At 64.3% G+C, this 56,750-nt stretch carries 57 protein-coding genes and 1 tRNA gene (2 of these 58 cut by a window edge); 32 read left to right on the top strand and 26 right to left on the bottom strand.

Annotation, left to right across the window (positions count from 1 at the left end):
• The 16 genes from AC097O_RS19190 to AC097O_RS19265 form a co-directional block, all read left to right on the top strand.
• Positions 1–716, top strand: the 3' portion of a protein-coding gene (locus AC097O_RS19190; RefSeq protein ID WP_479594465.1) for a helix-turn-helix domain-containing protein. Its footprint begins 94 nt before the window's first position; the window shows 716 of its 810 coding nt (coding positions 95–810); its start codon lies off the left edge, out of view; its stop codon occupies positions 714–716.
• The gene (gene ispG / locus AC097O_RS19195; RefSeq protein ID WP_479594466.1) at positions 716–1,993 is read left to right on the top strand and encodes a flavodoxin-dependent (E)-4-hydroxy-3-methylbut-2-enyl-diphosphate synthase; all 1,278 of its coding nucleotides are present in this window, start codon (positions 716–718) and stop codon (positions 1,991–1,993) included. The genes AC097O_RS19190 and ispG overlap by 1 nt, the downstream gene beginning before the upstream one ends.
• Before the next feature lie 81 nt (positions 1,994–2,074).
• A complete protein-coding gene (gene hisS / locus AC097O_RS19200; RefSeq protein ID WP_479594467.1) occupies positions 2,075–3,358 on the top strand; it encodes a histidine--tRNA ligase in 1,284 nt (427 codons plus the stop codon).
• 18 nt (positions 3,359–3,376) lie between these two features.
• Positions 3,377–4,075, top strand: a complete 699-nt coding sequence (locus AC097O_RS19205) for a YfgM family protein (RefSeq protein ID WP_479594468.1) — start codon at positions 3,377–3,379, stop codon at positions 4,073–4,075.
• Between the two features lie 8 nt (positions 4,076–4,083).
• Positions 4,084–5,211, top strand: coding sequence for an outer membrane protein assembly factor BamB (bamB, locus tag AC097O_RS19210; protein WP_479594469.1), 1,128 nt, complete (start codon positions 4,084–4,086; stop codon positions 5,209–5,211).
• Positions 5,212–5,241: 30 nt separating this feature from the next.
• A complete protein-coding gene (gene der / locus AC097O_RS19215; RefSeq protein WP_315189075.1) occupies positions 5,242–6,582 on the top strand; it encodes a ribosome biogenesis GTPase Der in 1,341 nt (446 codons plus the stop codon).
• A gap of 104 nt (positions 6,583–6,686) precedes the next feature.
• Entirely contained in the window at positions 6,687–6,941 is a 255-nt protein-coding gene (gene hfq, locus AC097O_RS19220) for an RNA chaperone Hfq (RefSeq protein ID WP_295955116.1), read from the top strand.
• A gap of 105 nt (positions 6,942–7,046) precedes the next feature.
• Positions 7,047–8,216, top strand: coding sequence for a GTPase HflX (gene hflX, locus AC097O_RS19225; protein WP_479594470.1), 1,170 nt, complete (start codon positions 7,047–7,049; stop codon positions 8,214–8,216).
• Between the two features lie 20 nt (positions 8,217–8,236).
• Positions 8,237–9,604 (top strand): FtsH protease activity modulator HflK, encoded by a 1,368-nt coding sequence (gene hflK, locus AC097O_RS19230; protein WP_479594471.1) that lies wholly within the window; start codon positions 8,237–8,239, stop codon positions 9,602–9,604.
• Between the two features lie 9 nt (positions 9,605–9,613).
• Positions 9,614–10,525, top strand: a complete 912-nt coding sequence (gene hflC / locus AC097O_RS19235) for a protease modulator HflC (RefSeq protein WP_479594472.1) — start codon at positions 9,614–9,616, stop codon at positions 10,523–10,525.
• Positions 10,526–10,527: 2 nt separating this feature from the next.
• A complete protein-coding gene (locus AC097O_RS19240; protein ID WP_315189064.1) occupies positions 10,528–10,722 on the top strand; it encodes a DUF2065 family protein in 195 nt (64 codons plus the stop codon).
• 93 nt (positions 10,723–10,815) lie between these two features.
• Entirely contained in the window at positions 10,816–11,964 is a 1,149-nt protein-coding gene (locus tag AC097O_RS19245; RefSeq protein WP_479594473.1) for an ATP phosphoribosyltransferase regulatory subunit, read from the top strand.
• 13 nt (positions 11,965–11,977) lie between these two features.
• Positions 11,978–13,318, top strand: coding sequence for an adenylosuccinate synthase (locus AC097O_RS19250; protein ID WP_479594474.1), 1,341 nt, complete (start codon positions 11,978–11,980; stop codon positions 13,316–13,318).
• Positions 13,319–13,393: 75 nt separating this feature from the next.
• A complete protein-coding gene (locus AC097O_RS19255; protein ID WP_479594475.1) occupies positions 13,394–13,918 on the top strand; it encodes a phosphoribosyltransferase in 525 nt (174 codons plus the stop codon).
• A gap of 23 nt (positions 13,919–13,941) precedes the next feature.
• The gene (locus AC097O_RS19260) at positions 13,942–15,150 is read left to right on the top strand and encodes a PLP-dependent transferase (protein ID WP_479594476.1); all 1,209 of its coding nucleotides are present in this window, start codon (positions 13,942–13,944) and stop codon (positions 15,148–15,150) included.
• Between the two features lie 32 nt (positions 15,151–15,182).
• Positions 15,183–15,353, top strand: a complete 171-nt coding sequence (locus AC097O_RS19265; RefSeq protein ID WP_315241485.1) for a hypothetical protein — start codon at positions 15,183–15,185, stop codon at positions 15,351–15,353.
• Between the two features lie 15 nt (positions 15,354–15,368).
• Here the strand turns inward: AC097O_RS19265 and AC097O_RS19270 are convergent, their stop codons facing one another.
• On the bottom strand, positions 15,369–15,992 hold the full coding sequence (locus AC097O_RS19270; RefSeq protein WP_479594477.1) for an arylesterase: 624 nt from the start codon (positions 15,990–15,992) through the stop codon (positions 15,369–15,371).
• Between the two features lie 15 nt (positions 15,993–16,007).
• On the opposite strand from AC097O_RS19270, the gene AC097O_RS19275 reads away from it, so the two are divergent.
• The gene (locus tag AC097O_RS19275) at positions 16,008–16,694 is read left to right on the top strand and encodes an ABC transporter ATP-binding protein (RefSeq protein ID WP_479594478.1); all 687 of its coding nucleotides are present in this window, start codon (positions 16,008–16,010) and stop codon (positions 16,692–16,694) included.
• 66 nt (positions 16,695–16,760) lie between these two features.
• On the opposite strand, the gene AC097O_RS19280 is transcribed toward AC097O_RS19275, so the two are convergent.
• Positions 16,761–17,543, bottom strand: coding sequence for an IclR family transcriptional regulator (locus tag AC097O_RS19280; protein WP_479594479.1), 783 nt, complete (start codon positions 17,541–17,543; stop codon positions 16,761–16,763).
• A 158-nt stretch (positions 17,544–17,701) separates the two neighbouring features.
• Between AC097O_RS19280 and AC097O_RS19285 the strand changes: the two genes are divergently transcribed.
• From AC097O_RS19285 to rlmB, 4 genes are all read left to right on the top strand, one after another.
• On the top strand, positions 17,702–18,700 hold the full coding sequence (locus AC097O_RS19285; RefSeq protein WP_479594480.1) for a TRAP transporter substrate-binding protein: 999 nt from the start codon (positions 17,702–17,704) through the stop codon (positions 18,698–18,700).
• A gap of 23 nt (positions 18,701–18,723) precedes the next feature.
• Positions 18,724–19,161, top strand: coding sequence for a type II 3-dehydroquinate dehydratase (locus AC097O_RS19290; protein ID WP_479594481.1), 438 nt, complete (start codon positions 18,724–18,726; stop codon positions 19,159–19,161).
• A 99-nt stretch (positions 19,162–19,260) separates the two neighbouring features.
• Entirely contained in the window at positions 19,261–21,432 is a 2,172-nt protein-coding gene (locus AC097O_RS19295) for a cadherin-like beta sandwich domain-containing protein (RefSeq protein WP_479594482.1), read from the top strand.
• A 105-nt stretch (positions 21,433–21,537) separates the two neighbouring features.
• Positions 21,538–22,272 (top strand): 23S rRNA (guanosine(2251)-2'-O)-methyltransferase RlmB, encoded by a 735-nt coding sequence (rlmB, locus tag AC097O_RS19300; protein WP_315241482.1) that lies wholly within the window; start codon positions 21,538–21,540, stop codon positions 22,270–22,272.
• Positions 22,273–22,434: 162 nt separating this feature from the next.
• Here rlmB and AC097O_RS19305 read toward each other — a convergent pair whose 3' ends face one another.
• The gene (locus AC097O_RS19305) at positions 22,435–23,823 is read right to left on the bottom strand and encodes a phospholipase D-like domain-containing protein (RefSeq protein WP_479594483.1); all 1,389 of its coding nucleotides are present in this window, start codon (positions 23,821–23,823) and stop codon (positions 22,435–22,437) included.
• 133 nt (positions 23,824–23,956) lie between these two features.
• Between AC097O_RS19305 and AC097O_RS19310 the strand changes: the two genes are divergently transcribed.
• Positions 23,957–24,166, top strand: a complete 210-nt coding sequence (locus AC097O_RS19310) for a hypothetical protein (RefSeq protein ID WP_479594484.1) — start codon at positions 23,957–23,959, stop codon at positions 24,164–24,166.
• 70 nt (positions 24,167–24,236) lie between these two features.
• On the opposite strand, the gene AC097O_RS19315 is transcribed toward AC097O_RS19310, so the two are convergent.
• The 5 genes from AC097O_RS19315 to AC097O_RS19335 form a co-directional block, all read right to left on the bottom strand.
• On the bottom strand, positions 24,237–25,004 hold the full coding sequence (locus tag AC097O_RS19315; protein WP_479594485.1) for an amino acid ABC transporter ATP-binding protein: 768 nt from the start codon (positions 25,002–25,004) through the stop codon (positions 24,237–24,239).
• Positions 24,988–25,641: an amino acid ABC transporter permease gene (locus AC097O_RS19320; RefSeq protein WP_479594486.1), complete on the bottom strand. Its 654-nt coding sequence runs from the start codon at positions 25,639–25,641 to the stop codon at positions 24,988–24,990. The genes AC097O_RS19315 and AC097O_RS19320 overlap by 17 nt, the downstream gene beginning before the upstream one ends.
• Positions 25,642–25,790: 149 nt before the next feature.
• Complete coding sequence (locus tag AC097O_RS19325) at positions 25,791–26,462, bottom strand: amino acid ABC transporter permease (RefSeq protein WP_479594487.1); 672 nt, start codon at positions 26,460–26,462, stop codon at positions 25,791–25,793.
• Between the two features lie 182 nt (positions 26,463–26,644).
• On the bottom strand, positions 26,645–27,448 hold the full coding sequence (locus tag AC097O_RS19330) for a transporter substrate-binding domain-containing protein (RefSeq protein ID WP_479594488.1): 804 nt from the start codon (positions 27,446–27,448) through the stop codon (positions 26,645–26,647).
• On the bottom strand, positions 27,445–28,239 hold the full coding sequence (locus AC097O_RS19335; protein WP_315189025.1) for an FCD domain-containing protein: 795 nt from the start codon (positions 28,237–28,239) through the stop codon (positions 27,445–27,447). Before AC097O_RS19335 ends, AC097O_RS19330 begins: the two co-directional genes overlap by 4 nt.
• A 168-nt stretch (positions 28,240–28,407) precedes the next feature.
• Here AC097O_RS19335 and AC097O_RS19340 point away from each other — a divergent pair, with 168 nt between their 5' ends.
• The gene (locus tag AC097O_RS19340) at positions 28,408–29,397 is read left to right on the top strand and encodes a diguanylate cyclase domain-containing protein (RefSeq protein ID WP_479594489.1); all 990 of its coding nucleotides are present in this window, start codon (positions 28,408–28,410) and stop codon (positions 29,395–29,397) included.
• Here AC097O_RS19340 and AC097O_RS19345 read toward each other — a convergent pair.
• Both AC097O_RS19345 and AC097O_RS19350 read right to left on the bottom strand, forming a co-directional pair.
• A complete protein-coding gene (locus AC097O_RS19345) occupies positions 29,394–29,654 on the bottom strand; it encodes an HNH endonuclease (RefSeq protein ID WP_479594490.1) in 261 nt (86 codons plus the stop codon). The genes AC097O_RS19340 and AC097O_RS19345 overlap by 4 nt on opposite strands.
• Positions 29,655–29,738: 84 nt before the next feature.
• Positions 29,739–30,293, bottom strand: coding sequence for a LuxR C-terminal-related transcriptional regulator (locus AC097O_RS19350; protein WP_479594491.1), 555 nt, complete (start codon positions 30,291–30,293; stop codon positions 29,739–29,741).
• Between the two features lie 76 nt (positions 30,294–30,369).
• Between AC097O_RS19350 and AC097O_RS19355 the strand changes: the two genes are divergently transcribed.
• Both AC097O_RS19355 and AC097O_RS19360 read left to right on the top strand, forming a co-directional pair.
• Entirely contained in the window at positions 30,370–31,077 is a 708-nt protein-coding gene (locus tag AC097O_RS19355) for a CoA transferase subunit A (RefSeq protein ID WP_479594492.1), read from the top strand.
• A gap of 2 nt (positions 31,078–31,079) precedes the next feature.
• Positions 31,080–31,718, top strand: a complete 639-nt coding sequence (locus AC097O_RS19360) for a CoA transferase subunit B (protein WP_479594493.1) — start codon at positions 31,080–31,082, stop codon at positions 31,716–31,718.
• A gap of 3 nt (positions 31,719–31,721) precedes the next feature.
• Here AC097O_RS19360 and AC097O_RS19365 read toward each other — a convergent pair whose 3' ends face one another.
• The 12 genes from AC097O_RS19365 to AC097O_RS19420 form a co-directional block, all read right to left on the bottom strand.
• Entirely contained in the window at positions 31,722–32,870 is a 1,149-nt protein-coding gene (locus AC097O_RS19365) for a PQQ-dependent sugar dehydrogenase (protein WP_479594494.1), read from the bottom strand.
• A 59-nt stretch (positions 32,871–32,929) separates the two neighbouring features.
• Positions 32,930–33,003 (bottom strand) — tRNA-Gly (locus AC097O_RS19370).
• A gap of 32 nt (positions 33,004–33,035) precedes the next feature.
• A complete protein-coding gene (locus tag AC097O_RS19375) occupies positions 33,036–34,334 on the bottom strand; it encodes a TRAP transporter large permease (RefSeq protein WP_479594495.1) in 1,299 nt (432 codons plus the stop codon).
• Positions 34,331–34,810 carry a TRAP transporter small permease gene (locus AC097O_RS19380; protein WP_479594496.1) on the bottom strand — a complete coding sequence of 160 codons (480 nt, stop codon included), beginning with the start codon at positions 34,808–34,810 and terminating at the stop codon, positions 34,331–34,333. Before AC097O_RS19380 ends, AC097O_RS19375 begins: the two co-directional genes overlap by 4 nt.
• A gap of 15 nt (positions 34,811–34,825) precedes the next feature.
• Positions 34,826–35,836, bottom strand: a complete 1,011-nt coding sequence (locus AC097O_RS19385; protein WP_479594497.1) for a sialic acid TRAP transporter substrate-binding protein SiaP — start codon at positions 35,834–35,836, stop codon at positions 34,826–34,828.
• 44 nt (positions 35,837–35,880) lie between these two features.
• Positions 35,881–36,795, bottom strand: coding sequence for a dihydrodipicolinate synthase family protein (locus tag AC097O_RS19390; RefSeq protein WP_479594498.1), 915 nt, complete (start codon positions 36,793–36,795; stop codon positions 35,881–35,883).
• A complete protein-coding gene (locus AC097O_RS19395) occupies positions 36,792–37,565 on the bottom strand; it encodes a GntR family transcriptional regulator (RefSeq protein ID WP_479594499.1) in 774 nt (257 codons plus the stop codon). Before AC097O_RS19395 ends, AC097O_RS19390 begins: the two co-directional genes overlap by 4 nt.
• Positions 37,566–37,641: 76 nt before the next feature.
• Complete coding sequence (locus AC097O_RS19400) at positions 37,642–39,060, bottom strand: gamma-aminobutyraldehyde dehydrogenase (RefSeq protein WP_479594554.1); 1,419 nt, start codon at positions 39,058–39,060, stop codon at positions 37,642–37,644.
• Positions 39,061–39,121: 61 nt separating this feature from the next.
• A complete protein-coding gene (locus AC097O_RS19405; protein WP_479594500.1) occupies positions 39,122–39,922 on the bottom strand; it encodes an ABC transporter permease in 801 nt (266 codons plus the stop codon).
• Positions 39,912–40,865 (bottom strand): ABC transporter permease, encoded by a 954-nt coding sequence (locus AC097O_RS19410; RefSeq protein ID WP_479594501.1) that lies wholly within the window; start codon positions 40,863–40,865, stop codon positions 39,912–39,914. The genes AC097O_RS19405 and AC097O_RS19410 overlap by 11 nt, the downstream gene beginning before the upstream one ends.
• On the bottom strand, positions 40,858–41,886 hold the full coding sequence (locus AC097O_RS19415) for an ABC transporter ATP-binding protein (protein ID WP_479594555.1): 1,029 nt from the start codon (positions 41,884–41,886) through the stop codon (positions 40,858–40,860). The genes AC097O_RS19410 and AC097O_RS19415 overlap by 8 nt, the downstream gene beginning before the upstream one ends.
• A 17-nt stretch (positions 41,887–41,903) precedes the next feature.
• Positions 41,904–43,055 carry an ABC transporter substrate-binding protein gene (locus AC097O_RS19420; protein ID WP_479594502.1) on the bottom strand — a complete coding sequence of 384 codons (1,152 nt, stop codon included), beginning with the start codon at positions 43,053–43,055 and terminating at the stop codon, positions 41,904–41,906.
• Positions 43,056–43,291: 236 nt separating this feature from the next.
• On the opposite strand from AC097O_RS19420, the gene AC097O_RS19425 reads away from it, so the two are divergent.
• The 4 genes from AC097O_RS19425 to AC097O_RS19440 all read left to right on the top strand — a co-directional run bounded on the left by AC097O_RS19425 (position 43,292) and on the right by AC097O_RS19440 (position 49,575).
• Complete coding sequence (locus AC097O_RS19425) at positions 43,292–44,221, top strand: LysR substrate-binding domain-containing protein (RefSeq protein ID WP_315188978.1); 930 nt, start codon at positions 43,292–43,294, stop codon at positions 44,219–44,221.
• Positions 44,222–44,362: 141 nt separating this feature from the next.
• Complete coding sequence (gene alaS / locus AC097O_RS19430) at positions 44,363–46,987, top strand: alanine--tRNA ligase (protein ID WP_479594503.1); 2,625 nt, start codon at positions 44,363–44,365, stop codon at positions 46,985–46,987.
• Between the two features lie 207 nt (positions 46,988–47,194).
• A complete protein-coding gene (locus tag AC097O_RS19435) occupies positions 47,195–48,298 on the top strand; it encodes an ABC transporter substrate-binding protein (protein WP_479594504.1) in 1,104 nt (367 codons plus the stop codon).
• Positions 48,299–48,312: 14 nt separating this feature from the next.
• Positions 48,313–49,575: a sensor domain-containing diguanylate cyclase gene (locus AC097O_RS19440; protein WP_479594505.1), complete on the top strand. Its 1,263-nt coding sequence runs from the start codon at positions 48,313–48,315 to the stop codon at positions 49,573–49,575.
• A 45-nt stretch (positions 49,576–49,620) separates the two neighbouring features.
• On the opposite strand, the gene AC097O_RS19445 is transcribed toward AC097O_RS19440, so the two are convergent.
• Together AC097O_RS19445 and AC097O_RS19450 are read right to left on the bottom strand one after the other, a co-directional pair.
• Positions 49,621–51,138 carry a methyl-accepting chemotaxis protein gene (locus AC097O_RS19445; protein WP_479594506.1) on the bottom strand — a complete coding sequence of 506 codons (1,518 nt, stop codon included), beginning with the start codon at positions 51,136–51,138 and terminating at the stop codon, positions 49,621–49,623.
• Between the two features lie 146 nt (positions 51,139–51,284).
• Complete coding sequence (locus AC097O_RS19450) at positions 51,285–53,816, bottom strand: ATP-binding protein (protein ID WP_479594507.1); 2,532 nt, start codon at positions 53,814–53,816, stop codon at positions 51,285–51,287.
• A gap of 225 nt (positions 53,817–54,041) precedes the next feature.
• Between AC097O_RS19450 and AC097O_RS19455 the strand changes: the two genes are divergently transcribed.
• From AC097O_RS19455 to AC097O_RS19465, 3 genes are all read left to right on the top strand, one after another.
• Positions 54,042–54,413 carry a hypothetical protein gene (locus AC097O_RS19455; RefSeq protein ID WP_479594508.1) on the top strand — a complete coding sequence of 124 codons (372 nt, stop codon included), beginning with the start codon at positions 54,042–54,044 and terminating at the stop codon, positions 54,411–54,413.
• Between the two features lie 131 nt (positions 54,414–54,544).
• Entirely contained in the window at positions 54,545–55,309 is a 765-nt protein-coding gene (locus AC097O_RS19460; RefSeq protein WP_479594509.1) for a response regulator, read from the top strand.
• A gap of 10 nt (positions 55,310–55,319) precedes the next feature.
• Entirely contained in the window at positions 55,320–55,586 is a 267-nt protein-coding gene (locus AC097O_RS19465) for a hypothetical protein (RefSeq protein ID WP_479589195.1), read from the top strand.
• On the opposite strand, the gene AC097O_RS19470 is transcribed toward AC097O_RS19465, so the two are convergent.
• On the bottom strand, positions 55,576–56,454 hold the full coding sequence (locus AC097O_RS19470; RefSeq protein ID WP_479594510.1) for a pseudouridine synthase: 879 nt from the start codon (positions 56,452–56,454) through the stop codon (positions 55,576–55,578). The genes AC097O_RS19465 and AC097O_RS19470 overlap by 11 nt on opposite strands.
• Positions 56,451–56,750: the end of a tRNA (guanosine(46)-N7)-methyltransferase TrmB gene (trmB, locus tag AC097O_RS19475; RefSeq protein WP_479594511.1), read on the bottom strand. Its footprint extends 414 nt past the window's final position; the window shows 300 of its 714 coding nt (coding positions 415–714); its start codon lies off the right edge, out of view; it ends in the stop codon at positions 56,451–56,453. The genes AC097O_RS19470 and trmB overlap by 4 nt, the downstream gene beginning before the upstream one ends.

Raw genomic sequence — 56,750 nt, forward strand, 5'->3', positions numbered from 1 at the left:
CCGCCCTGGCCGTGTCGCTGAAGGTGCCGGTGAACAAGCTGGAAGCCCTGGAAGCCGGTCGCATCGACCTGCTGCCCGACCTGACCTTTGCGCGGGCGCTGGCCGCCAGCGTGTGCCGCTCGCTCAAGATCGACCCCGCTCCGGTGCTGGCGCATTTTCCGGCCACTGGCATGTCGCGCCTGGGTGCGGTGGCCCCGTCGGTCAATACGCCGTACCGCCCCGAAGGCTCGGGCCCGCGCCTGTCGTTCCGCGCGCAGATGCTGAACCCGTCGGTGCTGGCAGTGGCGGCCTTGCTGGTCGCCGCTGTGGCCGTGGTGCTCTGGCCCAAATCACCCGATGCCAACCCGGACGCGTTGGCCGTGCTGGCTCCCGGCGCGGAAGCCACCGAACCCGTGGCGCCGCCGCTGCCCATGGCGGTGGTGTCCGAGCCGGTGCCTGCAGCCTTACCGGTAGAGCCTGTGGCTGCGGCGGTGCCCGCAATGCAGGGCGTATCGTTGACGGCCCAGGCCGAGTCCTGGGTCAAGGTGACCGATGCCAAAGGCGTGGTCGGCGTGGGCCGCACCCTCAAGGCCGGTGAAACCGTGGAAGTGACCGGTGCCTTCCCCATGGCCGTGGTGGTGGGGCGCGTGGATGCCGTGCAGTTGCAAGTGCGTGGTCAGCCCTTTGACATGGCGGCTTTCCCCAAAGACCGTGTCGCCCGTTTCGAGGTGAAGTGATGCATCCAGCTCTGGACTTTTCCACCCCCATCGACGCGGCCGCACCCCGCGTGCGCAACACCTACCAGGCCCATGTGCGCTGGGGTGCCCGTGACGTCACCGTGGGCGGCGATGCCCCGGTACGGGTGCAGTCCATGACCAATACCGATACGGTGGATGCCATCGGCACCGCCATCCAGGTCAAAGAGCTGGCGCTGGCGGGCTCGGAGATGGTGCGCATCACCGTCAACACCCCCGAAGCCGCCCAGGCCGTGCCCTACATCCGCGAGCAACTCGACCGCATGGGCATCGACGTGCCCCTGGTCGGCGACTTCCACTACAACGGCCACCGCCTGCTGACCGACTTCCCGGCCTGCGCCGAAGCCTTGTCCAAATACCGCATCAACCCCGGCAACGTGGGCAAGGGCGACAAGCGCGACCGCCAGTTCGGCCAGATGATCGAAGCCGCGGTGCGCTGGAAAAAAGCCGTGCGCATCGGCGTGAACTGGGGCAGCCTGGACCAGGAACTGCTGGCCGGTTTGATGGACGAAAACAGCCGCCGCGCGGTGCCCTGGGATGCCAAGCCGGTGATGTACCAGGCGTTGATCACCTCGGCCATCGAATCGGCCCGCCTGGCCGAAACCATGGGCTTGCCACCCGAGCAAATCATTCTGTCGTGCAAGGTCAGCGGCGTGCAGGACCTGATCTCGGTCTACCGCGGGCTGGCGCAGCGCTGCCGCTACGCCCTGCACCTGGGCCTGACCGAGGCCGGTATGGGCACCAAGGGTACCGTCGCCTCCAGCGCCGCCCTGGCCGTGCTGCTGCAAGAAGGTATCGGCGACACCATCCGCGTTTCGCTCACGCCCCAGCCCGGCGAAGCGCGTACGCAAGAAGTGGTGATCGCATCCGAGATTCTGCAATCCTTGGGTCTGCGCAGCTTTGTGCCCAGCGTCACCGCCTGCCCCGGCTGTGGCCGTACCACCAGCACCACCTTCCAGGAATTGACCAAGCAGATCGACGATTTTCTGCGCGCGCAGATGCCCGTCTGGCGCGAGCAGTACCCCGGTGTCGAGGCCATGAAGGTCGCGGTGATGGGCTGCATCGTCAATGGCCCCGGCGAGAGCAAGCATGCCGACATCGGCATCAGCCTGCCCGGCACCGGTGAAGCGCCCGCCGCGCCGGTCTACATCGACGGCGAGAAAAGCGTCACCCTGCGCGGCGACAACATCGCCCAGGACTTCCAGGTGATTGTGGAAAACTATATCGCCAAGCGCTTCGGTAGCCCTGCCGTGGCCTAGGCCCGGAAATTTATAAAAAATCGGCTGCTAGCGCTTATTCGATAAGCGCTAGCAGCTATAAAAATTATAGTAACGAGATTTATGGCTGATAAAATCAATGCCGTCAAAGGCATGAACGACATACTGCCACCCGACTCTGCGCGTTGGGAATGGCTGGAAGACAAGGTGCGCACGCAGATGGCGCGCTCGGCCTACCGCATGGTCCGCACGCCCATCGTCGAACCCACCGCCCTGTTTGTGCGCGGCACCGGCGAAACCACCGACATTGTTGAGAAGGAGATGTACTCCTTTGAAGACCGCTTGAACGGCGAGCAGCTCACCCTGCGCCCCGAAAACACCCCCGGCGTGGTGCGCGCCGCCATCCAGCACAACCTCACCTACGACGGTGGCAAGCGCCTGTACTACATGGGCCCGATGTTCCGCCACGAGCGGCCCCAGCGTGGCCGTTACCGCCAGTTCTACCAGCTCGGTGCCGAGGCCCTGGGCTTTGCCGGTCCCGAGGTGGATGCCGAGCTGATGCTGCTGGCCAACGACGTGCTGGCCGGTGTGGGTTTGCGCAATGTGCGGGTCGAGATAAACAGCCTGGGCGTGCCCGCCGAGCGCCAGGCCCACCGTGCCGCGCTGATAACCTACTTCGAGCAGCACCGGGAGCTGCTGGATGCCGATGCCCAGCGCCGCCTGCTGACCAACCCGCTGCGTATCCTGGACACCAAGAACCCCGCCATGCAGGCCATGGTGCAAGACGCACCGCAGCTGCTCAGCTACCTGGGCGATGCCTCGCGCAAGCATCTGGACACCGTGCAAAGCTTGCTCACCGCCTGCGGTGTGCAGTGGAGCATCAACCCGCGCCTGGTGCGTGGCCTGGACTACTACAGCCACACCGTGTTCGAGTTCATCACCGACGAGCTGGGTGCCCAGGGCACGCTGTGCGGAGGAGGGCGCTACGACGGCCTGTTCGAGCTGCTGGGCGGCAAACCCACCCCGGCGGTGGGCTGGGGCATGGGCATCGAGCGCGTGCTCGAACTCATCAAGGAGCAGGGCGCAGAGCTGCCCGCACTGGTGGCCGATGCCTACGCCGTGGTGCCCGATGCCGCCGCTTTGCCGGTGGCCCTGCAAACCATCCAGGCCCTGCGCCGCGCCGGTGTGCAGGTGCAGATGCACGCGGGTGCCAGTGAGGGCATGGGCAGCATGAAGTCGCAGCTCAAGAAGGCCGACAGCAGCGGTGCCCGCTACGCGCTGATTTTTGGTGCCGACGAGCTGGCGCAAAACCTGGTGCTGGTGAAATCTCTGCGCGACGGCAGCGGGGTGCAAACCACCCAAGCCCTCGCCGACGTGGCCGCTTGGGGCCCCGCCCTACAATCGTAAATCCGACTACAGACACATATGGCAAACCAACTCGACCTTGAAGAACAAGAACAGCTTGACGAACTCAAAGCCTTCTGGAACCGTTTCGGCAACCTGATCACCTGGGTGCTGATCGTGGTGCTGGCCGGGTTTGCGGGCTGGAACGGCTACCAGTACTGGCAGCGCAGCCAGTCCGCCCAGGCCGCCGCCCTGTATGACGAGGTAGACCGCGCCGCCAAGGCGGGCGATGTCGCCAAGGTCGAGCGCGCCTTCGCCGACATGAAAGACAAGTTTGGCCGCACCACCTTTGCCCAGCAGGCCGGTCTGCTGGCCGCCAAAACCCTGTTTGAAAAAGGCAATGCCGATGCCAGCAAGGCGGCACTGACCTGGGTGGCCGAGCAGTCGTCCGACGATGGCTACCAGCCTGTGGCGCGCCTGCGCCTGGCCAGCGTGCTGCTGGAATCCAAGGCGTACGACGAGGCCATGAAGCAGTTGTCTGGCAGCTTCCCGAAAGAGTTCGAGCCCCTGGTGGCCGACCGCAAGGGTGATGTGTTTGCGCTTCAAGACAAAAAAGCCGAGGCGATTGCCCAGTACAAAACCGCCTATGCCGGTCTGGATGAACGCGACGATTACCGCCGCATCGTGGAAATCAAGCTCAACAGCCTGGGTGTGGACCCCCGTCCTGCCGCGCCTGTGGTCACCGCCGCCAGCCCTGTCACTGTAGAAATCAAAAAATAATGAAAAATATGCCTTCTGTGCTTATTCTGCGAGCGTCAGCAGCTAGTTTTTTGATAGCGGCCCTGGCTGCGTGCTCCAGCACTCCGGACAAGCCCAAACCGGTTGATCTGCCCGCCAATGTGTCCTTGCTGGGCGTGCGCCAAGCCTGGAGTGCCAAGCTGGGCGATGTCAGCTTCCCGCTGACCACCAGCGTCAGCGGCAACACGGTGGCGGTGGCCAGCAACAATGGCACGCTGCTGGCACTGGATAGCGCCACGGGCCGCGAGCTGTGGCGGGCCTCGGTGGGCACACCTTTGTCGGCAGGCGTGGGCAGCGATGGCAAAGTCACCGCCGTGGTCACCCGCGACAACGAAGTGGTGGCGCTGGAAGCCGGCCGCGTACTGTGGCGCCAGCGCCTGGGCGCGCAAACCTATACCGCACCGCTGGTAGCCGGTGGCCGCGTGTTCCTGCTGGCGGCAGACCGTTCGGTTACCGCGTTTGACGGCCAGACCGGCCGCCGACTGTGGAACCAGCAGCGCACCGGCGAGGCCCTGGTGCTGGGCCAGTCCAGCGTGCTGATGGCGGTGGGCGACTCGCTGGTGGCCGGTATGTCGGGCCGCCTGGTGGGCATGAACCCGGCCAATGGCAGCACCCGCTGGGAAGCTGCGATTGCCGCGCCGCGAGGCACCAACGAAGTCGAACGCCTGGTGGACTTGGTCGGCAGCGTCAGCCGCGTCGGCAATGTGGTGTGCGCCCGTGCGTTCCAGTCGGCGGTAGGTTGCGTAGATGCCCAGTCGGGCCGCTTGCTGTGGACCAAGCCTGCCGTGGCCTCGGAAGGCGTGGGCGGCAACGACACCGCCGTCTTTGGCACCGAAGGCGATGGCCGTGTGGTGGCCTGGAACCGTACCGACGGCGAACGCCTCTGGTCTTCAGAGCGCCTGCGCTACCGCACTTTGTCGGCCCCGCTGGCCGTGGGCCGCTCGGTGGCGGTGGGTGACGGCACGGGTCTGGTACATTTCCTGTCCCGCGAAGACGGGTCAGCCTTGACCCGTGTGTCCACCGACGGCTCTGCCATCGCGGCCGATCCCGTGCTTGCGGGCAACACGGTTGTTGTGGTGACCCACAACGGCGGTGTTTTTGGCTTCCAGCCTGAATAACTATTTGCGTCAGCCGATCTGCGCCATCCTATGAAACCAGTTTTGGCCTTAGTCGGTCGCCCCAATGTGGGCAAATCCACCCTTTTTAACCGCCTGACCAAGACGCGTGATGCGATCGTGGCGGACTTTGCGGGCCTGACCCGCGACCGCCATTACGGCAATGGCCGCCAGGGCAAGCACGAATACATCGTCATCGACACTGGCGGTTTCGAGCCGGATGCCGACAGTGGCATCTACAAAGAGATGGCCAAGCAGACCCGCCAGGCCGTGGCCGAAGCCGATGTGGTGATTTTTGTGGTCGATGCCCGGGGCGGCCTGTCGGCCCAGGACCACGACATCGCCAAATACCTGCGCCGCCTGGGCAAGCCCTGCATTTTGACGGCCAACAAGGCCGAGGGCATGACCGAAGGCCACCAGCTGATCGAGTTCTACGAGCTGGGCCTGGGCGCGGTGTACCCTATTTCTGCCGCGCACGGCCAGGGCATCCGCGACCTGGTCGACCTGGCGCTGGCCCCCTTGAACCTGGCCGACCCAGACGAAGAAGCTGAGGCCGAAGACATCGGTGTTACCAAGCTGGCTGTGGCGGGCCGCCCGAATGTGGGCAAGTCCACCCTGATCAACACCTGGCTGGGCGAAGAGCGCCTGGTCGCCTTCGACATGCCCGGCACCACCCGCGATGCCATCAGCGTGCCGTTTGAGCGCAACGGCCACAAGTTTGAGCTGATCGACACCGCAGGTTTGCGCCGCAAGGGCAAGGTTTTTGAAGCCATCGAGAAGTTCTCGGTGGTCAAGACCTTGCAGGCGATTGAAACCTGCCACGTGGTGCTGCTGCTGATCGATGCCACCCAGGGCGTGACCGACCAAGATGCCCACATTGCGGGCTACATCCTGGAAAGCGGCCGCTCGGTGGTGCTGGCCATCAACAAGTGGGACGCGGTGGATGCCTACCAGCGCCAACTGGTGATGCGCTCCATCGAGACGCGCCTGGCGTTCTTGAAGTTTGCCTCCATGCACTTCATCTCGGCCATCAAGCGCCAGGGTCTGGGTCCGCTGTGGGCCTCGATTCTGCAAGCCCACCAGGCGGCCATGTGCAAGATGTCCACCCCGGTGCTGACCCGTCTGCTGCTGGAAGCCACGGCGTTCCAGAGCCCGCAGCGCGCCGGTATGTTCCGCCCCAAACTGCGCTACGCCCACCAGGGCGGCATGAATCCGCCCATCATCATCATCCACGGCAATTCGCTGGAGCATGTGACCGAGGCCTACAAGCGCTTCCTGGAAGGGCGCTTCCGCAAGGCTTTCAACCTGACTGGTACGCCGCTGCGTATACAGATGAAGTCGGCGGCCAACCCGTACTCAGACAAGGACGACTGAGTCTCCGCAAATCAATGGGGGCTTCCCTAATTTCAGGGTAAGCGCTGGTAACGCTGTGGTAAGGTCCACACCTTCTTCAACCTCTTCACAACACGGAGAATATCGTGAGCAATAAAGGGCAGCTTCTTCAAGACCCATTTCTCAATACCTTGCGCCGTGAGCATGTACCCGTGTCGATTTACCTCGTCAACGGCATCAAGCTCCAGGGGCAAATTGAGTCTTTTGACCAATATGTTGTGCTGTTGCGCAACACCGTGACCCAAATGGTCTACAAGCACGCCATCTCCACCATCGTCCCCGGTCGCGCAGTCAACTTCTCGGCTGCAGACGACACGACGGCGGCAGAGCCAGCGGCTTGATTCGCAGGCACGTCTTTTGGTGGTCGGATGCCCGCGCGGTATCCGACCCACCTCAGCCTCTTTCCCTTACCGGTTTCCGATTTGAGTTCTGCTGATACCCCTGACATGCCGCTGGCCGTTCTGGTCGGCGTTGATCTAGGCACTCCCCATTTTGACAAAGAGCTCGAAGAGCTCGGCTTGCTGGCCGACACCGCTGGCATGCGCGTCGTGGCCCGCATCACCTGCAAGCGCCAGGCGCCCGATGCGGCCCTGTTTGTCGGTAGCGGCAAGGCCGACGAAATCAAGCTTTTAGCGCAAATGCATGGCGCGACCGAGATTTTGTTCGACCAAAGCCTGAGTCCCGCCCAGCAACGCAACCTGGAGCGCCATTGCGAGCTGCCGGTCAACGACCGGACCATGCTGATCCTGACCATCTTCGCCCAACGCGCCCGCAGCCATGAAGGCAAATTGCAGGTCGAGCTGGCGCGGCTGCAGTACCTGAGCACCCGGCTGGTGCGGCGCTGGTCGCATCTGGAGCGGCAAAGCGGCGGTATCGGCATGCGCGGCGGCCCGGGCGAGAAGCAGATCGAGCTGGACCGCCGCATGCTGGGCGAATCCATCAAGCGCACCAAAGAGCGGCTGGCCAAAGTGGTGAAGCAGCGCAGCACCCAGCGCCGCCAACGTGCGCGCCGCGATGCCTTCACCATCTCCCTGGTGGGTTACACCAATGCGGGCAAGTCCACGCTGTTCAATGCCTTGGTGAAGGCCCGCGCCTACACCGCCGACCAGTTGTTTGCCACGCTGGACACCACCACACGCCAGCTCTACCTGGGCGAGGCCGGTCGGTCCGTGTCGCTGTCAGATACCGTGGGTTTCATCCGCGACCTGCCGCACGGCCTGGTGGATGCCTTTCGCGCCACGCTGCAAGAGGCAGCCGATGCCGACCTGCTGCTGCACGTGGTGGACGCATCCAACCCGAATTTCCCCGAGCAAATGGCCGAAGTGGCCCTGGTGCTGCGCGAGATTGGCGCGGCCGATGTGCCGCAGCTGCTGGTATTTAACAAGCTGGATGCCCTTGATAAAGCCCGCTGGCCGCTCCAACTGCAGGACATGTTCGAGGTGGACGGTCAGCCGGTGCCCCGGATATTTTTGAGTGCCCAGAGCGGCGAGGGTTTGCCCGCGCTGCGTTTGAAGCTGGCCGAACTGGCCATCGCCAAATTGCCGATCGCCGATGCCACGGCCCAATCCCCTGAACAGCATGAGGATGCTGCCCGATTGGGCACAATAGACGAATGACAACCAAGAGACTTGCGCGAATGAATCTCAACTTACGGGCCTTCAATCTGGCCGCTTTGCCTGGTCGCATCCGGGGCATGTTCAATCTGAACGACCCCCGCTGGGGCCGTGGCGATGACAAGCCCGATGCCGACGGCACCCCCAAGCCGGACGAACCCGCCAAAAATACGCCCAACAAAGGCCAGGGGCCGAACCAGGGACCGCCTGATCTGGACGAACTGTGGCGCGATTTCAACCGCAAGCTGGGCGGCCTGTTTGGTGGTGCCAAGGGTGGCCAGCGCCCGAACGGCAGCAACAACGGTGGTGGCAATGGCGGCTCCGGTGGGGGCTTTCAGCCGGATATGAAGAGTGCCGGTATCGGCATGGGCCTGATCGCAGCTGTCGTGGTGCTGATCTGGCTGGGCACGGGCTTCTTCATCGTGCAGGAAGGCCAGCAGGCGGTGATTACCCAGTTTGGCAAGTACAAATCCACTGCGGGTGCGGGTTTCAACTGGCGTCTGCCGTACCCTATCCAGCGCCATGAACTGGTGTTTGTGACGCAGATCCGTTCGGTCGATGTGGGTCGTGACTCCATCATCAAGGCCACCGGCTTGCGCGAATCGGCCATGCTGACCCAGGATGAAAACATCGTCGAAATCAAGTTTGCCGTGCAGTACCGTTTGAGCGATGCCCGTGCATTCCTGTTCGAGAGCAAGGACCCGACCGGAGCCGTGGTGCAGGCGGCTGAAACCGCCGTGCGCGAAGTGGTGGGCAAGATGAAGATGGATTCGGCGCTGGCCGACGAACGCGACCAGATCGGCCCCCGCGTGCGCACCTTGATGCAAACCATTCTGGACCGCTACAAGGTCGGCATTGAAGTGGTGGGTATCAACATGCAGCAAAGCGGTGTGCGTCCGCCAGAGCAAGTGCAAGCGGCTTTCGACGATGTTTTGAAGGCCGGCCAAGAGCGCGAACGCGCCAAAAACGACGCCCAAGCCTACGCCAATGACGTGGTGCCACGCGCTGTGGGTTCCGCTTCGCGCCTGAAGGAAGAGTCCGAAGCCTACAAGGCCCGCATCGTGGCCCAGGCCGACGGTGATGCCCAGCGCTTCCGCTCGGTGCTGACCGAATACCAGAAAGCCCCGCAGGTCACCCGTGACCGCATGTACCTGGACACCATGCAGCAGGTCTACGGCAACGTGACCAAGGTGCTGGTGGATTCGCGCCAGGGCTCCAATCTGCTGTACCTGCCCCTGGACAAGATCATGCAGATGTCGGGCCAAACGGGCGCTGCAACGCCTGCGGCTGCTGACGCTGCCGTGCCGGTAGTACCTGCCGCACCCGTTTCTTTGTCCAATGATGCCCGTTCGCGCGATGTTTCGCGCTCGCGTGACCGCGACGTACGCTAGGAGAATGCTTTGAACAGAATTGGTTTTATTGGATCGTCTTTGTTGGTGCTGCTGGCACTGATGAGTTCCATGTTGTTTGTGGTGGACCAGCGCCAGTTTGGCGTGGTCTATGCGCTGGGCCAGATCAAGGAAGTGATCACCGAGCCGGGGCTGAACTTCAAGCTGCCGCCGCCTTTCCAGAATGTCAGCTATCTCGATAAGCGCCTGTTGACACTGGACAGCACCGATGCCGAACCCATGCTGACTGCCGAGAAGCAGCGCGTAGTGATTGACTGGTACGTACGCTGGCGCATTGCGGCTCCGTCGGAGTACATCCGCAATGTAGGCCTGGACGAAAATGCCGGTGCCAACCAGCTCAACCGGGTGGTGCGCAATGCCTTCCAGGAAGAAGTCAACAAACACACCGTCAAGGATCTGCTGTCGCTCAAGCGCGAAGTTCTGATGGCCGACGTGAAGCGTGAGGTTCTGGAGGCCGTGCGCGGGGCCAAGCCCTGGGGTGTGGATGTGGTGGATGTTCGCATTACCCGCGTTGATTATGTCGAGGCCATTACCGAGTCGGTGTACCGCCGCATGGAAGCCGAGCGCAAGCGTGTAGCCAACGAGTTGCGCTCTACGGGTGCAGCCGAAGGTGAAAAAATTCGCGCCGATGCCGACAAGCAGCGCGAGGTGACGATTGCCAACGCCTACCGCGATGCGCAAAAAATCAAGGGTGAGGGCGATGCTGAAGCTTCCCGCCTGTACGCAGAGTCGTTTGGCAAAGATGCCCAATTTGCACAGTTTTATCGCAGCCTGGATGCCTACAAGTCCAGCTTCAACAAGAAGAGCGATGTGATGGTGCTCGACCCATCCTCCGACTTCTTCAAAGCCATGCGCGGCGGTGGCAACGCCGCAAACGCGGCGGCTGCACCCGCCAAGAAATAATCTTGGAAGACGCTGGCAATAGCCTCTGGGCCGCCCTGGCCCTGGTGCTGGTGATAGAGGGGCTGCTGCCCTTTCTGTCACCGGGCGGCTGGCGGCGCATGTTCCAGCAGATGCTGGCCTTGCAGGACGGGCAGTTGCGGTTTTTCGGCCTGTGCAGCATCCTGGCAGGCTTGCTCTTGCTGTGGTTCGTGTCTTAGGAACGGGTTCTAACTTTCACGTTAAACCCGGCCCCCGTTTTATCGGCTTCCAAGCCCGGTAAAATCTCTTTTTTAACAGCCTCCCAAAACTCCATGTCTGCTTGGGTCCTCCCGGATCACATTGCCGATGTTCTGCCTTCCGAGGCTCGGCACATCGAAGAACTGCGTCGCGCCCTGCTCGATGCCGCCCGTGGCTATGGCTATGAACTGGTCATGCCGCCGCTGTTGGAGCACCTGGAATCCTTGCTCACCGGCAACGCCCAAGCGCTGGACCTGCAAACTTTCAAACTGGTAGACCAGCTCTCGGGTCGCATGATGGGTTTGCGGGCCGACACCACACCCCAGGTCGCCCGCATCGATGCCCATTTGCTCAACCGCCAGGGTGTCACGCGCCTGTGCTACTGCGGCCCGGTGGTGCATACCCGCCCCGACCGTCCGCACGCCACCCGCGAGCCGCTACAGCTCGGGGCCGAAATCTACGGCCACGCCGGGCTGGAAGCCGATCTGGAAATTCTGCAACTCTCGCTGGATTGCCTGCAGGCTGCCAATGTGCAGGGCCTGAGCGTGGACATGGGCGATGCCCGTATTGCCCGGGCACTGCTGGCCGATCTGGGGCTCTCATTTGAGCACTTGGCACGCGTGCACGCCGCGCTGGCCAACAAGGACGCGACCGAGCTCGCCAGCCTGTGCCAGGATTTCCCCAAAGCGTCGCGCGATGGTGTGCTGGCCCTGGTCCAGCTCTACGGCGATGCCAGCATCCTGCAGACCGCCGAGCGCGTGCTGCCCGCCTTGCCCGCCATCCAGGCCGCCCTGCGCGACCTGCAGTGGCTGTCGGCCCAGCTGATGGGTACGCCAGTGACGTTCGACCTGGCCGACCTGCGCGGCTACGCCTACTACAGCGGTGCCCGTTTTGCGATTTACGCGCAAGGCGCCAGTGATGCCCTGGTGCGTGGTGGCCGTTATGACGAAGTGGGTGCGGTGTTTGGCCGCAACCGCCCGGCAGTGGGCTTTAGCCTGGACCTGAAGCAGGTGGTAGGGGCGGTAGGTCCGCGTCCGCTGCGGGCTGCGATCCGTGCGCCCTGGGGCCATGGGGCAGATTTGCGCAGCGCCATTGCCGCGCTGCGGGCCCAGGGCGAAACCGTGGTCTGCGTACTGCCGGGCCACGAGAGTGAAGTTGATGAATTCCATTGCGACCGCATGCTGACCCAAGCTGCGGGCCAGTGGATCGTGCAAGCTATTTAAGAAAATTCCCGAGATGAACACCCAAAACAATTTAGTCCCTGGTCGCAATGTCGTCGTCGTTGGCACACAGTGGGGCGACGAAGGTAAAGGCAAGCTGGTCGACTGGCTCACCGAGAGCGCCCAGGGCGTGGTGCGCTTCCAGGGCGGCCACAATGCCGGCCACACGCTGGTCATCAACGGTGTGAAGACCGCTTTGCACCTGATCCCCAGCGGCATCATGCGTGCGGGTGTGAAGTGCTACATCGGTAACGGCGTAGTGCTGTCGGCCGCCAAGCTGTTCGAAGAAATCGAAGGCCTGGAAAAAGCCGGTGTGGAAGTGCGCTCGCGCCTGCGCATCAGCGAAGCCTGCCCGCTGATCTTGCCGTTCCATGCGGCCATCGACATCGCCCGGGAATGCCTGCGCGAAAAAGGCGGCACCGAGAAGATCGGCACCACGGGCCGCGGCATCGGCCCGGCGTATGAGGACAAAATCGCCCGCCGCGCCCTGCGTGTGCAGGATTTGAAATACCCCGAGCGCTTTGCTACCAAGCTGCGCGAACTGCTGGAACTGCACAACTTCGTGCTGACCCAGTTCCTGCATGCCCCAGCCATCGATTTCGACACGGTCTACGCCGAGTCCATGCGCCACGCCGAGCTGCTCAAGCCCATGATGGCCGACGTGTCGCGTGAGCTCAACGATGCCCACGCAGCGGGCGCCAACCTGCTGTTTGAAGGCGCGCAGGGCACGCTGCTCGACGTGGACCACGGCACCTACCCGTACGTTACCTCCAGCAACTGCGTGGCCGGTAACGCGGCGGCGGGCTCCGGCGTAGGCCCGGGCATGTTGCACTACATCCTGGGTATCACCAAGGCGTATTGCACCCGCGTAGGCGGCGGCCCGTTCCCCACCGAACTGGCATGGGAAGAACCTGGCACCCCCGGCTACCACATGAGCACCATCGGCGCTGAAAAAGGCGTGACCACCGGCCGCAGCCGCCGTTGTGGCTGGTTCGACGCGGCCCTGCTCAAGCGCAGCGCCCAGGTCAATGGCCTGAGTGGCCTGTGCATCACCAAGCTGGACGTGCTGGACGGCATCGACGTGCTGCAACTCTGCACCGGCTACATGCTGGACGGCGAATTGATCGACATCCTGCCCATGGGCGCAGACGACATTGCCCGCTGCGTGCCGGTGTACGAGGCCATCGACGGCTGGACCGATTCCACCGTGGGTGTCACCGACTATGACAAGCTCCCGGTCAACGCCAAGCGTTACCTCAGCCGCATCGAGCAGGTGACCGGCGTGCCCATTGCGATGGTGTCCACCAGCCCGGACCGGGACCACACCATCCTGCTGAAGCACCCCTACAAGGCCTAAGCCAGATTTATAAAAAATAGGCACTCACCGCAATCAGTGCCTATGCGAGTAGCTATAGTTTCAGGAGTAGTTCCCATGTTGACAGAAGACGGTAAACACCTGTACGTGAGTTATGACGAGTACCACAACCTGATCGAAAAGCTGGCCATCAAGGTGCACCAGTCGGGTTGGCAGTTCGACACCATCCTGTGCCTGGCGCGCGGTGGTTTGCGCCCGGGCGACGTGCTGTCGCGCATCTTCGACAAGCCGCTGGCCATCATGTCCACCAGCTCCTACCGCGCAGATGCCGGCAAGCAGCAGGGCACGCTGGACATTGCCCGTTTCATCACCACGCCCAAGGGCGAAATTGCCGGCAAAGTGCTGCTGGTGGATGATCTTGCAGACACGGGCCACACCCTGCGCTCGGTAATCGAGCAACTCAAGACCAACTACCCGCCCATCACCGAGCTGCGCAGCGCCGTGGTCTGGACCAAGGCGGTCTCGGTGTTCACCCCCGACTACTCGGTGGAATTTTTGCCCACCAACCCGTGGATCCACCAGCCTTTCGAAGGCTACGATGCCATGCGCCCCGAGCAATTGATGGAAAAGTGGAAACTTTGATGCATGTTTGACGGAGATGTTGTTTGCCTGACCTGACCACCCAACTCATCCACCACCCCTACCAGCCACCGGCCGATTTTGCGGCCCCGCAGCCAGGGGTTTTCAAGGCCTCCACCGTCATCTTCCCCAGCGTCGCCGCCATGCGCGAACGCAATTGGAAAGACAAATCCGCCTTCACCTACGGCCTGCACGGCACGCCCACCACCTACCAGCTGGAAGAGCGTTTGTGTTCGCTGGAAGGCGGCACCTACTGCCTGCTGGTGCCCAGCGGACTCACGGCGATTGCCAACGTGGCCCTGGCCCTGCTCAAGACCGGCGACAGCATGCTGGTGCCCGACAACGTCTACGGCCCCAACAAGTCGTTTGCCGATGGGCAGTTGGCGCGCTGGGGCATCAGCACCCAGGTGTACGACGCGATGGACCCGGCCGATCTGGCCGCCAAAATCACCGACTCCACCCGGCTGGTCTGGGTTGAAGCTGCCGGTTCGGTCACGCTGGAGTTCCCCGATCTGCCCGCCCTGGTGCGCATCTGCCGTGACCGGGGCGTGGTCTGTGCGCTCGACAACACCTGGGGCGCAGGCCTGGCCTTCAACCCGTTCGATCTGCTGCCCGGCACCAGCCCGGCGCTGGGCGTGGATATCTCGGCGCATGCGCTGACCAAATACCCCAGCGGCGGCGGCGACGTGCTGATGGGCAGCGTTATCACCCGCGACCCGGCCTTGCACCGCAAGATCCAGCGCACCCACATGCACCTGGGGTTGGCCGTGGGGGCCAACGATGCCGAGCTGGTGCTGCGCTCGCTGTCCAGCATGGCTTTGCGCTACCACGCACACGATGCCGCTACCCGCACTTTGGCGCGCTGGTGCGCGCAGCAACCCGCATTTGCCCAGGTGCTGCACCCGTCCTTGCCCGACTCGCCAGGGCATGCGCACTGGCTGACGCTGTGCCGCAGCGATGCGGCAGCGGGCTTGTTCAGTGTGGTGCTGGATGCCAAATACGCGTCCGCGCAGGTCGATGCGTTCTGCGATGCCTTGCAGCTTTTCAAGATTGGCTATAGCTGGGGCGGCCCCATGAGCCTGGTGGTGCCGTATGAGCTGGCCAGCATGCGCAAGTCGTGGCCTGCGGGCGTGGCACAAGGCACGCTGGTGAGGTTTGCGGTGGGTTTGGAGTCGGTGCAGGATCTGCAAGCCGACTTGGCCCAAGCCCTTCAAACCCTGGTTGCAAGCTGTTAAAGTGGCTGCACACTATTTGAAAGAAGAAGACCTTGGCAACACCTAATTACGGATACGAAAAGCGCCAAAAAGAGCTGGCCAAGAAGAAGAAGAAAGAGGACAAGCTCAAATCCAAAAGCGAACGCAAGCACGACGAGCATGCGCCCGAGGATGGCAGCACCCCGGCAGACGGTCAGCCGCCCGAGGCACCCACGGAATCCTGATTTCGGGACTTCTGGTTACTTCAACAGCTTCTTCAGCTCCGGCCACACGTTGTCCAGCATTACAGGATGCGCATCCGCCTTGGGGTGGATGCGGTCCGGCTGGAACAGTTTGGCTGCATCCGGCCCATCCGCCACGCCTTTCAACAGAAACGGCACCAGCGCGGCTTTTTCCCCTTTGGCAACCTTGGCAAACAGGCTACTGAAGCGGTCGGCGTAGTCGCGCCCGTAATTGGGCGGCACCTGCATGCCCACCAGCAGCACCTTGGCCCCGGCTTTTTGGGCCGCTTTGGTCATGTTGCGCAGGTTGTCTTCCGTGCCCTGCAAAGGCAGGCCGCGCAAGGCATCGTTGCCCCCCAGCTCAATCACCACCACACTGGGCTGCACGCTGCGCAGCAGAGCGGGCAGGCGGGCGCGTCCGCCGGGGGTGGTGTCGCCGCTGATGCTGGCGTTGTGCACCGTGGCGGTGATTTTTTCAAGGGCCAGGCGCTTTTCGAGCAAGGCTACCCAGCCGGTGCCACGGGCCAGGCCGTACTCGGCGCTCAGACTGTCGCCGACGACCAAAATAGAGGGAGTTTGGGCGGCCGATGCCCCTACAGCCACGGCCAGGGTCGCTGCCGCGATAAAGTGTCTACGTTTCAAAACTCAAAGCCTTTCATGCCAACTCTGTCCACCGGTGCCGTCATTGCGGTAGAACACATCTCCAAATCCGTCACGGATTCCACCGGTTCGCTGGCCATTTTGCGCGATATCGATTTCTCACTCGCGCCCAGGGAGACTGTGGCCATTGTCGGCGCGTCCGGGTCGGGCAAAAGCACACTGCTGTCCATCATTGCCGGGCTGGACACGCCCACCCAGGGCACGGTGCGCGTGGCCGGGCAGGACATTTTTGCCTTGTCGGAAGATCAGCGCGCTGCCGTGCGGGCACAAAAGATGGGTTTTGTGTTCCAGAGCTTCCAGCTCATGGGCAACTTGACCGCGCTAGAAAATGTGATGCTGCCGCTGGAGCTGGCGGCCCGCAAGGATGCCCGCAAAGCCGCCACCGAGATGCTGGAGCGTGTGGGTCTGGGGCAGCGCCTGGGCCATTACCCTAAGCTGCTCAGCGGCGGCGAGCAGCAGCGTGTGGCCCTGGCGCGGGCCTTTGTGGTCCAGCCCGCCGTGCTGCTGGCCGACGAGCCCACTGGCAGCCTGGACTTTGCCACCGGCGAAAAGGTGATGGAGCTGATGTTCACCCTGAACCGCGAGCAGGGCACGACCCTGGTGCTGGTGACCCACGACCGGGGCATTGCCGCCCAGTGCGAGCGCCGTATCACCATCGAAGCGGGCCAGATTGCCCGCATTTGAATTTATAAGAAATCGGCCTCTAGCGCTTATTCCATCGGCGTGACAAGCTCTTAAAAACGTAGCGCATCAGCCCCGGTGCTTGAACAGCGCCGAGGCCGCGCTGGCGTGGCCTACCGCGTCGGCGGTTTCCAGCAACACGGGGCCGAGTTCGCGCATGCGGTTTTCGGTCAAACGCACCAGCGGCCCGGCGATGGTGATCACCCCGATGACCACATTGTTGTGGCCGCGCAGCGGGGCAGCCATGGCGGTCATGGCGGGGGCGAAGACCTCGTTGATCATGCTGTAGCCGTGTGCGCGGGCGTCGTGCAGGTAGGCCAGCAGGGCCGGGGCGGTGGTGGGGGCGTTGGGGCCAAAGTGCTCCGGCTGGCCAAAACCCTGTTTTTGTGCCAGTTGCAGTGCATCGGCATCGGACATGGTGGACAACCAGGCATGGCCCGCCGAGCTGCACGACAGGTTCACCGACAAGCCCATGTCGGGGTCGTAGCGCAGGCCTTTGGTAGCGCCCTGGGCCTTGGCCACAAAGGTGAGCGTTTCGCCGTCTACCACCGCCAGCCGCACCAGTTCGCCGGAGGCCGCCGCCAGCCGGTCCAGCAGCGGCTGGGCCACGTCGACGATGCCGCTATTGCTCAAAAAGCGCAGGCCCAGCGACACCAGCTTGATGTTCAGCACATAGACGCTGTGGCTTTGCTCCTGGCGCACGTAGCCGCAGCGCACCAGCTCGGTGAGCAGGCGGTGGGTGGCGCTGAGCGGCATGCCCAGCTGGCTGGCCAGGGCCGACAGGGCCGTGCCCTCGGGGTGGTCGGCCAGGTGCTCCAACACGTTGAAGCTGCGCTCAAGAATAGTGGTCATAGGGGAGGGCGGTGTGTTGCGAGACTGTAACCCAGTCAATTTGGGCATACCAGTTATGTGTAAATAAAGTGGAAAACATTTCCACTTTTTGTCTATCATGCCTGCACCACGCAAACTCCACCGGGCTTTGCGGCTGATAAAACCACCAGGAGACAACGTTGAAACCCATTTTCCGAACATTGGCGCTGGCCGCATGCTGCTTGGCGCTGGGGGCCGCGCAGGCCCAGGAGGAGCGGGTGATCCGCTTTGGCCACCTGAACAACGCCGACCACCCGGTCAGCTTCGGCGTGAAGCGTTTTGCCGAGCTGCTGGCGGCCAAGAGCGGCGGCAAGCTCAAGGTGCAGGAGTACCCGGCCTCGCAGCTGGGCAACGAGATGCAGCAGCAGTCGGCGCTGCAAGGCGGCATCCAGCAGATGTCGGCCCCGGCCACCACCTCGCTGGCAGGCATTGTCAAAGAGTTCGGGCTGGTGGATTTTCCGTTTGCCGTCAGCAACTTTGCCCAGGCCGATGGCCTGCTGGACGGCCCGCTGGGACAGGCCCTGCTGGCCAAATTGCCCGAAAAAGGCCTGGTCGCCCTGGGCTACTGGGACCTGGGTTTTCGCAACGTGACCAACAGCAAACGCGCCATCACCCGGCCCGAAGACCTGGACGGCCTGAAGATCCGCGTGATCCCCAACCCGGTGTTTCTGGAAACCTTCAAAACTTTCAAGGCCAATGCGGTGCCCATGCCGTTTGCCGAGCTGTACGGCGCGCTGGAAGCCAAGGCGGTGGATGGCCAGGAGAACCCCTATGCGGTCATCCTGTCAAACAAGCTGTTCGAGGTGCAGAAGTACGTCAGCGCCACCAACCATGTGTACGCGGCCAATATCGTGCTGGTGAGCAAGAAGTTCTGGGACCAGCTCAGCCCCGCCGAGCAAAAAATGATGCACGAGGCGGCGGACGAGACGCGCAACTACCAGCGCCAGGTGAGCCGGGCGGCGGCCCAGAAGGCGGTGGGCGAGTTGCAGGCCAAGGGCATGCAATACAACGAGATTGCCGCACCCGAAGTGGCCCGCATGCGGCAGATGGTGAAGCCGGTGGTGGACAGGTTTGCCGCCAGCTACGACCCTGTCATGGTCAAGCTCTACAACGAAGAACTCGTTCGTATCCACAAATAACCATTAATAGCCCGAGTCACACCATGCAAATCCTCGTTCTCCACGGACCCAACCTCAACCTGTTTGGCCGCCGCGAGCCGCACATTTACGGCACCACCACGCTGGTGCAGATCAATGAACGCCTGCACACCCTGGCCCAGCAGCTAGGGGTGGAGTTGCTGGTCATGCAGTCCAACCACGAAGGCGCGCTGGTGGACTTTTTGCACCAGCACATCGACACCGCCCAGGGCGCGCTGGTCAACCCGGCCGGGCTGACCCAGCACGGCGTGTCGCTGCACGATGCCATCAAGGCCATGCCCTTTCCCACGCTGGAGGTGCACATGTCCAACATCGCCGCGCGCGAGACGTGGCGGGCGCACTCCATCATCTCCCCGGCGGTGCGCGGCACCATCCAGGGGCTGGGGCCGGTGTCGTACCTGGCGGGGCTGCGGGCGCTGGTCGAGTTGCAACAACCCGCCTAAGCCGTCCCCACTTCGTTGACCGCACGGGCCACCGCGCCCGTGCTGCCTCACACGTACCTATGTACGAACCAGTTTGTTTTAACCACCCCAGAGGAAGACATGCGCGTAAAAGAAAAAACCACCACCCTCCCGGCCCAAGGCGGCCTGACCACCGAGCGCATCTCGCGCCGCTTCTTCGGCCAGATGCTGGGCATGCCCGCGCTGCTGGCCTCCACCGTCGCGGTGACGGCCTGCGGCGGCGGGGACGATGCACCCGTGGCGGGCTCCGAGGTCATGAGCCGCGCGGCCTTTGTGGCCAGCATTGCCGAGCTGTTCAACTGGGTGCATTCCTCCGAGTACAACGACCCCTACAAGGCCGTGCAGCCCACCTTTGTGGACGTGATCCTGGGGGCCACACCCCACGCCAAGCAGATCGAGATGGCGCTGGAGGAGTCGCTTATCAGCAACGTGGAAGGCTACTTCTACCCCGACAAGCCCATCACCCGCGAGGACGCAGCCGACATCCTTGTGAAGGCCTTCAAAATCCCCCTGAGCAGCACTAACGCCCTGGCCGGGTTTACCGACGTGGCCAGCGTCAGCCCAGCCAAGAGAAGCAGCGTCAACGCCATGCTGGCCGCAGGTTACATGGCGGGCAGCAGCGCCACGCTGTTTGGCCCGGCAACCCCCCTGTCGGTCAACGATGCCAAGGCCATCCAGACCGGCATCAGCGCCAAACTGGTGGCCCCGCCGCAGGTGATGTGCAAGGCGGGCACCACCGCGCCCCGGCGCTACGTCCGCATCTCCACCCCGACCGACGGGGCCACGATTTACTACACCGTCACCTTCGACGGCAAAGAGCCTGCCGACCCCACCACGGGCGGTGCGGTGTACGACTTCACGGTGGACGGCGTGCTGCAGTTCGTCAACCCGCTCACCTCACCAACCGACTCGCGCCTGTACCGCCTGAAGGCCGTGGCCAAGAAGAATGGCCTGGCCACCAGCGCGGTGCGCGAATTCGTGTGGAACGTGGTGCGCCCCAACGTGGGCAGCTTCCAGGCCAAGCTGATGCACCCCGGCACGGCCACCACGCCCACGGTGTGGAAGATCAACAACCCGGCCGAGTACTTCCAGGCTTTTGTGTTCTACATCGAGGGCTCCACGCGCGGCATGGTGTTTGACGCGGGCGAATACGGCTACCAAAAGGCCAACCTCAAGGCCTTCATCGACACTATTGCCACCAAACCCTATGACGTGATGGTGGGCCACAACCACCCCGACCATTCCGAGCAGATCTACAACTTCACCTCGGCCGGTATCACGCTGTACGCATCGGCCATCGAGAAAGCCGCCTTCATGGCCGCCAACCGGGCCGACTTCCGCACCGCAGGCACCGCCGCCGTGGCCGCTGCCGACGGCCAGGTGTTTGACCTGGGCAATGTGCAGGGCACGGCCTACATCCAGCCCGGCCACACCAACGGGCTGCTGACCTTCATGGTGAACCAGACCGGCTGGGTGTTTGGCTCGGACATGTGGGCCTGCAACCGTGCCTACACCGCCGACACCACCCAGTACCAGTCGGTCAAGGTCGATCTGTTTTTGTCGCTCACGCAGCAGCTCATCAGCAACTACCAGAAAAGCAGCACCCTGGGCCAGATCACCGAAGTCACCAACGCCCACCAGGAAGCCTCGGTGGGCATGAAAGGGGTGAACAACTTTGTGCAGTGCTTCCAGCAGATCATCGACCAGGGCAATGCCGTCACCCTGCCGTCTATCCGTGGCGGCAGCAAGGGCGGCGACCGCATGAGCATCGTGGGCGACATGTGGCGCGATAAAAACTGGATGTGCATCGGCCCCATCGGCAAATTCGCCGCTGCGGTGGACTACCTGACCAAGCCCACCAGCGTGTACCCCACGGCCGCCGCCATCGACTACAACACCGCCGACGGCTACAAGAAATACGCGGTGCTGAGCAACATCGAGTTCACCGGCGGCACCCTGGTGGGCGTGGACGTGTACTGGGCCGCCCCCAGCAACGGCGTGGCCAACAAGCTGGCCAACAAGTTCGACCCCTGGACCACCGCCTACACGGTGAACGTGCCCGCAGGCAGCACCCGCCTGGTGGTCAAGCCCACCGCCATGTCGAACAAGATCAGCTCCATGAAGGTCAACGGCACGGCACTGGCGCAGGGGGCCAGCGCCACGCTGGCGGTGTCGGCGGGCAGCAGCTTCACCATCGAGGTGGTGTCGCCCGATGGCAGCACCACCTGCACTTACACCTTCAGTGTGGCCTGAGGGAAATTTAAGACTTTTAAGCTGCTAGCGCTTATTCCATAGGCGTGAGCAGCTATTAAAAGAATAGTGTGGTGCCCGGGGCGCGCCAGCGTCGATAATCTCCCCATGTCTTCCCCTAAAGTTCTCTTCGGCTTTCATGCCGTGGGCGTGCGCCTGAAAACCGCGCCCCAATCCATCATCGAAATCTATTACGAGCCCACCCGGCGCGACGCGCGCATGCGCCAGTTCCTGGAAAAAGCCAATGAGGCCGGTGCCCGCCTGATCGAAGGCGACAGCATGCGCCTGGCCAAGCTCTGCGGCAGCCACGGCCACCAGGGCGTGGCGGCACGGGTGGAACACATTCCACAGGTCCATTCGCTCGACGACCTGCTCGACAGCCTGACCGGGCCCGCACTGCTGCTGGTGCTGGACGGCGTGACCGACCCGCACAACCTGGGTGCCTGCCTGCGCGTAGCCGACGGTGCCGGTGCCCACGCCGTCATCGCCCCCAAGGACCACGCGGCGGGCATCAACGCCACGGTAGCCAAGGTGGCCAGCGGCGCAGCCGAAACGGTGCCGTATTTCATGGTCACCAATCTGGCGCGCACCTTGGGCGAGCTCAAGGAACGCAGCATCTGGTGCATAGGCACCAGCGACAACGCGCCCAAAACCCTGTACCAGGTGGACCTGAAAGGCCCGGTGGCGCTGGTGCTGGGCAACGAAGGCGACGGCATGCGCCAGCTCACCCGCAAGACCTGCGACGAGCTGGTGGGCATCCCCATGCACGGCGCGGTAGAGAGCCTGAACGTGTCGGTGGCCAGCGGCGTGTGCCTGTACGAAGCGCTGCGCCAACGCCTGTAACTGGCTGTAAAAGTTCTCCCCGTTCCCTCTGGATAACTTTGGGGATAACTCTGTAAATCGGCAGAATAGCGAGGGTAAACCCTTGATCTATAAGGGTAAACCTTGCACTGCTTGTTATTTAAGCAGTTGACAAGTCTCTCGCAGCCCCTATCACAGTTTCGATCAGAGCTGAAAAGCCACCCAGCGCACCAGCCCCTCGACCAGCTCGCGCCGCAGGCTGGGCGGCTGGGCCTGGTAGGGCCGGGTGTGGCCTTGCAGCTGCGAAATCCAGTCGGCAAATTGCTGCACCACCGCCGGGTCGTAGAAGGCCACCATCAGCTCGTAGTTCAAAAACAGGCTGCGCTCGTCCAGGTTGGCCGAGCCCACCAGGGCCAGGTCGTGGTCGATCAGCACCGCCTTGGCGTGCACCATGCTGGGTAGCATGCCAATGTGCGCCCCGGCGGCTACCAGCTCGCGCAGGGCGGCATGGCGGGCGATGTCGGCCAGGCGGTGGTTGGACTGCGCGGGCAGCACCAGATCCACCGCCACCCCGCGCCGGGCCGCCAGGGTCAGCGCCATCAGCAGAGTCTGGTCGGGCACAAAGTAGGGCGTGACGGCCAGGATGCGCTTCTGTGCGGTAAAGCAGCCCGACACCAGCAGGGTGTAGAAGGTGTCGTCGGCCTGGTCGGGGCCGCTGGGCACCAGGCGACCGCGTGGGCCGGGGGCGGCCAGGGGCGCGGCCCAGGGCGGGGCGCTGGTGGCCCTGCCGGTGGTGGCAAAAATCCAGTCCTGGTCAAACCGCTGCTGGGCCTGGCCCGCCAAATCGCCTTGCAAATCAAAACTCAGGTCGATCCAGACCGGTTTTTTCAGCACCGAGACGGTGTCGCCTTCAAAATATTCGGCCGCCAGGTTGCGGCCCCCGCACCACAGCCAGGCACCGTCGGCCACGGCCATTTTGCGGTGGTTGCGCAGGTTGGTGCGGCCCCGCAGCGGGGACGACAAGGGCGGCACGAACAACACCACCTGGATGCCCGCGGCCCGCAGGCGGTGCAGGTTGGGGTGGCCGCCCAGGTACAGGCCAATGCCGTCCAGCAGCAGGCGGATTTTCAGGCCCTGGCGGGCCCGCTGCAGCAGTTGCGCGGTGAGCGCATCGCCCAGCACGTCCCGCCCCAAAATGAAGGTGCAGATGTCCAGTCTGTGCCGGGCCCCTGCTATCAGCGCCTGCAGGCGGAGCAGCGCTTCGCGGCCATCCTGGTGGACCACCAGGGCCTCAAAGCTGGCGGTGCCAACCAGGCCCAGCGCGGTGGCTAGGTGCTCTTGCGCGCTGGCTGCTGGCGGGGAGGGTGGATGTACCGTGCGGCGGGTGCTGGCCAGCTTGCGGCGGCCAAACATGAGGTACAGCGGCAAGGCGATGTACGGCAGCAGCACCAGCGAAATCGTCCAGGCGATGGCGGCCGACGGGTGGCGGCGCTGCTTCAGCGTGTGCGAGCCCGCCATGTAGATGCCCAGGCCCAAAACGACCAGCGCACCGTGCAGCGTGATCCATTGGCGGGTGAAGAGGTCAACTAGCAAGTTCGGTGTGTCGTTCAGGTAAAGAGAGGGCAGATGACCGCCACCCTAGTGTGAACCCGATTGTCACGCACGCTAAATTGGATTGAAATGACTTATGTGTTCAGTGTAATTATTAATTTCGAAAGGATGCGCCATGCGAATCGAACTGATGCAACCCACCGCCACCATCATCGCCGCCATGATCACCACCGACAACGACCGCAGCTCCACCGGCCACCGCGTCACCTGCCAGGACCTGTTTGTGGCCACCTACCGCAAGCTGGAAGCCGCGATGCTGCAAATCCAGCGCGAGGACGAGGCCAAGAGCCAGGCCCAACGCGAATCCCAACGTGAATACGCCTGAGTTTAGGCATAAAAATAGCTGCTAGCGCTTATTAAATAAGCGTGAGCAGCTATTGATACAGTAGCAAGTTTCAGTCGGTCAGTGACGACAGGAATTGCTTGAGCTCCGGCGTTTGCGGGTTGCCAAACAGCTCTGCAGGCGGCCCCATCTCGTGCACACGGCCCTGGTGCATGAAGATCACCCGGTTGCTGACCTTGCGGGCAAACGCCATTTCGTGCGTCACCATCAGCAGGGTCATGCCTTCGGCGGCCAGACCCTCCACCACGCGCAGCACTTCGCCCACCAGTTCCGGGTCGAGTGCCGAGGTGATTTCATCGCACAACAGCACCGCGGGCTCCATGGCCAGCGCACGGGCAATCGCCACCCGCTGCTGCTGCCCACCAGACAACTGGTCGGGCCAGGCATCGAACTTCTCAGCCAGGCCCACGCGGGCCAGCAGCTTCTTGGCCTGGGCCGTGCCCGCGTCATCCGCCTGTTGCTTGACCAGGCGCGGGGCCAGCATCACGTTTTTGCCCACCGTCAGGTGCGGGAACAGGTTGAAACCCTGGAAGATCATGCCCACGCGCTGGCGCAGCGCCCGCATGGCCAGGGCGTTGTCGTGCAGCAGCGGTTTGCCGTCTACCGTGAGGCTGCCGCTCTGGAAGACTTCCAGCCCGTTGATGCAGCGCAGCAGCGTGCTCTTGCCCGAGCCGCTTTTGCCGATGATGGCGATGACCTCACCGGTTTGCACCTGCAGGTCGATGCCTTTGAGCACCTCGTTGGTGCCAAAGGACTTGCGCAGGCCTTTAATCTCGACGATGGGGCTGAGGCTGGTTTGGGTTTTAGCGGCGGGCTGCATGCATCTTCCTCTCTAACAATTTGGCGTAAAAACTGACCGGGAAACACAGGGCGAAGTACATCAAGGCCACGCAGCTGTAGACCACAAAGGGCTTGAAGGTGGCGTTGGCGATCATGGTGCCGGCCTTGGTGAGCTCGATAAAGCCGATCACCGAGGCCAGGGCTGTGCCCTTGATCACCTGCACCAGAAAGCCCACCGTGGGTGCAATGGCGATCTTGATGGCCTGGGGCAGCACCACGTAGCGCAGCCGCTCACCAAAGCTCAGCGCCAGGCTTTCCGAGGCCTCCCACTGCCCCTTGGGGATGGAGGCTACGCAGCCGCGCCAGATCTCGGTCAAGAACGCGCTGGTGTACAGCGTGAGCGCCGCAGCCGCGGCCACCCAGGCGCTGGTGTTGATGCCGAACAGCGCGATGCCGAAGTACGCCAGAAACAACTGCATCAGCAGCGGCGTGCCCTGGAACACCTGCACGTAGGCGGCCACAAAGCTCTCGGTGCCGCGCACCTGGCTCAGCCGGGCCACCAGCAGCAGCACGCCGACGATGCCGCCGCCGATGAAGGCCATCAACGACAGCCCCACCGTCCAGCGCGCCGCCAGCAATAAATTGCGAAAAATATCCCAAATGGCGAAATCAACCATAGAATTTTTCACACCCCCAGGCTACACACTGCGTGTTTTCGCCAACCCCCTTGCAGGGGGCGAACCCAGTGGCCCGGCAAAGCCGGTTCCACGGGTCCCTGGCCTGAGAGACGCCTTGTCTTTTGTTGTGCGGTGTTGTCATACAGTTTTTACCTTCCATAAACAAAACGCGGACCCAGCCAGTTCAGCAGCTTGCGCACCGACATCGACAGCGCCAGGTAGATGCCGGTGGCGATGATGAAGGCCTCGAACGCGCGGAAATTGCGGCTCTGGATCAGGTTGGCGGCATAGCTCAGCTCTTCGGTGGAGATTTGCCCGCACACCGCCGAGCCCAGCATCACGATGATGATTTGGCTCACCAGCGCAGGCCAGACCTTCTTCAGGGCCGGTGGCAGCACCACCCGGGTGAAGGTCTGCCATTGCGACATCGCTAGGCTGGAGGCGGCCTCGATCTGGCCCTTGGGCGTGGCATCGATACCGGCGCGGATGATTTCGGTGGCATAAGCCCCCAGGTTGATCACCATGGCCAGGATGGAGGCTACCTCGGGCGACAGCCGGAAGCCCAGCGCAGGCAGGCCGAAAAAGATGAAGAACAGCTGCACGATGAAGGGCGTGTTGCGGATCAGCTCCACATACGCGCCCACCACCCACTGCAGCCATTGGGGTGCCCGCGTGTTCTGGCTGCGCACCCAGGCACACGAGATGCCCAGCGCCGCGCCGATCAGCGTGGCGACCAGGGTCAGGCCCAAAGTCCAGGTGATGCCCTTGACCAGCAGCGGCCACTGCTCCAGCACGGCGTAAAAGTCGAATGCGATGCGCATGGCTTGGCTCTCCTATTTATTTAAGAAAAGGCTAGTGAGGGGTAACTGCTGTGCCCGACAAGGAGCGTGCAGAAGGACCCTTCGTGAACACCGCAGAACTGGCTTTGCCAGGCTGCTGGTGTTGCCCCCTGCAAGGGGGTTGGCGAAAGATGCGAAGCACTGCAGCCTGGGGGTGTGCCAAGTTACTCCGGCAGGTTGCCAGCGGGGCGGCCCAGCCAGCGCTGGGCCATCTTGTCGATGTCGCCGGACTTTTTGGCGGCGATGATGATTTCGTTCACCTTGGTACGCAGTGCGTCTTCGCCCTTGGCCACGCCGATGAAGTTGGGCGAGTCTTTGAGCAGCAGCTTGTATTCGGCACCCAGTTGCGGGTTCTTGGCCATCAGGTTGCCCGCCACCGACGCGCCGGTGGCAATCACCTGCACCTGGCCGGACACAAAGGACGAAACGGTCACGTTGTTGTCTTCAAAGCGCTTGATGTCCGCGCCCGACGGGGCCAGCTTGGTGAGTTCCTGGTCTTCGATGGCACCACGGGTCACACCCACCGACTTGCCTGCCAGGTCGGCAAAGCTCTTGATGCTGAGGGTTTTGGGTGCAAACACGGCCTGGAAGAAGGGCGAGTAGGCGGCGGTGAAGTCGATGACTTTTTCGCGCTCGGGGTTTTTGCCCAGCGACGAGATCACCAGGTCGGCCTTTTTGGACTGCAGGTAGGCCACGCGGTTGGCGCTGGTCACGGGGGCCAGTTCCACCGCCACACCGAGCTTGCCGCCGATGTAGTTGGCCATGTCGATGTCCAGGCCCTGGGGTTTCAGGTCGGTGCCCACAAAGCCGTAGGGTGGGAAGTCGGTGGGGATGGCGATGGTGATCTTCTTGGCCTTGAGCACGTCGTCCAGGGCGGTCTGGGCGTGGGCACCCAGGCTGGCGAGCAGGGCGATGGCGGCCAGGCCGGTCTGGAAGTGGCGGCGGGTGGACGAAGAGGTACGTGTCATAGCAAGGCTCCTAGGTAAGTGGAAGGGTCGTCGGGGAGAGCATCCGCGCCAGTGGCTGTGGATGCCTTGGTTTTTCGGGATCTTGTATGCAAGTCTTGTGCCGCAGATGCCGCCTTGGCCGTGGTGCCCACCGGGGCCAGGGCATCGCGCAGCTGGGCCAGCGGGTCGGTGGCCACCGGCAGCCGCAGCGCCTGCTGCACCGTGCCGATGTGGGCGGCCATCAGCTTTTCGGCCAGGGCGGTGTCGCCCTTTTCCAGGGCGGCAACGATTTGCACATGGTCTTCGCAGGACTGCTCGGCGTTGTGCGAGGACTGGTAGAGCATGGCGATCAGCGTGGTGCGGGCGGTGAAGTCGCGCAGCGTGTCAGCCAGCAGGCTGTTGCCCAGGCATTCGGCCAGGCACACATGGAAGTCGCCCAGCAAAAAGCTGCGCGTGCCCACGTCGTTGCCCTTGATGGCCGCCTGCTCCTGCTTCAGGTGCTGTTTGAGCCGTTTCAGGGCGGGTTTTTCAATGCCTTGCAGGCTGCGGATCAGGCCGGTTTCAATCACGCGGCGGGCCTCGAAGGCCTCGCGGGCCTCGTCTTGCGAGGGTTCGATCACATACCAGCCGCGGCGGGCGCTGACGGTGACGATGCCGCGCGCGGCCAGTCGGGTGAGCGCCTCGCGCACCACGGTGCGGCTGCAGTCGAACAGCATGGCCAGCGGCTGCTCGCCCAGGCGCGCGCCGGGGGCGAGTTTTTGCGCCATGACGGCTTCGATGATACGGGTACTGATGTCGGCGGCGGTGGTCATTGCCACGGATTACGCAGAAACCGTGCCAACTGATATACAAGATGGATGCACCTATTCGGTGTCTTGTCCGCGCCAAAACCCCTTTATGCACCCTGGCGCACCCATTCGGCACACGTTCCAATAACCGGGTGGTAGGCAAAGCCGGGCTATCGGCACTAAGATGGTTCCATGCTGTCGCAGTCTTCTCTTGTTGTGGCTCTGGTGTGCCTGCTTGCCGTGCTGGCGGGGGTGCTGCTGGTTGGCGTGCACCGTCGGCGCATCCACGACCTGCAGCAGCGCCTGGACGCGGTGCTGGCGGCCTCCACCGATGCCATCAGCTTCGAAGACCTGGACGGCGCGGTGGTCGGCTGGAACCCGGGGGCCGAGGCCTTGCTGGGCTACACCGCGCAGCAAATGCTGGGGCAGACGCTGCGGCGGCTCGTACCTGCCGACCGCCAGTTTGAGGAAGATGCACCATGGGAGGCCCTGGATCCGGCCATCCGCACCGTGGAGACGGTGCGCCTGCACCAGAATGGCAGCCTGGTGCCGGTGTCCATGGTGCTGGTGCCGCTGGTGGATGCCCACGGGCAGCGCACGGGCATGGCGCGGGTGCTGCGCGACACCTCGCGCCAGCAGGTGTCGGCCGAGCTGATCCAGTCCATGGCTTTCAACGACGGCCTGACCGGCCTGCCCAACTGGCGGCTGCTGCGCGACCGGATCTGGCGCGCCCAGCTCAACAGCGCGCGCCAGCGCTCGTACTTTGCGGTGCTGTACGTCGATGTGGACAACTTCAAGGCCGTCAACAACGTGCATGGCCGCGCTGTGGGCGACCAGGTGCTGGTGGAGGTGTCGGTGCGGCTGATGGCCGCCATCCGCCAAAACGACACCGTGGCCCGGGTGCGCGGCGATGAATTCGTGGTGCTGCTGGAAGACCTGGGCAGCAAGGAAGTGTCTGCCGCCCACCACGTGAACACCGTGGCCGACAAGATCTGGGACATGCTGGAGCGCGACTACACGCTGGGGGCGCTGCACGTGCGCTGCACCGCCAGCATCGGCATCCAGCTGCGCCTGGGCGGCAATGGCAGTGTGGACCAGATCATCCAGGCCGCCGATGCCGCCATGGCCCAGGTCAAACAGGGCCGCCGGTCGGTGGCGCGCGGGGTGTTCGGCGGGACTTAGCGACGTTGCACTTTGCCCGGCTGGTCAGCGCTGGCCGGCACCACGCCCGTGGCATGGCGCTGGTTGTTGCACACATCGTGGCTGATGGCCAGGTTCTCCAGGTGGCTGTTGCCGCCCTCGCTCAGGGGTTGGATGTGCTCCAGCGTGGCCGCTGCGGGCAGCACGTGCTGGCCACACACCCAGCAGGGCACCACGCCGTGCAGTTGCCGGGCCACGGTTTTGTAGATCTTGTCGCGGGTGTGCCCGAGTCGGCTCATGGGAATCTTAGGGGTTGATTTGCTATGTATTGTATAGCTGCTCGTGCTCATGGAATAAGCGCTAGGGGCTGATTTTTTATAAATTTAACCGCCCAGCAAGCGCTGCGCCAGGTCGGCGGTGGTGGAGGCCTTGTACTTGCGCATCAGGCCCGCCCGGTAGATTTCCACGGTGCGGTGGCTGATGCCCAGCAGTTTGGCGATTTCTTTGGAGGTGAGGCCCGTCATCACATGGGCGGCCACCTCGCGTTCGCGCGGGGTCAGGGCGGCCTTGACCGGGCGGCGGGACGACAAATCTTCAAAGCTCCAGACCCCGGCGGCGTGCGGCGCGTTGCGGTCAAAGGCGCGGCCCATCACGTGGCACCAGAAGGCTTCGCCTTGGAAGCGCCCGCCTACGCGCTGCATGACGCGGTCGTCGGCGTAGTGGCCCTTGGCATCCATGGTCAGCGCGATGCGTGCACCGGTGCGCTCGAACTCCACGGCGGTGGGGTAGAGCACCTGGAACGACTGGCCGATGAGCTGGTCGCGGTCGGCCCCAAACATCTCGCACAGGTGCTGGTTGCAGTCCACAATGGCGCGGTTGCGCGACACCACCAGGCCCACCGGGGCCAGCGCAAACGCCAACTTGTAATCCACGTCCATAGTGCAAACCCTTTACGAAAAACTACGTAGCCCAATAGGTAGTATCGTTCTGCCAGATTTTTAACCGGAGAACTGTGTGAACAAAATTTTCCCCTCTGCCGCCGAGGCGCTGAAAGGCGTTGTGCAAGACGGCCAACTCATGGCCGTGGGCGGCTTCGGCCTGTGCGGCATCCCCGAGGCGCTGATCGACGCACTGCGCGACTCCGGTGTCAAAGACCTCACGGTGATCTCCAACAACGCGGGTGTTGATGGCTTTGGCCTGGGCAAGCTGCTGGAGACGCGGCAGATCAAGAAGATGATCTCCAGCTACGTGGGCGAAAACAAGGAGTTCGAGCGCCAGTACCTGGCCGGTGAGCTGCAACTCGAATTTACCCCCCAGGGCACGCTGGCCGAGAAGCTGCGCGCCGGTGGTGCGGGCATTCCGGCCTTCTTCACCAAGACCGGTGTGGGCACCCTGGTGGCCGAGGGCAAGGAACTGCGCGAGTTCGACGGCCAGACCTATGTGATGGAGCGTGCCTTGGTGCCCGAGGTGTCGCTGGTCAAGGCCTGGCGCGCCGACAAGTCCGGCAACCTGCAGTTCCGCCTGACGGCCCGCAACTTCAACCCCGCCGCTGCCATGGCGGGCAAGGTCTGCATCGTGGAAGTCGAAGAGATCGTGGAAACCGGCAGCATGGTGCCCGACCAGGTGCACCTGCCCGGCATTTACGTGCACCGCATCGTGCTCAACGCCACGCCCGAAAAGCGCATCGAGAAACGCACCATTACAGAGAAAGCAGGAGCATAAATATGGCCTGGAACCAAGACCAAATGGCGGCCCGCGCGGCCCAGGAGCTGGAAGACGGCTTTTACGTGAACCTCGGCATCGGCATCCCCACCCTGGTGGCCAACCATGTGCCCGCCGACAAAGAGGTGTGGCTGCAAAGCGAAAACGGCATGCTCGGCATCGGCCCGTTTCCCACCGACGACCAGGTCGATGCCGACCTGATCAACGCAGGCAAGCAAACCGTGACCACGCTGCCCGGCTCGGCCATCTTCGGCAGCCACGACAGCTTTGCCATGATCCGCGGTGGCAAGATCAACCTGAGCATTCTGGGTGCCATGCAGGTCAGCGAGAAGGGCGACCTGGCCAACTGGATGATCCCCGGCAAGATGGTCAAGGGCATGGGCGGCGCGATGGACCTGGTGGCGGGCGTGAAGCGTGTCATCGTGCTGATGGAGCACGTGGCCAAAAAGCGTGACGGCACCATCGACCTGAAGATCCTGCCGAACTGCACCCTGCCGCTGACCGGCGTGGGCGTGGTCAACCGCATCATCACCGACCTGGCGGTGATGGACGTGACCCCCGCCGGGCTGAAGGTGGTGGAACTGGCCCCCGGCGTGACGCTGGAAGACCTGCAAGCCCAAACCGGCGTGAAGCTGGTGTGAGTTTTAGGGGGCCAGCCGCAGCAGCTTGCCGCTATCGGTCAGCAGCAGGATGGCCCCGTCTTTCGCCTGCGCGACATCCCGAAACCGCTCATTGCGGTCAGCAAGAAGTGCCTCGCGGGTCAGTACCGCCGTGGGGCTGATGGTCATGCGCCACAGCGTCTGGCCCGCCAGCGAGCCCGAGAACAGGTTCCCCTTCCACTGCGGGATCAGACTGCCGGTGTAGAACAGCAAACCCGCCGGGGCCACCGAGGTGGGCACCCAGTAGGTCAGCGGCTCCACATAGGCGGGCGCATGCACGCCACCCCCGATGCGGCAGGCATCGCCCACGGGCGAACCATAGTGGCAGCCGTAGCTTTTTACCGGCCAGCCATAGTTGGCCCCGGCGCGGGCAATATTAATCTCGTCGCCACCCTGCGGGCCGTGCTCGCTGACCCACAGCTCCCCGGTGTCCGGGTGCAGTGCCGCCCCCTGGGGGTTGCGGTGGCCCAGGCTCCAGATGCCGGGCAAGGCGCCGCTCCCCAGCGCCGGGTTGCCAGTGGGGATGCTGCCATCGCGCGCAATCCGCACCACCTTGCCCAGGGTCTGCGCCAGGTCTTGCGAAGGGGTGAATTTTTGCCGTTCGCCCATGGTAACGAACAGGGTCTTGTCGCGGGCAAACACCAGGCGCGCGCCGAAGTGGCCGGTGCCGGTGGTTTTGGGCTGCTGGCGCAACAGCACGGCCACATCTTGCAGCGCGTTGCCCACCAACCGCCCACGGGCTACCGCCGTGCCGGTGAGCCCGGCATCCGCACCGCTGCCAGACTCGGAATAGGCCCAATAGACCCAGGGCGCGGTGGCAAAGTCGGGGTCGATCGCCACACCCAGCAAGCCGCCCTGGCCACTGCTGGTGACGGGCAAGACACCGCTGATCGGCGTGGTGCTGGCACCATCTGCGCTGACCCGCAGCAGGCTGCCGCTTTTTTGGGTAACCAGCAGTTCGCCCGACGGCAGCACCGCCATGCCCCAGGGGCTGGACAGGCTGCTGGTCAGCGTGGTGACGGTGGGCTCCACCACGGCGGCGGGCGGGGTGGCTGCGCTGCTGCCGCCTCCGCCACAGGCCACCAGGGCAACGGTTGCGACCAGCAAAGACAAGGGAACGGGTGAGAAAGGCATGCTGCGAACTCCTGAAAAGGGGCTCCGCAGCCGAGGTGCGCGGGTGGCACGGGAGGCGGTGGAGCGGGTGAAGGGGATCGAACCCTCGTATCGAGCTTGGGAAGCTAGCGTTCTACCATTGAACTACACCCGCTAAGGTGACCGGATTATAGGGGCCGTAAAACCCTAATGTGTGATGTAACCCATGGTCTGCGGCAGCCACAGCACGATCTGTGGAAACACGGTGATGGCCAGCAGCAGGCACAGCAGCATCAGCAAAAACGGCCAGCCCTCTTTCATCATCTCGCCGATCGGAATGCCGGTGAGCGCCTTGGTCACAAACAGCAGCATGCCAAACGGCGGGTGGATCAGGCCGATCATCATGTTGAGCACCACCAGTACCCCAAAGTGCACCAGGTCCACCCCCAGCAGCTTGGCCGCGGGCAAGAGCATGGGCACAAACACCAGAAGTAGGACAGACACGTCCAGAAAGCAGCCCAGCACCAGAAACATCACGTTTACCAGCAGCAGAAACTGGATGCGGGACAAGTGCATGCTGTCCACCCACATCGCCATGCCCTGGGGCACGCCTTCGGCGGTGAAGGCGTAGTTCAGCATGAAGGAGCCCGCCAGGATCAGCGTGATCACCGCGCTGCCCCGGGTGGATTCCATCACCACACCCCAGAAGCTGCGCCAGGTGAGCGCCCGAAACACCACCGCCGCCAGAATGAGCGCGTGCAGCGCGGCCACGGCAGCCGCCTCGGTGGGCGTAAAGGCCCCCGAGTAGATACCGCCCAGCAGCACGATGGGCATGGACAAGGGCAGGGCACCACGGAAGATCAAACCCGCCCACTCCGAGCGCGGCACGGGTTCGTCGCGCGGCATATTGCGTTTGACGGCAATGATGTGCACCACGCCCATCATCAGCCCGGCCATCAGAAAGCCCGGCACCACGCCACCCAGAAACAGCGCCCCGACCGATGCGCCTGACACCATGGCATAAATCACCATGGGAATACTGGGCGGAATGATGGGCCCCAGCGTGGCGCTGGCCACCACCACGGCACCGGCAAAGCCGCGTGTGTATTCGGGCTTTTTGAGCATCTGGCGTATCGTGACCAGGCCCGGCCCGGCGGCATCGGCAATCGCGCTGCCGCTCATGCCCGAGAAGATCACGCTGACCAGAATGTCCACCTGTGCCAGGCCACCGCGCATGCGGCCCACCAAAATGCGGCAGAAGTCAAAAATCCGCTCGCTCACCGTGCCCGCATTCATGATGTTGGCGGCAAACACAAACAGCGGCACCGCCAGCAGCACATAGCTGTTGTACAGGCCGTTGCCTACCTGCTCGGCCACCAGGCCTACGTCCTGGCCCTTGACCAGCAGGTAGGCAATGCCGGAGGCCAGCATGGAAAAACCGATAGGCATGCGCAGCAGCAAACCGGCCACCAGCACGGCAACCAAACTCCAGAGACCCGTGGTCATAGTCGTAACTCCGCTTCCAAGCCGATACCGCGCACGGCGTTCCAGATGGCCCAGGCGCTGCGGATGACCAGGGCGATCAGCAACAGCACGAACGGCAGAAAAATCCACATGAAGGACACGCCCAGCACCGGCGAGCCTTCGCGGGACATGAAGTGCACATAGTCCCAGCTGGCCGGAATGGCCACCAGCGACAGCCCGCCCAGCATCAGGTTACCCACGATGCACATCACCTGGCGGGTGCGGTAGTTGGCGCTGTTCCACAGCAGGTCGAACACCACGTGCTCCCGCTCGGGCACCACGGCGGCAGCCGCCCAGAGGATCACCCAGACGTACAGAATCACGGCGGCCTCATCGGTCCAGGGCAGCGGCTTGTTGAAGCCAAAGCGCGCCGTGATCTGGACTATGAACACCGCGAACAGGGTCAGAAAAAGGCCACCCCCCAGCAGGTTGGCGGCCTGTTGCAATCTGCGCAACATACGGGCGACCGTGGCTTACTTGGTCGCGTTGATGCGGTCCAGCAGGCCCTTGGGCCAGACCTTGGCGTAGTCCGAGGCCTGGTAGGTGGCCTGCACCGACTTGCGAAACGCCTCCACATCCGGCGTGTTGACCTGCAGGCCCTCTTTCTTGAAGAACTCCACCAGCTGGCCTTCTTCCTTGAGGCGGTTTTCGTTGTTGTAAGCCGCTGCGGCCTGGGCGGCGGCGGTGACCTTTTGCTTCTGCGCGGCGTTCAGGGCGTTGAAGCTCTTGCTGGCGATGGCAATGAAAATGCCGTCCACCAGGTGGCTGGTCATCACGACCTGCTTGGTCACCTCGTAGAACTTGGCGGCGCGCACCGAGGGCAGCGGATTGTCCTGGCCGTCGATGGTGCCGGTTTTCAGGCCCATGTAGACCTCGCCAAAGGCCAGCGGCGTGGCCGTGGCACCCAGCGCCTCGCCCAGGAACAGCCACTCCTTGGAGCCGGGCATGCGCAGCTTCACGCCTTTGAGGTCGGCAGGCGTTTTGACCGGCTTGGCTTCGCGCAGGTTGATCTGGCGGGTGCCCAGGTAGACGGTGGCCAGGGGCGTGACTTCCATCTTTTCAGACACCAGCTTGAACAGCTCGGCACCGATGGGGCCGTTGAAAATCTTCTGCTGCTGGTCGGGGTCGCGCACCACATAGCCTGCGGTGAAGATGGAGAACTCGGGCACCAGCTTGGCAATATCAAAGGCCGAGATGCTCGACAGCTCCAGGTTGCCGCGCGCCATGGCCGCAGGCTCGGTGCCTTGCTTGAACAGCGTGGCGTTCAGGTTGATCTGCACATCGAATTCGCCGGGTGCAGTTTTTTCCAGCTGCTCTTTGAACACCGTCCACATCTTGGCGTGCCAGTCGTCGGGTACGGCGGGGGTGGAAATGCGCAGCACCGTCTTGGTTTGCGCCAATGCAGGCAGGGCGGGCAGGGCGCTTGCGCCCAGGGCGGCGGCGGCGCCCAGCAGGGTGCGGCGGTTCAGGGTGGATGTTGTCATGGTTGTCTCCTTGGGTTTTTATAGAAATGTCAGTCTGCGCAGCATTACACCCGGTCCAGCGCCGCGCCCAATGCCCGGTAGCCGTCACGCACGGCTTGCAGCTCGGCGCTGTCCAGCGGGCTCAGGGGTGCACGCATGTGCAGCCAGGCTGCATCGCCGGTTTGCTCGGCCAGCATGGCCTTGTACACGCCCACGAAAGGCATGCCGGGCTTGGCCGACAGCAGGGCCAGCAGATCGGTGATCAGCTTTTCGTCGGCGGCGGCCACGGCGTTGGGCGCATCAATTACCCGGCGCATCAGCTTTGGTGCGATATTGGCCAGCCCGTTGATGGAGCCGGAGCCGCCCTGGCACAAGACGGGGGCTACGTGCAGCTCGGCTCCCACCAAAATCGCCAGCGCCGGGAAGGCCTGGGCCAGCGCCAGGGAATGCGCCAGGTCGCCGCTGCTGTCTTTCACGCCCACCACCTGGCCGGGGTGGCGCTGCACCAGTTCGGTAATGGCGGCGTGCGAGAAGCCAAACGTGCTCATGAACGGGAAGTGGTAGAGCAGCAGCTTCAGGCCGTCGTCGCCAATGCCACGCACCACCTGCGACACGGCATCCACAATGCCGGCATCGCGCGGCTGGTTGAAGAAGAACGGCGGCATCAGCATCTGGCGGTGTACGCCCAGGCGGCTGGCGTGCTGGCCCAGCGTGATGGCGTCGCCCAGGGCCAGCGCGGTGATGGTGACGATGACCTGGTCGGCCCGTATGCCACTGCCCAGCATGGATTCGAGCAAGCCGGTGCGCTCGGCGATGGTGAAGGCCGGGCCCTCGCCGGTGGTGCCAAACAGGGTGATGCCGTCGCACCCGGCTTGCAGCATGCCGTGGGCGTGGGCGATGGCGCGGGGCGTGTCCAGTGCGCCAGTGGCGCTGACGGGCAGCAGCAACGCGGGCCAGAGGCCGTGGATATCAGGGTTCAAGAGGTGCTCCTTGGGGTGTGGGGTGGGATGTGGGGTTGGGTCAGGGGGATTCGTTCGTTGCGCACGGTTTCCAGCGGCGCATCCACCACGCGACTGCGGGCGCTGTGGATGTGGGCTTCCAGCAGTTCGACGGCCAGCGGGGCGTTGCGGCTGCGCAAGGCATCGATGAAGCGCAGGTGCTCCTGCATGGCGGGGATCAGGCGGCTGGGGGTGATCACGCTGTGCTCCAGCTTGATCAGGCGCACCCGCAGGCTGTTGACGCGGTACATCTCGGAGATGATGTCGTTGCCCAGTGCGTCCACCATGCGGTCGTGCAGGCCCCAGTCCACCGCCTGGGCATCGTCGAGCAGGCCGTGGTCGTCCAGGGCATCGGGCGCATGGGCGCGCTCCAGTATTTGGCGGTGGCTGGCCTCGATGGCGGCCAGCTCTTCAACGCTGGCGCTGTGCGCAAAGTGCCGCACCGCCTCGCACTCCACCATGGAGCGCACCTGGAAGGCGTTGCGGATCAGCTTCAGGTCCACCGGCGTGACCTGCAGGCCGCGCTGGGGCACGGTTTTCAGCAGGCCGCCCGCTTCCAGGCGGGGAATCATCTCGCGCACCGCGCCCAGGGGCATGTCCAGCAGCAGCATCAGCTCGCGCTGCGAGATGAACTGCCCTGGCCGGATGCCGCCCGTGAAAATCTGCTGCGTAAAGCCCTGGTAGGCGCGGGCACGCTGGCTCGTCGCGTTGCTATTGAGGGAGGCGTTGGCCAGCTTTGTCATAGCTGACATGTTAGTCGGAGTGCAGTCTTTCCCACCCCAGACAAACCCTGTGTTGGCAGGGTCCGCGGCGGACTTGGGGGGCTCCTTAGCCCGCGTGTTTCACCATCACATGCCGCACGCAGCTGTAGTCTTCCAGCGCGTAGAGCGACATGTCTTTGCCGTAGCCCGAATGCTTCATGCCGCCATGCGGCATTTCCGACACCAGCATGAAGTGGGTGTTGACCCAGGTGCAGCCATATTGCAGGCGCGAAGCCACCTGCATGGCCAGGCCCACATCGCGGGTCCATACCGAGCTGGACAGGCCGTATTCGGAGTCGTTGGCCCAGGCAACAGCCTGCTCCACGTCCTTGATGCGGGTGACGGACACCACCGGGCCAAACACTTCGCTGCGCACGATTTCATCGTCTTGCAGGGCACCGGCCACCACGGTGGGTTTGTAGAAAAAGCCTTTGCTGCCCCAGGCTGCGCCGCCGGTGGTCACTTCCACATGGGGCAGTTGCGCGGCGCGGTCCACAAAGCTGGCGACGCGGTCGCGCTGGCGGGCCGAGATCAGCGGGCCCATTTCCACGCCCGGCTCCTGCTGCGTGCCCACCTTGATGCCGGAGACGGCGCTGCTCAGGTCGGCCACCAGCCGCTCATAAATCTTTTCGCCCGCGTAGATGCGGCAGGCGGCAGTGCAGTCCTGGCCTGCGTTGTAGTAACCGAAGGTGCGCAGGCCTTCGACCACGCTGGGCAGGTCGGCATCGTCGAGCACGATCACCGGGGCCTTGCCGCCCAGCTCCAGGTGGGTGCGCTTGATGCCGCGGGCGGCGGTTTCCATGATCTTGCTGCCGGTGGAGACATCGCCGGTGAGCGATGCGATGCGGATACGCGGGTCGCGGATCAGCGGGGCACCCACGGTGTCGCCCCGGCCACAGACGATGTTGACCACGCCCGGCGGCAGGATGGTGGCCAGCACTTCGCCCAGGCGCAGGGTGGTCAACGGCGTGTTTTCCGAGGGCTTGAGCACCACGGTGTTGCCCATGGCGATGGCCGGGCCGATCTTCCAAGCGGCCATCATCAGGGGATAGTTCCAGGGGGCGATGGAGGCCACCACGCCCAGCGGGTCGCGCCGCACCATGCTGGTGTGCCCGGCCAGGTATTCGCCCGCCAGCGGCCCCGACAGGTTGCGCAAGGCCCCGGCGAAAAAGCGAAACACATCGGCAATGGCCGGTATCTCATCGTTGCGGGCGGCAGCCAGCGGTTTGCCGCAGTTCAGCGATTCCAGCGCGGCAAATTCATCGCCGTGGCTTTCAATCGCATCGGCGATCTGCAGCAGATAGGCGCTGCGGTCGCGCGGGGTGAGTGCGGCCCAGGCGGGGAAGGCCTGGCTGGCGGCATCCACGGCCAGGCGCAACTGGTCGGCGCTGGCTTCGCGCACTTCGCACAGCACTTCGCCGGTGGATGGGTTGAGCACGCTTTCCGCGCGGCCTTCGCCGGTGACGGTGCTGCCGTTGATCAGCAATTGGGTGGGGAATCGTGGTACGGCCATGGTGGAGCTTCCAGGAGGTGGGTGGAGGGGGAAATCATTGCGCGCCGGGGCTGGTGTCGGTGTCGCGGGTCAGCCGCCAGGCCAGCAGGATCAAGGGCATGGTGAGCAGCATGACGGCCATGGCGACCACATTGGTCACCGCCACTTCGCGCGGGCGGCTCAGTTGGTTCAGCAGCCACAGCGGCAGGGTTTTCTCGCTGCCCGAGGTAAAGGTGGTGACGATCAGCTCGTCCACCGACAAGGCAAAGGCCAGAATCCCGCCCGCCAGAAGCGCCGTGCCCAGCTGGGGCAGGATGATGTAGCGCAGGGTGGTCAGCGTGTCGGCTCCCAGGTCCATCGAGGCCTCCACCAGCCGGGCAGGCAGGCGGCGCAGCCGGGCGACCACGTTGTTGTGCACCACCACCACGCAAAACGTGGCATGGCCCACGGCAATGGTCCAAAAACCGGGGTTCACGTCCATCAGTTTGAAAGCCGCCAGCAGGGCCAGGCCGGTGACGATGCCCGGCAGCGCAATCGGCAGGATCAGCAGGGTGGTGAAGCCGTCCTTGCCAAAGAAGCGGTCGCGGTTCAGGGCCGCTGCTGTCATGGTGCCCAGCACCATGGCGATCAGGGTGGCCATGGCCGCCACGCCCATCGACAGGCTGATGGCTTGCAGAATGTCTTCGCGCTCCCAGGCGCGGGCGAACCAGCGCAGCGTCAGCCCGCGCAGCGGGAAGCTGTAGCCGCCGTCGTCGCTGTTGAAGGCATACACCACGATGAAGAGCAGGGGCAGATGCAAAAACGCCAGCCCCGCATAGGCCGCCGCGCGCAGCAAGTGTGCGGATTTAAAGCGCATTAAAAGCCCCCAGTCGGCGTGCAAAACCCAGGTAAATGGTGATCAGCACGATCGGCACGCAGGTGAAAGCCGCCGCCATCGGCAGGTTGCCTATCGTGCCCTGCAAGGTGTAGACCATGCTGCCGATGTACAGGCCGGACGGGCCCACCAGCTGCGGAATGATGTAGTCGCCCAGGGTCAGCGAGAAGGTGAAGATCGAGCCCGCCACCACGCCCGGAAACGCCAGCGGCCACAGCACGGTGCGAAAGGTCTGCAGCGGCTTGGCCCCCAGATCGGCCGAGGCCAGCAGCAGGTTGCCCGGCACGCGCTCAATCGCCGCCTGGATAGGCAGCACCATGAATGGCAGCCAGATGTAGGTGAACACCAGGAATCGTCCCAGATTCGAGGTGGCCAAGGTTTCGCCACCGATGGCAGGGATGCTCAGCACCGCCTGTAATGCACCCCGCAGGCCCAGGTGGTCCAGCACCCAATAGACCACGCCGCCTTGCGCCAGCAGCACCGTCCAGGCATAGGCCTTGACGATGTAGCTGGCCCACATGGGCAGCATCACCCCCACGTAGAAAAAGCCTTTTTCCCAGCCCTTGGCGTGGTGGGCCATGTAGTAGGCCATCGGGAACCCCAGCACCACCGTGCCCAGGGTGACCGCCACGGCCATGGCCAGGGTGCGCAGCACGATGTCCAGATTGGCGGCGACCAGCAGGTCCTGGAAGTTTTGGCTGGTCAGCTCGGGCGTGACCGACATGGCCATGTCGTCGAAGGTGAACACGCTTTGCACCAGCAGCGTCAGCAGCGAGCCCACGTAGACCACGCCAAACCACAGCAGTGGCGGGGTCAGCAACAGCAGCAAGGTGAGGTTGCGGCGCTGGTACAGCAGGTTTGCCAGGCGGCGGCGCAGCCCGCCCTGGGGGGCCGCCAGCGGGGGGAGGGCGAGGGAATCAGGCATCCAGCGCCACCATGTGCTCTCGGGCCCAGTGCAGTGCCAGTGCGGCTCCTGGCGCGGTTTGGGCTGCCAGGCCGCTAGCAACCTCGTTGTCTTGCTGCAGGGCAGTAATCATCTGGTCGCCAACCTGGATCTCAAGGCGCTGGGCGGCCCCCAGGAACTGCACCGCCACCAGCGTGCCCTCCACCTGCACGCGACCCGTTGGCGTTGCCGCGCCTGCGGCAGCGATGGCGATGTGCTCCTGGCGCACGGCGAATGCCTGCGGGGTACCGGTGATGCGCTGCGCCAGGGCGGTATCCACCACGTTGGCGCTGCCCACAAAGTTGGCCACAAAGCGCGTGCGCGGCTGGCGATACAGTTCGCGCGGCGTGGCGATCTGCTCGATCTGCCCGCGGTTGAAGACGGCGATGCGGTCGGACATCGACAGGGCTTCGCTCTGGTCGTGCGTCACGTAGACAAAGGTGATGCCCAGCTTGCGGTGCAGCACTTTCAGCTCCACCTGCATCTGCTCGCGCAGCTTCAGGTCCAGCGCGCCCAGGGGCTCGTCCAGCAGCAGGATGCGGGGCCGATTCACCAGTGCGCGGGCCAGTGCCACCCGCTGGCGCTGGCCGCCGGAGAGCTGGGCCGGGGTGCGCAAGGCGTGGTCGGGCAGGGCCACCATGTCGAGCGCCTCGCGGGCCTTGGCGTGGCGCTCGGCCAGCGGCATCTTGCGCACCATCAGCCCGTAGGCCACGTTGTCCAGCACGTTCATGTGCGGAAACAGGGCGTAGTCCTGGAACACGGTGTTCACGTCGCGGGCATAGGGCGGCGTGCCTGCGGCTTCCTGGCCAAACAGCGTCAGGCTGCCGCTGCTGGGCTGCTCAAAGCCTGCCATCAGGCGCAGCGAGGTGGTCTTGCCCGAGCCCGAAGGCCCGAGCATCGAGAAAAATTCGCCTTCCTGCACCGTGAAGCTCACCCGGTCCAGCGCCTTGACGCTGCCGTAGTGGCGGGACACGCCGCTAAAGGCAATCGCATCTGACCCCACCTTCAACCCCACCACCTTCAGCGCCCGCCCATGATGGCGATGTAGTCCATGGTCCATTTGGCGTAGGGCACGCAGCTGCCCTGGGTGCTGCATTTGGCCTGCGGCGTTTTCCAGAATTTGACCTCGGTGAATCGGTCGTAGCCGTTGTCCTTGCAGAAGTCACTGCCGCCCGGTGCCTTGGCTTTGCAGGCGGCACCCACCACCGGGTTGGCGCCAAACCACTCGGCCAGCGGGGCCTGCAGCTTGTCGCTCAGCGAGTGCTCCATCCACTTGTAGGCGCAGTTGGGGTGCTTGGCATTGATGTGCAGCATGGTGGTGTCGGCCCAACCGGTGACACCTTCCTTGGGGATGGTGGAGGCCACGGGCTTTTTCTCGGCCTGCAGCGCGTTCACCATGTAGCCCCAGGAGCCGGAGGCCACCACGCCTTCGTTCTTGAAGTCGTTCATCTGCACCGTGGAGTCGTGCCAGTAGCGGTGCGTCAGGGCTTTTTGGCCGCGCAGCAGCGCCAGCACGGCGGCGTATTGTTTGTCGTTGAGTTCATACGGGTCCTTGATGCCCAGCTCGGGCTGCTTGCCCATCAGGTAGAGCGCGGCATCGGCGATGTAGATGGCACCGTCATAGGCTTGCACCCGGCCCTTGTTGGGTTTGCCATCGGGCAAGACCGTGGGTTCGAACACCACCGACCAGGACTTGGGGGCCTCTTTGAACACGCTGGTGTTGTACATCAGCACATTGGGGCCCCACTGGTAGGGCACGCCGTAGTGCTTGCCGCCCACGGTATGCCAGTCGGCGTTTTGCATGCGTGCGTCCACGTTTTTCCACGAGGGCACCAGGGCCGGGTTGATTTCCTGCACCAGCTTGGACGCTACCAGGCGCAGGCTGGCATCGCCCGAGGCCGTCACCAGGTCGTAGCCGCCCAGCTTCATCAGTGACACCATCTCGTCCGAGGTGGCGGCAGACTTGGCGTTCACCTTGCAGCCGGTTTCTTTCTCGAATGCTGTCACCCAGTCGTAGGCCTTGTCGGTTTCGCCGCGTTCGATGTAGCCCGCCCAGGCAATGATGTCGAGCCGACCTTCGCCCTTGCCGATGGCCGTGGGTGGGGCAGCCAGCACAGAGGCGGCAGCGGCGACGGCCAGCAGGCCGGTAGAGATCACGCGGGTGGTGGACATGGGGAATTTCCTCACTTTGGGGTTCGGGCAATAGAGCTGGTTGATCTTAGGAGTCGCTGCCCAGCCCAGCCATACCCCCGCGCCAATACAATCCATCGGTAAAACAGAAACCTTGCACCAGTTCACGTAGAAATAGTGATTAACCCTAGGTCCCAAGCTGGTGCGTAGCCCGGTTTCCCATCGGAATCGCCCAAAACAGTGCTTATTTGTCTAGTTCTGTGTGAGTATCCCGCCCCATGAGCACCTCCTTCAAGAGCATTCGGTATTTCATAGCGGTGGCCGAATCGGGCTCGATAACGGCGGCCATCCACGACCTGGGTGTGTCGCAGTCGGTGGTGTCGCAAGCTATCGCCCAGATTGAGGCCGATTTGGGCACGCTGCTGTTTGACCGCCGTGCGCGGGGCATGTCCTTGACGCACGCGGGCCACCAGTTCCTGCGCCACGCCCACCAGATCGAGGTGGCCATGCGCAATGCCCGCGATGCCCTGTCGTCGCGGCCCCACACCGTCACCGGCAGCCTGAACATCGGCGTGACCAGCCTGATGGTGGGCTACTACCTGCCGTTTCTGCTGGACCGCTTTCGCCGCGTGTTCCCGCGCATCCAGGTGCAGATCACCGAGGACCGGCGCGATTACCTGGAGCACCTGCTGGTCAGCGGCGAGCTGGATGTGGCCTTGATCGTGGTGTCGCAGTTGCAAAACCCGCGTGCCCTGGCCACCGAAACCATTTTGCGGTCGGGCTGGCGCGTGTGGTGCCCGGTGAACCACCGCCTGGCCAGCGAGGCCAAGGTCGAGGCCGCCGACCTGGCCCAGCAGCCGCTGGTGCTGCTGCAGGTGGATGAGCTGGGCGATGCCACCACCGCACTCTGGAACGCCGGGGGGGCCGAGCCGAATGTGCTGATCCGTACCTCGTCGGTCGAGGCGGTGCGCAGCTTGGTGGCTACCGGCGCGGGCTGCTCGGTGCTGCCCGACATGCTGTACCGCCCCTGGTCGCTGGAGGGCGACCGCATCGAAGCCCGGCCCCTGGCGCACAGCCTGCCGCTGCTGGAAGTGGGCCTGGCCTGGCGCAAAGGCGCGGTTCTGGCCGAGCCGCTGCGCAACTTTTTGACGGCGGTGCGCCCCACGCTGGACGGGCACCACACCGGGGCCCATGGCTTGCCGCGTTGAAGTCCTGCGGACTGCGGGAGCACGGCGATAATAGAAGGCTCCATAGACCCATGGGACTTACGCAGCGTCCTCGGTATCGCCCGCTGGGCGCACAGAGGACGCTGCGTAAGTCCTGACCCACCCGTCCGAAGAATGAACGACATGACCCAGCCCGTTTTCACCGTTGCCGACATCCGCAAGACCTTCCTCGACTTCTTTGCCTCCAAGGGCCACACCGTGGTCGCCAGCAGTTCGCTGGTGCCGGGCAACGACCCCACGCTGATGTTCACCAACTCCGGCATGGTGCAGTTCAAGGACGTGTTCCTGGGCACCGACAAGCGCCCCTACGTGCGCGCCGCCTCGGTCCAGGCCTGCCTGCGCGCCGGTGGCAAGCACAACGACCTGGAAAACGTGGGCTACACCGCCCGCCACCACACCTTCTTCGAGATGATGGGCAACTGGAGCTTTGGCGACTACTTCAAGCGCGAGTCGCTGCACTGGGCCTGGGAACTGCTCACCACCGTGTACAAGCTGCCGCCCGAGCGCCTGCTGGCCACGGTTTACGAAGAAGACGACGAAGCCTTCGACATCTGGACCAAAGAAATTGGCCTGCCCCCCGAGCGCGTGATCCGCATCGGCGACAACAAGGGCGGCCGCTACAAGAGCGACAACTTCTGGATGATGGCCGATACCGGCCCCTGCGGCCCCTGCAGCGAGATCTTCTACGACCACGGCGACCACATCGAAGGCGGCCCCCCGGGCAGCCCCGGTGAAGACGGCGACCGCTTCATCGAGATCTGGAACAACGTGTTCATGCAGTTCAACATGGCCGAAGACGGCTCGGTCACCCCGCTGCCCGCCCCCTGCGTGGACACCGGCATGGGCCTGGAGCGCCTGGCCGCCATCCTGCAGCACGTGCACAGCAACTACGAAATCGACATCTTCGACGCGCTGATCAAGGCCGCATCACGTGAAACCGGTGAACAAGACCTGGGCCACAAGAGCCTGCGCGTCATCGCCGACCACATCCGCGCCACCTCCTTTTTGGTCAGCGACGGCGTGATCCCCGGCAACGAAGGCCGCGGCTACGTGCAGCGCCGTATCATCCGCCGCGCCATCCGCCACGGCTACCTGCTGGGCCAGACCAAGCCCTTTTTCCACAAGCTGGTGCCCGACCTGGTGGCGCTGATGGGCGCGGCCTACCCGGCCCTGGCGGCGCAGCAAGAGCGCATTGTTGAAGTCTTGAAGACCGAGGAAGAGCGCTTCTTCGAGACCCTGGCCATGGGCATGGAAATCCTGAACACCGCGCTGGCCGACGGCGTGCAAGTGCTGCCCGGCGACGTGGCCTTCAAGCTGCACGACACCTACGGCTTCCCACTGGATCTGTCGGCCGATGTGTGCCGCGAGCGCGGCCTGTCGGTAGACGAGGCTGGTTTCACCGCCGCCATGGAAGCCCAAAAAGCCAAGGGCCGCGCCGCAGGCAAGTTCAAGATGGATCGCGCGCTGGAATATACCGGCACCGACAACACCTTCGTGGGCTACGAAAAACTCGAAGCCACTGCAAAAATCGTAGCACTCTACGCTGATGGGGTGAGCGTAGCAGCCCTGAAAGTAGGCCAAACCGGCACCGTGGTGCTGGACACCACGCCGTTCTACTCCGAGAGCGGTGGCCAGGTCGGCGACGAGGGCGTGATCACCAGTGGCTCGGCCCGCTTTGCGGTGGGCGACACGCAAAAGATCAAGTCCGATGTGTTCGGCCACCAGGGCACGCTGGAAGCCGGTACTCTGAACGTGGGCGATACCGTCACGGCCAGCGTCAACACCGCTTTGCGCGCCGCCACCCAGCGCAACCACTCGGTCACCCACCTGATGCACAAGGCCTTGCGCGAAGTGCTGGGCACCCATGTGCACCAAAAGGGCAGCCTGGTGAATGCCGAGCGCACCCGCTTTGACTTCACCCACAACGCCCCGGTGACCGACGCGCAAATCCTGCAGATCGAGGCCATGGTGAACGCCGAAATTCTGGCCAACGCCGCCACCCACGCCGAGCTGATGGACATCGAATCCGCCCAGAAGACCGGCGCGATGATGCTGTTTGGCGAAAAGTACGGCGAAATCGTGCGCGTGCTCAGCATCGGCAGCACCCAAGAACTCTGCGGCGGCACCCACGTGCAGCGCACCGGCGACATCGGCTTGTTCAAGGTGGTGGCCGAGGGTGGCGTGGCCGCAGGCATCCGCCGTATCGAAGCCATCACCGGCGAGGGCGCTCTAGCCTACCTGCAAGACCTGGAGCGCACCGTGACCCAGGCCGCAGGCAGCTTCAAGGTGCAGCCCGCCGAGCTGCAAGCCCGCGTCACGCTGGCTCTGGACAGCATCAAGGCGCTGGAGAAGGAAGTCGCCCAGCTCAAGGGCAAGCTGGCCTCCAGCCAGGGTGACGAGTTGGTCAACAGCGCCATCGACATCAACGGTGTCAAGCTGCTGGCCGCCAAGCTCGAAGGTGCCGACACCAAGACCCTGCGCGACACCATGGACAAGCTCAAGGACAAGCTGAAAACCGCCGTCATCGTGCTGGCCGCCGTCGACGGCGACAAGGTGCAGATCGCAGTGGGCGTGACCAAGGATAGCGTAGGCAAGGTGCAAGCCGGAGCCCTGGCCAACTTCGTCGCCAGCCAGCTCGGCGGCAAAGGCGGCGGCAAGCCCGACATGGCCATGGCCGGTGGCACCGAGCCGGGCAAACTGCCAGCAGCGCTGGCATCTGTTCAAGCCTGGGTGGCTGAGCGCGTGTAATCCCAAGCGCTATAAGAAAAAGAGCTGCCTGTGCTGGTGTGACCGGCGCAGGCGGCTCTTTTTGCTTTAAAGCCCGTGGTCTGCCATGCCACACCACTCCCCCGGCGGTCCCTGGCGGGTGTAAATTGAGCCTGTCGCGCGCCGTTGTGAGCCAGAGGTGCTGGGGGATAGTCCATGGGCGCGCTGTTCCTTTGTGGGGAGACGCGTGTGCGCAGCTATTCCTGGGTTCGGTGTCTGGTGCTGGTGTGGGCGGTGTGGTGGGCCGGGTCGGCGCACGCGGTGTCAGTGGCTTTCATCAACCCTGGCAAGTCGGATGAGATGTACTGGGTGGCGGCTGCGCAGGCCATGGCGGCGGCGGCTGGCAGCCTGGGCGTGGACCTGGAGGTGCAGTACGCCCAGCGCGATCCATTGCAGGTGCTGGCGTTGGCGCGGGCCCTGGTGGCCCGACCCAAGGCGCAGCGGCCCGACTACGTGGTGTTCACCAACGACAGCGCCACCGGTGCCGAGTTGCTGCGCCTGTTCGACGGCTCCGGCATCCGGTGTTTCATGGCCTTCAGCGGTTTTACGGCGGCCGAAGAGCAGCAATGGGGCAAACCGCGCCAGCAATTCAAGCAGTGGATAGGCTCGCTGGAACCCCAGGCCGAGGATGCCGGTTACCTCACGGCCCAGGCCCTGATCCGTGCCGGGCGGGCGGCCCAAGCCCACGCGGCCGACGGCAAACTGCACCTGCTGGCCATCGGTGGCGACCGCTCCACCGCCAGTTCGGTTCGGCGCAACCAGGGCCTGCAGCGGGCCGTGGCCGAGGCCGACGATGTGGTGCTGGACCAGATGGTCTATGCGGGCTGGAGCCGCGAAAAAGCCGCCGAGCAAAGCGCCTGGCTGTTTGACCGCTATCCCGCCGCCCGGCTGCTGTGGGCGGGCAACGACCTGATCGCCTTGGGTGCCATGCAAACCTTGGAGCAGCGCGGCGGCCAGCCCGGCAAGAGCATGTGGTTCAGCGGCATCAACACCTCGGCAGAGGCCATGCAGGCGCTCAAGTCGGGCCGTCTGGCCGCGCTGGCCGGTGGGCATTTCATGGCCGGTGCCTGGGCGCTGGTGATGCTGTTTGATTACCACCATGGGCGCGATTTCGCCGACGAAGGCCTGCAACTGGAACGCCCGATGTTTGTGCTGTTCACCCCGGCCATGGCCGAGAAATTCGAGGCCCGCTTTGGTCAGCGCTACGACAGTGTGGACTTTCGCCGTTACAGCAAAGTGTTGAATCCAGTGACAACCCGTTACAGCTTTGAATTTGCCGCGCTTTTGCGCTGATTGCACAATGCCGCATGCCAAATCCCCCCTTCCGGTCGCTGGCCGGGCACCTGATCCGCAGCACGCTGGGCTTGGCGCTGTGCTGCATGGTCGGGGTGTTTGGGGTGCAAAGCGCGCTGATGGTGCGCCAGCACCGGGTGGATTTTCAGCAAGCGGTGGACGACATTGCCAGAACCAGTGTGCCCTTGCTGGCGGTGAGCCTGTGGGACATCGAGCCGCGCACCGTGCAACAGCAGTTGAACCTGCTGGCCGACCGCCCGCAGGTGGGCTATGTGCTGTTGCTGGCCGGGACCGGGCGGCAGTTTGAAGCCGGCAATGCCCTGCTGCGCCAGGGAGCCGACAGCCGCCGCATCCCCATTCCGGCCCCCCAGGGCACCGCCGAGCTGGGGGAGTTGCGGCTGTGGGGCGACCCGGCCTTCGAAACCGAGGAGATGTTCCGCACCGCCTGGACGGTGCTGGCCGGATACGGGCTGTTCACCGTACTGGTATGCGCCCTGATCGCCTCCATGCTGCGCCGCGAACTGCAAATCCCGCTGCAGCGCCTGGCCCGCTTTGCCAGCGAACTGACCCCCCAGACCCTGGTGCAACCCCTGGTGCTGGACCGCCCCGTGCGGGCCCGCAGCGACGAAATCGACCAGGTGGCCGAGGGGTTTTCCACCCTGCAAAACGGCTTGCGCGCCCATATCGCCAACCTGGACCGCATGGTGGCCGAACGCACCCAGCAACTCGAGGCGCTGGCCGAGGCCAACCACCTGCTGTCCATCACCGACCCCCTGACCGGCTGCCTGAACCGCCGCACCCTGGAGCCGCGCCTGTTGGAAGAGATCGAGCGCGCCCAGCGCTACCAGCGGCCTTTTTCGGTGATCTGCCTGGACCTGGACCACTTCAAGCGCATCAACGACCGCTACGGCCATGCGGGCGGCGATGCCGTGCTGTGCGCCACGGTGGAGCATTTGAGCGGCGCTACCCGCTCCCGGCTGGACTGGCTGGTGCGCCTGGGTGGCGAAGAGTTTTTGGTGGTGCAGCCTGAGACCGTGCTGGCCACGGCGCTGCGCAACGCCGAACGGTTGCGCGAGCTGCTGGCAAACACGCCAGTGCTGTTCGAGGGCCAGCAGATCACCATCAGCGCCAGCTTCGGCGTGGCCCAATGGCAGCCGGACCAAGGCACCACCGACCTGCTGCACCAGGCCGATGCCTTGCTCTACCAGGCCAAGACGGCAGGCCGCAACCGGGTCTATCCCGTGCCGGAAGCGCCCGTGCTGCTTGCTATTGAATAAATAGCTTGTCGTGCTTATGGAATAAGCGGTAGAGGCTGATTTGGCTTAAGAAACTACCAGGTTCTTGTAGACACCGCAGCCCACGGCCAGGTCGTCCACCATCTGCACAAAAGACATCTTGGTCTGCACCCGGCCGGTGGTGGGGTTGGTGATGTCGTACTCCACCCAGCCCGGCTCCAGCTCGGCCTGGGCATAGATGGCGTGCAGCAGGCCCGCGCCATCGATGCCCGCAATGTCTTGCACGCGGGTGCCGACCTTGGCCGCGTTGCCGCCAAAGGCCACGTAGGTGCCGTTGCGGTCCAGCACAAACACATACATGTCGCGGTCAAAAAAGCCCTGCGTGGGGCTGGTCAGGTCGCGCAGAAAGCTGTCGCGTGAGGCACCCTTGCGGCGGTGGGCCAGAGCGCGGGTCACCAGGGCCATGGCTTCCTCGGCCGAGCCCTGCTGCAGCTTGAACAAGGCCACGGCTTCCACCAGGGTGGAGGCGCGGTTTTCCAGGGTCGAGGCCTGGGTCACGGCGTGCTCCACCATCTGGGCGTTTTGCTGGGTGATCTCATCGAGCTGGCGCACGGCCGAGGTGATCTCGCTCAGGCCAGTGCTCTGTTCGGCGCTGGAGCTGGAGATTTGCGCCATGTTGGCCGCCACATCGCGGATGCCGCTGACGATGGCGGTGATGCTGGTGCCCGCGGTGCGGATCTTGAGCACGCTGCTGCCCACCTGGGTGCTGGAGGTGCTGATCAGCAAGCGGATTTCTTTGGAGGCCTCGGCCGAGCGTTGCGCCAGCGAGCGCACCTCGCTGGCCACCACCGCAAAGCCCCGGCCCGATTCGCCCGCGCGGGCTGCTTCCACCGCGGCGTTCAGTGCCAGGATGTTGGTCTGGAAGGCCAGGCCGTCGATCACGCCCACGATCTCGTCCATGCGCTTGGCACTGCCCTGGATGGCCTCCACCGAGGCAATGGCTTCGGCCATGGTGGCTGCGCCCAGGTTGGCGGCATCGCGCACCTGGGAAGCCTGGGTGTTGGCCTGGCTGGCGGTGTGGGCGGTGTCCTGCACGGTGCTGGACAGCTGCTCGACGCTGGCCGCCGTCTGCTCCAGGTTGGCAGCCTGCTGCTCGGTGCGGTCTGACAGGGCGCGGTTGCCGCTGGCCAGGCTCTTGCCCGAATGCGCCACAAACGCCGCGTTGCTGCGCACATTGGCCACCATGGCCGACACCGTGCTGCCGATCAGCCGGGTGGCGCTGGCCAGCCCGGCCAGCTCGTCGCTGCCGCGCTGCACCAGGCCCAGGCGCAAGTCGCCCTTGACCAGCTGGTCCATGGCATGGCGCACCTGGGCCAGGTCCTGGGTGAAGCTGGCATAAAACGCCCACAGCAGGTAAGTTGACACCAGCAGGCAGCCGCCGCTGAGCCAGGCCAGGGCCACGCCGCCGGTGCCCGACAGAGCATATTCCAGCAAGACCACCAGGGGCGTGGCCAGCAGCACCGCCGCCAGCAGCAAGATCTTGCCGCCCAGGCGCAAGCGCCGCATCAGCCACAGGCCGGGTGAAAACACGGTTTGGAAAAACATGCGCTTGTCTCGCTGGTTGTTATAGAAGCTCAGGGGCTTCTAACCGCGCATGCTGACGGGAAACTGTCAGTAAATGTATCTGCTACAAAATAAGTAGCTCGCCACGCTGGTGGAATAAGCGCCAGGGCCTGATTATCTATAAATCTTCAGACAAACGCCAAGCTGGCAATCTCGTCGTGGCGCAGGCCGGTGCCCAGGGTTTTCAGGCGGTCGAAGCTGCCGTCGTCCAGGGCGGCGCGGGCCAGCTGCTCGGCGCGCTCGGCGTAGCGGCCTTCGTTGACTTCGCGGGCTTTGCCGTGGGCGGCGTGCACCGTGTCGGCGTAGCCCAGCAGGCGGGCGGCGGTCTGGGGGCGGTTTTCCAGCGCGGCCAGCAGGGCCAGGTTGTCGACGGCATAGACCTGGGCATCGAAGTGCAGCACCTGCGACCAGCTGGCTTCCAGCAGAGCGCGGGCCTGCACGGTGTCGCCCTTGGCCAGCCAGGCACCCGTGAGGTGCAGTTGCACCAGCAGCAGCGTGGCCATGTGGCGGGTATTGGCCAGCCGGGCCTGCAGCGCCAGGTAGCGGGCAATGGACGCATCCACCCGGCCCGCAGCCAGCTCCATGTAGGCAATGATGTCTTCACCGCGCAGCAGGGCTTCGGAGTGCCCGGCCAGCGCGTCCAGGGCGGCTTTTTGCAGCAGTTGCTCGATGGCGGGGTCGAACTTGCCCTCGACGAAGTTGCAGGTCAGCGAGGCAAACAGGCCGTAGCTGCGCACGATGGGCGGCCAGGCCGGGTCTTCCATGGCCCACATCTCGTTGAGCACCTCGCGCTGCTCCTGGCGCTGGTCGGGTCCGTAGGTGAGGGCGTAGACCAGGGCCGCCAGGGCATGGTAGAGGTTGCGCTTTTCGCCCGGCTGGGTGCGGTACAGGCTGGCGGCACGGCGGGCCAGGCGGCAGGCCAGCGCCGGTTGGCGGTACGCCCAGAAGTAGGCGGCACGGCTGGACCAGCGGGCTTGCAGACCGGCGGGGAGTTGGTCGGTTACCAGCAGGGCGGTGGCCTGCCAGACGTAGCGGCGCTCGCGGCGGCGGTCGCTGGTCAAAGCTTCGGCCAGGCCGGGGGCGATGGCCACGGCGGATTGCGGGTCGAACTGGATGGCCCAGGCCAGGGCTTCGCGGCCATTGGCCAGGTCGGGTGCCAGGGCTTTGTACCAGTCGTCGATGCGCTGCCGGCCGCTGAAGAAGTCGCTGTCGGCCTGCTCGAACAGGTGGCGCATGGCCAGCGCGTGGCGTTGGCGCAGGGCCGGTTCTTCATGCGCGGCGGTGAGCTGCTCCAGCGCGTAGCTGCGGGGCGTGTCCAGCAGGCGGTAGCGTGGCGTGACACCCCCATCGGCCATCACCAAAGACCGGTCCACCAGCGCGCCCAGCACGTCCACCACGGCCCAGGCATCCAGCGTACCGTTGTCGGTGGTGTCGGCCACCACCTGCTGGGCCAGTTCCAGCGAAAAGCTGCCCAGAAACACGCCCAGGCGGCGGAATACGGTTTGCTCGGTGGCATCCAGCAGGCCGTAGCTCCATTCGAGGGCTGCGCGCAGGGTTTTTTGCCGTGCGGGCGCACCCCGGCCACCGCCGTTGAGCAGGCGCAGGCGTTCGTGCAGCGAGCGCGCCAGCGGCACCAGGCCCAGCAGCGGCACGCGGGCCGCGGCCAGCTCGATGGCCAGCGGCAGGCCGTCCAGGCGGCGGCAGATATCCACCACCGTGGCCAGGTTCTGCGGGGTCAGTTGAAAGCGCCGGTCGGCCGCCTGGGCGCGCTCGGCAAACAGCGCCACCGCGCCACATTCGCGGGCCACGTCCAGCGGCGCGCTCTCGTCGGGCAGGGCCAGCGCATCCAGCCGGTACACCCATTCGTTGGCCAGCTTGAGCGGGGCCTGGCTGGTCACCAGCACCTGCAGCTGCGGGGCGGCCTGGTGCAAGGCCTGCAGGATGCGGGCGACTTCGTCCAGCAGATGTTCGGCGTTGTCGATGGCGATCAGCATCTGCAGCGGGCGCACCGCCTCCATCAGGCCCTTGAGCGGGTCGCCGTGGCCAGACTGCAGTCCCAGGGCCCCGGCCACCGTGCTGGCCACAAATTCAGGCGCGGTCTGCCCGGCCAGATCGACCCAGGCCACGCCATGCTGGTGGGCGCTGCGCCGGGCGTGCAGCAGCCATTGGGCCAGCAGCGACTTGCCGATGCCGCCCGCGCCCACGATGGTCAGCAGGCGGTGCTGTCCCATCAGGGCATCGAGGTTGGATACATCCAGCGTGCGGCCGATCAGCGGGGTCAGTACCAGGGGCAGGTGGGTCAGGTTGGGATGGGCTTCCGAAGACGGCGCTGGCACGGGCGGTGCGTCAATGGGCGTGGCTGCAGGCGTGGCATCGGGCGTGGTGTTGGGCGTGGTATTGGTGGGCTCCAGCGCAAAACGGTAGCCCCGGCCCGGAATGGTCACGATGGCCTGCGGCCCCAGCAGCTTGCGCAGGGCCGACACCTGGGCTTGCAGGTTGTTTTCTTCCACCACCAGGCCGGGCCAGGCCAGATCCAGCAGTTCGTCTTTGGACACCACGCGCTCGCGGTGGTGCAGCAGGGCCATCAGCACGTCAAAGGCCCGTGCGCCGGGGCTGAAGGAGGTTCCGTCCACCAGCACCACCCGCTGGGAGGGACGCACCTCGAAGCGGCCAAATCTGTAACTGTTTAACAACAAAACTCCCCTGGATGTCGGTTTTCAAATGTAACGCACCGCCTGAATTTTGGCGGTTCTGTGCAGTTATGCACGGTTTCAGAATGTTTCAGGCTGGCTTCAGAAGGCCTAAGGACGGGATCGGGCCAACAGAGGAAAGTCCGTCTCTGCAGTATCAACCGACTTGATTGCCCGATTGTCAAGGACATATGTATGAACTTTGAACCATTTTCCCCGTTTGAGCGCTCCGAAACCCTGCCGCCGCCTGCACCGGTTGCCGAGGCAAGCCAGGCACCGTCGGCACCGCCCGCCCACTATTTTGACCGCGCGGGCTGCGTCTGGATCGTGGCCTGCGTGCTGCTGGCCGGCACCGCCGGGCGGATGCTGCCCTCGTTGGCCGAACCTGGTGGCGTGCGCCATGCACTGGTGGCCCTGGGTCTGGGGTCGGCGCCTGAAGACGCCGCCAAAGCGACCACCGTGGCCGGTTTGCCACCGCACCGCGCAAACCCGGTCGAGGCTACACGAGATGGCCCGGCCAAACAAGAAATCGGGCCGCTGGTGCCCGCCATTCTTCGCCAATTTTGAGGACGCGGACCATGGCCCATCTTTCGTTGGTACCCGGCCCATCCCGGGGCACCCAACCCCATGTGCTGCAGTTTTTGCAGCGTTTATCTGGCCCATCAAGCGCTTCCGCAAGGGAGTGGAGGAGAAAAATCATGTCGATCCCGTCGTTGTTGACCCGTGCCACCCCCCGTGTGCTGATTGCCGAAAGCCATGCCGATACCCTGCTGCAATGCGCCGAGGCGGTGCAAGCCGACGTGCAGCTCAGCCTGGTGGCGGCCGTCAGCACCGGTGCCGCCGCCATCGCCATGATGGACCAGTGCGTGCCCGACGTGGTGGTGGTCGATCTGCAATTGCAGGACATGTCGGCCCTGGGGGTGATCTGCCACGCGGCCCGGCATTTTCCGCAGGCCGACATCGTGGTGTTGACCCAGTTTGGCAACGACGAGCAGGTGCTGCAGTGCATCGAAGCCGGTGCCACCGCCTATCTGTTCAAGGACAGCGCCGCCGAATGCCTGGCGCAGAGCATCCATCTGTGGCGCGAGGGCAGTGCCCCCATCAGCCCCGGCATGGCGCGCCGGGTGCTGGGGCGGTTCCGGCTGCGGCTGGGCACCGGCACTGGCTCGGCCTGGTCATTTCCGCTGCGCGAATCGACCCATCCGCTGAGCGACTGCGAGGCCGGCATTCTGCGCTGGATTGCCCGCGGCATGAGCCTGGAGCAGATCAACGCACTGGCCTCCAGCCAGCAGCAGGGCGTGCTGGTGCATGTGAAAAAGATCTACCGCAAGCTGGCCGCCCACGCCCGGGGTGAAAGCCAGGTGGACACCGGTGCTCCCGACATCCAGATGGTGGCCCTGGGCTCGGCCAGCCAGCGGCGCGCCCCGGCCATGCCATCGCTGCGATTTTCAGTTTTCAAATAAAGGAATTTGTATGCGCGTTACATCGGGGCAACCCAAACCCATGCCGCCCCGCCGGTCCAGCCGCGAACCCTGGGTCTCTGCCTTGGTGTGGCTGCTGTTTTGCGCTGCCATGGTGGCGGTAGCGCTGTTTTTAAGCCCACGGGTCGGCGCGACGCAAGAGCCGACCATGCCGCCTGTGGCCGGTGCCCCGGTGCTGGCCAGTGCCGACGGCGAACTTGCAGTGCCCATGGCCGCCATCGTGCTGTACCCGAACGAACCGGTGGCGGCTAGACATTGAGCGCTCTGGTGCTTTCAAACTGCCGCGCCTGCCCGGTGACTGGGTCGGTAAAGGCGATAGACCGGGCCAGTAACTGCAGGGGGGCGGCGTAGTCGTCATCGGCAATATTCACCACCTCGGGGTAGAAGCGGTCGTTGCGTATGGGCGCGCCCAATGCCGCCATGTGCACCCGCAGCTGGTGGGTGCGGCCGGTGACGGGCGACAGCTGGTAGCGCGCCCAATCACCCAGGCGCTGCAGCACGGCGATGTGGGTTTCCGAGTTCGGCTCGCCCGGCATCTCTTTGTACCGAAAAAACGGCTCGCCGGGCACGATCTGGCTGCGGTAGACACGCGGCAGGTCGCCCCGCCAAGGCGCAATCGCCTCGTAGTGCTTGTCCACTTCGCGTTGCTTGAACAGCGCGTGGTAGGCCGCCCGCTCTTGCGGATGGATGGCAAACAGTGTCACCCCGGCGGTTTCGCGGTCCAGCCGGTGCAGCGGGGCCAGGGTGTCCAGCCCCAGGCTTTGTTTGAGCCGTACCAGCAGCGTCTCTTGCACAAAGCGCCCCGCGGGCAGGGTGGGCAGGAAATGCGGCTTGTCCACCACCACCAGATGCGCGTCCTGGAACAGGATGGGGGCTTCGAACGGAATGCGCGGCTCTACCGGGAGGTGCCGGTAGTAGTACAGCCGGGTGTGCGGGCGGTAGGCGGCATCGGGCGGCACGGGCAGGGCCTGCTCGTCCAGCACCAGGCCGTCGCGCATGCGCTGCAGCCACACGGCGCGCTCCACGGTGGGAAAGCGCTCTGCGAAGAAGTCGATGACGGTGGGCCAGCTGCCGCCGGGCAGGCCGACGGTGCTGGGGCCTACGCCGTCTCGGGTGGGGAGGTTCACACCCGTTGGAACACTACGTCCCACACGCCGTGGCCCAGCTTGATACCGCGGTTCTCGAACTTGGTGAGCGGGCGGTAGTCGGGCTTGGGGGCGTAGTCGGCGGCGGTGTTTTTCAGCAGCGGCTCGGCGCTGAGCACTTCCAGGATTTGTTCGGCGTAGTTTTGCCAGTCGGTAGCGCAGTGCAAGTAGCCGCCGGGTTTGAGGCGCGCGGCCAGCTTGGCCACCAGCGGGGCTTGCAGCAGGCGGCGCTTGTTGTGCTTTTTCTTGTGCCAGGGGTCGGGGAAGAACACGTGCAC

The organism is Rhodoferax sp. LS1P39 (genome assembly GCF_056521425.1).

Coding starts and splice junctions, on each gene's coding strand:
- hflK (WP_479594471.1), top strand. CDS start 8,237: ATGAATCTCAACTTACGGGCCTTCAATCTGGCCGCTTTGCCTGGTCGC.
- AC097O_RS19395 (WP_479594499.1), bottom strand. CDS start 37,565: ATGTCAGCTATGACAAAGCTGGCCAACGCCTCCCTCAATAGCAACGCG.
- AC097O_RS19310 (WP_479594484.1), top strand. CDS start 23,957: ATGCGAATCGAACTGATGCAACCCACCGCCACCATCATCGCCGCCATG.
- AC097O_RS19365 (WP_479594494.1), bottom strand. CDS start 32,870: ATGCCTTTCTCACCCGTTCCCTTGTCTTTGCTGGTCGCAACCGTTGCC.
- AC097O_RS19360 (WP_479594493.1), top strand. CDS start 31,080: ATGGCCTGGAACCAAGACCAAATGGCGGCCCGCGCGGCCCAGGAGCTG.
- AC097O_RS19245 (WP_479594473.1), top strand. CDS start 10,816: ATGTCTGCTTGGGTCCTCCCGGATCACATTGCCGATGTTCTGCCTTCC.
- AC097O_RS19410 (WP_479594501.1), bottom strand. CDS start 40,865: ATGCCTGATTCCCTCGCCCTCCCCCCGCTGGCGGCCCCCCAGGGCGGG.
- ispG (WP_479594466.1), top strand. CDS start 716: ATGCATCCAGCTCTGGACTTTTCCACCCCCATCGACGCGGCCGCACCC.
- AC097O_RS19340 (WP_479594489.1), top strand. CDS start 28,408: ATGCTGTCGCAGTCTTCTCTTGTTGTGGCTCTGGTGTGCCTGCTTGCC.
- AC097O_RS19255 (WP_479594475.1), top strand. CDS start 13,394: ATGTTGACAGAAGACGGTAAACACCTGTACGTGAGTTATGACGAGTAC.
- AC097O_RS19460 (WP_479594509.1), top strand. CDS start 54,545: ATGTCGATCCCGTCGTTGTTGACCCGTGCCACCCCCCGTGTGCTGATT.
- AC097O_RS19425 (WP_315188978.1), top strand. CDS start 43,292: ATGAGCACCTCCTTCAAGAGCATTCGGTATTTCATAGCGGTGGCCGAA.
- AC097O_RS19380 (WP_479594496.1), bottom strand. CDS start 34,810: ATGTTGCGCAGATTGCAACAGGCCGCCAACCTGCTGGGGGGTGGCCTT.
- AC097O_RS19440 (WP_479594505.1), top strand. CDS start 48,313: ATGCCAAATCCCCCCTTCCGGTCGCTGGCCGGGCACCTGATCCGCAGC.
- AC097O_RS19320 (WP_479594486.1), bottom strand. CDS start 25,641: ATGGTTGATTTCGCCATTTGGGATATTTTTCGCAATTTATTGCTGGCG.
- AC097O_RS19315 (WP_479594485.1), bottom strand. CDS start 25,004: ATGCAGCCCGCCGCTAAAACCCAAACCAGCCTCAGCCCCATCGTCGAG.
- AC097O_RS19280 (WP_479594479.1), bottom strand. CDS start 17,543: ATGACCACTATTCTTGAGCGCAGCTTCAACGTGTTGGAGCACCTGGCC.
- AC097O_RS19325 (WP_479594487.1), bottom strand. CDS start 26,462: ATGCGCATCGCATTCGACTTTTACGCCGTGCTGGAGCAGTGGCCGCTG.
- rlmB (WP_315241482.1), top strand. CDS start 21,538: ATGTCTTCCCCTAAAGTTCTCTTCGGCTTTCATGCCGTGGGCGTGCGC.
- AC097O_RS19250 (WP_479594474.1), top strand. CDS start 11,978: ATGAACACCCAAAACAATTTAGTCCCTGGTCGCAATGTCGTCGTCGTT.
- hisS (WP_479594467.1), top strand. CDS start 2,075: ATGGCTGATAAAATCAATGCCGTCAAAGGCATGAACGACATACTGCCA.
- der (WP_315189075.1), top strand. CDS start 5,242: ATGAAACCAGTTTTGGCCTTAGTCGGTCGCCCCAATGTGGGCAAATCC.
- alaS (WP_479594503.1), top strand. CDS start 44,363: ATGACCCAGCCCGTTTTCACCGTTGCCGACATCCGCAAGACCTTCCTC.
- AC097O_RS19350 (WP_479594491.1), bottom strand. CDS start 30,293: ATGGACGTGGATTACAAGTTGGCGTTTGCGCTGGCCCCGGTGGGCCTG.
- AC097O_RS19330 (WP_479594488.1), bottom strand. CDS start 27,448: ATGACACGTACCTCTTCGTCCACCCGCCGCCACTTCCAGACCGGCCTG.
- hflX (WP_479594470.1), top strand. CDS start 7,047: ATGCCGCTGGCCGTTCTGGTCGGCGTTGATCTAGGCACTCCCCATTTT.
- AC097O_RS19345 (WP_479594490.1), bottom strand. CDS start 29,654: ATGAGCCGACTCGGGCACACCCGCGACAAGATCTACAAAACCGTGGCC.
- AC097O_RS19275 (WP_479594478.1), top strand. CDS start 16,008: ATGCCAACTCTGTCCACCGGTGCCGTCATTGCGGTAGAACACATCTCC.
- AC097O_RS19405 (WP_479594500.1), bottom strand. CDS start 39,922: ATGCGCTTTAAATCCGCACACTTGCTGCGCGCGGCGGCCTATGCGGGG.
- AC097O_RS19465 (WP_479589195.1), top strand. CDS start 55,320: ATGCGCGTTACATCGGGGCAACCCAAACCCATGCCGCCCCGCCGGTCC.
- AC097O_RS19385 (WP_479594497.1), bottom strand. CDS start 35,836: ATGACAACATCCACCCTGAACCGCCGCACCCTGCTGGGCGCCGCCGCC.
- AC097O_RS19420 (WP_479594502.1), bottom strand. CDS start 43,055: ATGTCCACCACCCGCGTGATCTCTACCGGCCTGCTGGCCGTCGCCGCT.
- AC097O_RS19290 (WP_479594481.1), top strand. CDS start 18,724: ATGCAAATCCTCGTTCTCCACGGACCCAACCTCAACCTGTTTGGCCGC.
- AC097O_RS19205 (WP_479594468.1), top strand. CDS start 3,377: ATGGCAAACCAACTCGACCTTGAAGAACAAGAACAGCTTGACGAACTC.
- AC097O_RS19375 (WP_479594495.1), bottom strand. CDS start 34,334: ATGACCACGGGTCTCTGGAGTTTGGTTGCCGTGCTGGTGGCCGGTTTG.
- AC097O_RS19295 (WP_479594482.1), top strand. CDS start 19,261: ATGCGCGTAAAAGAAAAAACCACCACCCTCCCGGCCCAAGGCGGCCTG.
- AC097O_RS19455 (WP_479594508.1), top strand. CDS start 54,042: ATGAACTTTGAACCATTTTCCCCGTTTGAGCGCTCCGAAACCCTGCCG.
- bamB (WP_479594469.1), top strand. CDS start 4,084: ATGCCTTCTGTGCTTATTCTGCGAGCGTCAGCAGCTAGTTTTTTGATA.
- AC097O_RS19335 (WP_315189025.1), bottom strand. CDS start 28,239: ATGACCACCGCCGCCGACATCAGTACCCGTATCATCGAAGCCGTCATG.
- AC097O_RS19445 (WP_479594506.1), bottom strand. CDS start 51,138: ATGTTTTTCCAAACCGTGTTTTCACCCGGCCTGTGGCTGATGCGGCGC.